We start from the raw sequence: 57,671 nt of genomic DNA, 5'->3' as shown, positions 1-57,671 counted from the left end.
TCTTAGGATCTGGAAGACTTGAAATACTACTAGTATCTCCTAAGTTTCTGACACTAAACCTAATAATAGAGGTATTCTTAATTATTTCAAGGCTTTTCCCAAAGCCACCATAAGCCACATCCCTTTTAAGTATTGAGGTTGGCTCAGGAGCCATACTAAATTTCTCCTCATCCAAAACTATCTCATTCTCATCTAGGAAGGTAATAGTAACCTCTAATTCCTTACTTGTAGTATTTTCCACCTCATAGGAAATAGTGCCTTCTAACACCCTGTCTGCAAAGACATCCTCATTAAACCCATTAAAACTAAAGTCTTGACTATAAAATACGGTGTCGGCAGACTTGTTCAACAAGTCTTCTGGAGACTCTACATATAAGATACTGCCCTCAATGGTAGGTGTGACGCTTAAATCATCTAATTGGTCAAAATCTGGCCGCTCTACACAGGAAGCGAATCCTAGCAGAAATATTAAGGAAAGTAAAAAACTCTTATTTGCCATATAGAGCTAATTATAACAAGACGCAATAAATCACTGCAGCCTTACGTTAAATATAACTCTATAAAAACAATTTTATTTCATTTAAATCGTGAATCATGCAACAATAATCGTGTTTGGGTTCATTATGCGCATTAAAATGTAACGTGTGAAGCCCTACCGCCTTAGCTCCAAGAATATCTGCCTCCAAACTATCCCCAATCATAATTGAATTTTGAGGCACCGTTTTGGCTTTTTCTAACGCAAGTTGGAAAATTGAAGGATCTGGTTTCTTTGCCCCTGCCATTTCGGAATTTATTACCTGATCAAAAAAGCTATCAATATTAGCATTACGCAACTTCCTATCCTGTACTTCCTGAAACCCATTGGTAATGATATGAAGCTTATAATTAGGTTTTAGATAGTTTAAAACCTCTATAGTATTGGGGAATAAGTGATTGTAAGAAGACAAATGTACAATATACTGATCGGCCAAAGTATCTATTAAATCGTCCCCTACACCATATTTTAACGAATCGAAGGTTGTTTTCAATCTTTGATACCTCAACTCACTTTTATTAATTTTCCCTTCCCTATACAATTTCCAAAATTTGAGATTTATGGGGACATATGCTTTTAAAAATTCATTTAAATCGATCCCCACTCCACATTCTGCCAAAATTTTTTGAAATGTTAATGCCGAATTTCTCTCAAAATCCCAAAGTGTATGATCCAAATCAAAAAACACATCGGTAACCGACTCTTTATACATATACTTTTTTAATTATGTTTCTATACAAATCTTTCCAATCTAACTTTGCTTCCCCACCTAAAAGTTCATTAGAGAACACTGAAACAAACGTACCGTTAACTTTTCTCACTTCCTTAGCCAATGCTTCTACCTCAGTAAGCGCCTCTTCCTTAGTCTTAAATTTCAATAAGCTATAGTCATGAACTGCAAAGGGATGTATTTTTATAGGTTGTTGCACCTCCAAAAGTATGTCATAGAAATAAAACGGAGAACAACTCCCAGCTCTAAATCCACTTTCATGAGTATACCCCATTGTATAATCGTGAGTAAAATCGGCCTCTACTAGATTTCTATAAGTTTCGGGTATATCTACCCTATTAAATCGCATACGAGAACTATTGATAGGCCTATGAATTACATTGGAAAGATTTCTTTTTTCTTCCTTGATAAGGTTAATATCATCAAAGGAACTATAAGAACAGCAGAGGGAAACCATCTCATAATCGGCAACCGACTTAATAAGGTATTTAAATTTATTATTTCGGGTAGACACATTCTTATCATAGGTAGAGTATCCTGCGAATTGAAAAAAGAACATTCCTTTTAACTTAAATTGATTGTGCAGCTCTATCAACTCAAAAAAGTTGTCATAGGGATCTTTTTTTAATTTCATCAAAACCGAAATCCTATCTACCACTCTTTTTAACCTCAGCGATCCTAAGTCTAAAAGAAGCCCCGATATCCCTCTTACCAAACCTCTATGCAAAAAACAATGGGAAGTAGTTACATCAATTACAGGCGTAAAGCGATAGCTTTTGGGTTTAAACACTAAATCTGGGAACTTATCTTTAAGCAATTCTAACAATTTATTTGCCCATATATCTACGACAGGCATGTGCAAGAAATTGTTTTGATATGCTAGACTGTCTTTGGGGGGAAACCTACCGTGTATGTCCTTTACATGAGGCAAATACTCCTCATACCTACTTAATAAATAAAAACTAGCCGCAAAAATATCGAACGGTAAATTACTACGTTCCCCAGCGGTAAAAAAGCAGGGGGTGCCATCCCAATCCGAAACATGGATCTGAAGATCGTTAATCCCTTGTTCAAACAAAAGATCATTACTTCTTACAAAAAACTCGTTTTGTAGGGGCTGTTTAGTATACGTTATTTTGGGACCAGTATGTTTTATAAAGTCCTCTACTTTGGTAGTGTAGACCACTTCTATCCCCAAAATAGACGTAAACAAATGCTTGGTTGTATATCTAAAACGAGAGGTGATTTTATGGGTATAAATAAGCAACATAGTCAATAATTTTCTCCTTACGGATATTAGGCCCTAGCAAATAATAGTAGTTTTAAAAAATATCCCGACAACACTTTACGGAATATTTAAACAGCCTATTAGCAGAGCTCGATAGGTTTATATATCAGAGCAGGCCTTCATCGGCAAAACTAAAATAATCTTTTTGAGTAATGATGATATGATCTAACACTTTTATGTCCAAGGCTTGGGATGCTATTTTTAATTTTTGAGTAATCTGTTTATCAGCTTCACTAGGCTTTAAAGTTCCAGAAGGGTGATTATGCGCAAGGATTAGCCCAACAGCACCAAGCTCCAAGGCTTGCTTTAATACCAGACGAACATCCACCAAAGTTCCGGTAATCCCACCTTTACTTTGTTGTTTTGCAAGTAACACTTTATTAGAATTATTGAGGTATACAATCCAAAACTCTTCATGAGGTAGCTCCCCCATTTTAGGTTGTAAAAGATCGAAAACACTAGTGCTCGACTTGATTTTGATAACCTTCAATCCATTACCATCTCTTCGTCTACGTCCTATCTCCAAAGCAGCAACAATTGAAACTGCTTTTGCCTCTCCAATGCCTTTGAATTGCATTAATTGTTTTACAGAAAGCCTTCCTAACTCATTAAGGTTGTTATTAACCGAGGCTAAAATTCGTTTTGAGAGTTCTACTGCACTTTCATTTCGACTTCCAGAACCAATTAAAATTGCGATTAATTCTGCATCTGAAAGCACCCCACTTCCCTTATTTAATAACTTCTCTCGTGGTTTATCATCATCGGACCATTTTTTTATGGAGAAGGAGGTTGGTTTTTCTTGCATAGGTTAAAGATAAGAAATATAGTCAATTAGAAATTAAACTTTTATAGGTGCCATATAAGTTCCAACTATTCATCCTCAGAACATCGAAATAAGGATTCCACACCGAAACAAAAAAAAGAAGCCATTCTGAATTTCAGAATGGCTTCTTTAATAAAAGACTTTTCTTAATTAAAGCCTAGTTATTAGTAACCAGGATTTTGTGTTAAGGTTGGCTGCCCGTCGGCTCCCACACTTAAGTCTATCTGTGCTTGAGGGATTGGGTAATATTCACTTTTCCCTGGAATAAACTTCCCTCCTCTAACATCGGTAGTTATATCTCCTTGGTAATCAAAATAAGCATTAAGAGTTTCCTCTGCTATACCCCATCTTACCAAATCGAAAAAACGATGTCCTTCCATAGCAAGCTCCAATTTTCTTTCAAAGTAAATTCTCTCTAACGCCATTTCTTTAGAAGCAAAATCAGCTAAAGTATAGTCGGATATCGTATAATTTGCAGCGGTGGAAGTTTCTTTAAAACCTGCCATCGGATCGTTATCGTCTATGTACTCTTTTAAGAATCCATCTGGATTGGCTGCTCTTTGGCGCACTTTATTTACGTAACCAAGAGCCACATCTAAGCTACCTGCATGTGCTTCCGCTTCTGCTGCCATTAAAAGCACATCTGCAAAACGAATCACACGAACATTAAGTGCTGTACCAGGAGCCCAAGAACTTTGATCTGAATACAGGTCTTGGGTTGCTTGCCAATAGATATTCTTTTTAGGTGCATAAGGTCCACCGTAAGTTTGCTCTCTAATCCACGCAGCACCTGGGTGTTTACCCCAATCATGATAAGGAACGCCTCTTCTTCCTACTGTCCAATCTAATCTAGGGTCTAATGTCCCGGTATAAGGTGTAAAAGGATCATTACTTGTAATACCCATATCACTCTTAACTGGATTTTGATTGTAAGAATTAAGATCTGGCAATCCGGTCACTGGATCTGTTTTATAGGAATTCACTAAATCTTGTGAAGGTTGGAAAAATCCACAGCATCTAAATGGGCTGTTATATGGGAAATTTAGCATCCCTCCTTGATTAGCGTTACCAATAGTACCCGTACCGTCATTCGCTACCATTTGAATATCGAAAACAGTCTCTGAATTATTTTCTTCAGCAGCATCAAAGTTATCGCTGAACCTGTCGATAAGGGCATACTTTACACCACCTTGATTCACTCCATTATTGATTACATCGGTAAATGTAGTTTTGGCTTCAGGAAATTTCCCTTGATAGAGGTATGTTTTCCCTAAATAAGCAGCGGCTGCCCATTTATTTGCTCTACCAAAATCGCTCTGTGTCGCGGGTAAATTCTCAAATGCAAATTGAAAATCAGCCTCAATATTTGGCCAGATATCTACATTATTAGGCTGTTTAGGATCTTCAGTGGTTTCATCTACCCACGGCACCATATTCCACATTTTCTTCAGCTCGAAGTAATAATGTCCGCGCAAGAAACGTGCTTGAGCTGCAATATTCTTACTATCCTCAGGTGAAATCTCTGTTGCAATAGATAAGAGTTTTAGCGTGTTATTAGTCCGTTTAACTCCTTCATAGAGTGCTTTCCATTTAGAATTATAATACCCGTTAGATGGATTGGAGATAAACTTTACAATTTGATCAATGGCGGGCTGATCCCCTCCAAAACTTCCTTTACTAGCTTCTCCTCCAGCTACAGTACCATACACCCAGTTATCAGGGGCAGCTTCCCAGGCGCCACCGCCGAATCCTGCTCCATCCAAGGCAGCATAAGCCCCTATTAGAAGCTTTTCTGCACCTTCCTTATTTGCGATTACATCTTCACTCAACGCTCCCAAAGCAGGTTGCTCCAAGAAACTATCGGTACAACTACTTATGCATAGCGATGCAAAAACAGGAATATATAGTCTACTTATTTGTTTTATGATTTTCATATACTTTAGTTTATTATTCATCTTCATTAAAAAATAACATTTACCCCAAAAAGAAGTTGTCTTTGATTAGGATAAGCCCCCTCGTCAATTCCAAAATTAACTGTTCCCCCAGAAATCTCAGGATCAATCCCAGAGTAAGAAGTAATAGTAAATGCATTAACCATTTGGGCATATAGCCTTAATTTTGAAATATTAGCTTTACTCATCATATCTGAAGGAAAAGTATACCCCAACTGAATGTGTTTTGCTCTTAAATAAGATCCATCTTCAACGAAGTAAGAGTTAGGCACATCCGCAACACTAAATGAACCAGTAGTTTCCTGAATAGGAGCGGTAGCATTTGTGTTTTCTGGAGTCCAGGAATCGTATAAAGCAGTGTGACTTTTAGCTCCTGTAAATGAACTGTAAAAATCTGTCCACCATCTTACATTATTCCAAATATCATTCCCTTGAGAACCATATAAAAACATACTTAAATCCCAATTTTTATATAGCAACTCTATGTTTAATCCATAGGTAAAGTCAGGATTAGGATTTCCAATAAAAGTACGGTCATCAGCAGTAATTCTACCATCACCATCTATATCTTCATAACGGAATCTACCTACAGCAACGTCTGACTGATAGGTTGCATTGGCATCTCCTGTTGCGGCTACAGCACCAGCATTAGCATCGTCAATCTCATCTGCTGAATTCCAGAATCCTGCAATCTTGTATCCGTAAAATTCACTTACAGAATGCCCAACTGCGTTTCTAATGATAGTACTACCATTAAAACGTCTTCCTTCTCTATCAAAATAAGAATAACCATCAGCAATCTTCTTTATCTCATTCTGATAAGTAGTGAAGGTAACAGTAGTATTTAAACGTAGGTCGTCCGTTAAGTTAAAGAAGGTAGACACATCCATATCTAATCCACTATTAGACATCTCCGCAACATTTACAAAAGGAACTGTAGCGGTCCCTACTGTTGCTGGCTGATCTGGATTAAACAGTAAATCTTTTACGTCTTTTTTATAGTAATCTAAACTTAACTGTACCGAATTATTAAATAGGTTAGCATCCAAACCGATGTTGGAGTTGATATTCTTTTCCCATTTTGCATTCGGATTTCCAATTCTCGTTTGCTGAAAACCTTCATCAGTAGTCTGATTACCTCCAGAGATACCATAATAGGAAGTTTCCTGATTACCTCCAAAAGTGGTAAATGAATTTGAAGGATCTACATTTAATTGATTCCCCATAACTCCATATCCACCACGTATCTTAAGATCGTTTAACCAATCTAGTTCTGGCATAAAGTTTTCATTACTAATATTCCAACCTGCACTAACTGCTGGGAACCATCCATATTGATTATTTAAAAATCTAGATGACCCATCTCTACGGATAGTAGCACTTAATAAATACTTATCATCAAAATTGTAATCTAATCTACCTATAAGAGACGATAACGCATCTTGATATTTCCAGCTATAGTTAGTTTGTGTACCAGACCCTGTAGACAAGCTTACATAATCTGGGTCAAAGGAAAAATATCCTTGCATAGAACCACCAACTTCTCTTCCTCTATTCTGATAGGCTTCTGTACCTACTAGAACGTTAATATTGTGGACGTCGTTAAAGGTATTCTTGTACTGCAACGTATTAGTCCAAGTATAATTGTAATTAGTGTGTGCTCCTTCAGTGTATGAATTTACAGAGTTGTTTTCAGCATTTTCATACTCAGGAAAGGTGAAAGAGTTAAAGCTATTGGAGAAATACTGTCCACCAAAACTTGTTCTTAAGGTGAAATTCTCTAAGAAATCAACTTCGGCAAAGATATTACCGAATATACGGTTAGACACTCCTCTATTATTTTTTAAACGTTCTAATATAGCAACAGGATTCCGAGCATTACCAAGATCTGAACCAAAAGACCCTGCAAAGTTCCCTTTAATATCCCTTACTGGAATAATCGGTTGCTGTCTCATAGCCATACCAATAGCACTTCCTTCGGATAATGCGCCAATCTGAGGATTGTCTCTAACACTAAAACTTAGGTTCTGACCGATTCTAATATTTTCTGTAACATTAAACACAGAATTAGAACGCATGGTATAACGCTTTAAATAGGTGTTATCTAAAGTTCCTTCTTGATCAAAGTAGTTTAAGGAGAATAAATAACTCCCTTTCTCACCTCCATTACTAACAGACAGGTTATGACTAGTAATACTAGCAGGGTTGAAAATTTCTTGAAACCAATTAGTTCCCTCTTTATTTGCTTTTACAATTCTATAAAAATTATCTAAATCAGAACTACTAGTATAATAAGGGTTTACGTTATATAACGACTCATCTACTGTATCTGCACCTACGGGCGCAATATAATTTGGTAACACAGGGGAGGCTCCATTCCCATATTGACTATGATTAATTGGGTCCCCAGGGTTTGTATTTCTCAAAGCCATAAAAGTAAGGTCTGCCATTTCTTGAGACGACAGAATATTCCATGGATTACCCTTCTGAACCATTTGAGTCCCGTAATAGGCATCATAGGTAACCTTCATTTTACCTTTTCCTTTTTTAGTGGTAATCACAATTACCCCATTCGCTGCTCTTGACCCATAGATAGAAGCAGAACCGGCATCCTTTAAGACCTGCATAGACTCTACATCATTTGGGTTAAGGTCATTAATATTATCAGTAGGAATACCATCTACTACATAAAGCGGATTGTTATTACCAAAGGTATTAGATCCTCTAATTTTAATTTGAGGTGCCTCACCTGGCTGTCCTCCACCAGTAATTGTAACCCCAGAAGCTCTACCTTGCAGCTGACTGGTTACCTGCCCAGAAGGTTGCTTTGCTAAATCCTCAGTCTTTACTACTGAAACAGCACCGGTTAAATCTTGCTTTCTTTGAGTACCATACCCTACAACCACGATTTCTTCCAAGGCAGTTACATCAGTATTTAAACTTACATCTATAGAACTGCGACCATCTACAGCAACCTCTATACTTTTAAAACCGATATAGGAAAAAACCAATACCGCATCAGATGCCGCATTAATACTATAATTCCCATCAAAATCAGTAACCGTTCCGTTGGTTGTACCTTTTTCTAATACATTGGCCCCCGGAATGGGCATACCTTCATCATCCACCACAACACCAGTAATAGGGTTTTGAAGATTACTACTGGAGGTTACAGCTCCATCATTAGCCGCTAACAATGAGGCTGGAAAAACAAGGCCTAGCATTAGCAGCATAAGACCTGTGTTGTACGAAAAAATTTTTCGCCGTAATTTCAAGAATAACAATGTTCTTTCAATCATAATTAATTTAGTTATTAGTTAGTTAATTTTTTTTGGACTTAATAAAATAATGAACCCCAGTTTTACTATTCATAATTCCAAGAGCGAAATATACAAACTTATGTTAAAGTGAAAAAATTAAGATGTTAAAGATTACCCTCAAAATCGATTTTTAGGAAATCCGAAGTAGAACAGCTATATAACTTAGAATAACTTTACATTAAATTATAGTAATAAGCAATCCTTATAAACGGCATTAAACAATTTTTCCACAAAACAAGCTATAAAGAGAGGCTAGACCTAACAAAAAAAAGAAGCCATTCTGAATTTCAGAATGGCTTCTTTAATAAATGATTTTTCTTAATTAAATCCTAATTCTTAGTAACCAGGATTTTGTGTTTAGATTGGCTGTCTACTGGCTCCCACACTTAAGTCTATTTATGCCTGAGGGATTGGGTAATATTAACTTTCCTCTAAAACAACCTCCCTCCTCTAACATCGGTGGTTATATCTCCTTGGCAACCAATATAAACACAGGAAACTACTTAAGCATTGCTTACCTTATTTTTAACTTCCTCCAGATTAAGTCCACCATACGTGCCTGAACTCATCAAAAGAAGTACTTTGTTTTCATAATGTTGTCCAAGTACAAACTGACTAAATTCCTCTTTGTTAGTAAAGACCTGTAAATCTTCACGACCAAAGGCTTCTTTAATTTGATCTACGGATACTTCTTTAAGTCCTTTTATCTTAACCGATTCTGGCAAATAAAATACCGCTGCGACTTCTGCAGCTTCCAAAGCTCCTTTATACTCTTTAATAAATTCTGGATTAAAACTACTATAAGTATGCAGTTCTAAACAGGCGACTAGCTTCCTACTTGGATATTGATCTTTAACCGCTATGGTTGTCGCCTTTACCTTGCTAGGCGCATGAGCAAAATCCTTATAGGCCACACTTAGCTTTCCTTCTGCTATCTTCTCTAAGCGCTTAGAAGCACCTTTAAAAGTGGACATAGCCTCATAGAAATCTTCCTCATCTAAGCCCATATTCTGACAAATCCATTTTGCTCCAGCCAAATTACTAAGGTTATGTTTTCCAAAAATAGGAATAGGCATTGGGCCATCTGGTGTTTCCAATATGGTTTCGCCATCTTCTATAGTATACTCTGGAGTATGATAGGGTAATTTTCTAATGGTATTTTCTGAGGCTTCCACAATCTTACTTACATTTTCATCTTCTTCATTGTAGGTTACACTACCTCCTCTTACTATACTATCTACAAAAACCTTAAACTGCTCCAAGTATTTTTCAAAGGTGGGGAACACATTAATATGATCCCATGCAATACCGCTCAATAAAGCAATATTAGGTTTATACAGATGAAACTTAGGTCGTTTATCGATAACTGAAGACAAATACTCATCCCCCTCTAAAACAATAAAGTCGTTTTCTTCCGTTAGATGAACCATTTGATCAAAACCATCGAGTTGGGCCCCAATCACATAATCTACTGGACGATCATGATACTTCATTACATGTAATATCATGGCCGTGATAGTAGTTTTACCATGGCTACCCCCTATCACTACTCTGGTTTTATATTTCGCCTGTTCATAAAGAAATTCGGGGTAAGAATAAATTTTTAGCCCGAGCTCCTGTGCTCTTAAAAGCTCTGGATTATCGGCTTTTGCATGCATACCTAAAATAACGGCATCCAAATGCGATTCTATCTTCTCGGGGAACCATCCGAAAGATTCTGGCAAAAGTCCTCTTTCTTTCAATCTACTCTGTGATGGCTCATATATTATGTCATCACTTCCGGTTACAGTATATCCTTTATGGTGTAAGGCCAAAGCTAGGTTATGCATAACGCTCCCGCCTATTGCTATAAAATGAATGTGCATTAAAAACTATTTTAAAAACCCCAAAGATAAGCATTGAAATAGCCCTACAGCTTCTTCACAATAAAATTTTGAATCCAATATCATTTTCTTTATAGCTTATATCTATTCAACAAAAAGTCTTTTAATAAATTTCTTTAAATTTATAAGGAGCAATAATGTCAAAGTAAGATTGCTTAATAAATTGACTCTTGAAAGTTTCATTAAAATATTAAAATGAACTTATAGGCGAAACAACAAAGGAAATGGCAAAGACATTACACAGACCAAAACCATCAACCTACCACAAGAGCAACTCCTTAAATAACAAGAATCACATTAACTTTCTTTACATATAAAATCAATTTTTTCACTCTATTAAGCAACACTGGTATCTTTTTTGCATCTAGGGTATATAAGTTACTTTGTTTTTTAAAAAGAATAGAGTTTCATTTAAAAGGATAGTGTAAATTACTAACTGCTTACTACTAACACTCTATGAGAAAAATAATAACATTATTCACCATATTTCTTTTCGTCCATATGGCACAATCACAAAAATCCACAGCCACTTATGACCTTTTGTGGCAACGAGTAGAAAAATTAGAAAAAGAAACCATGACCAAATCAGCATTGGAAGCGGTCGCCAATATAGCTGCAAAAGCAAAACAAGAGAACAACAAGTCTCAAGTCATCAAATCGCTACTCTACTCTTCCAAATACAGTTTGATTTTGGAAGAAGACGCACAATTAAAGATAATAACTGATTTTAAAGAGGAAATAGCTACAAGCAATGCGCCTGTAAAAAACATATTAGAAGGATATTTGGCTAATCTCTATTGGCAATATTTCCAACAAAATAGACATCGATTTTACGATCGCACCAAAACGGAAGCAAAAATAGATAGCACCGATTTTAGAACTTGGGATCTTACCACCTTATTTTACGAAATTGGAAATCATTTTGAGGCATCATTAAATAATCCAGCCTTACTACAAGAATTACCAGTACAGCAATTCAATGAAATTCTGGAGAAACAAAAAGATTCGGAAAAATACAGACCTACATTATTTGATCTATTGGCCTATAATGCTCTTGATTTCTACAGCAGATCTGAAAATAGCATAAGTCAACCTGCAGATAAGTTTCAATTGGACAATGCCGAAGTTTTATGTGATGCCAAACAGTTTGTTGAACAAGAATTTAACTCAAAAGAAAAACTATCTCTACAGGCCAAAGCGCTTCAGATATATCAGCAACTAGTTGCATTCCATTCATCCGACACATCCCTAGAAGCATTTATAGATGTAGACATAGCTCGCTTAAAGTTCATTAGAGAGAATGCTGTTTTCCCTAATAAAGAAGACCAGTATATAGAGGTCCTCCAAAATTCTGCCGAGGCATATAAAGGTGATGAAAATGGAGCGCTTTATCGTTATGAAATTGCTCTTGCTCTTCACGGTAATGGAAACACTTATCACCCCACTACTAGCGCAGAACCTCGTTGGAAGCAAAAAGAGGCATTAGAGATTTGTGAATCTGTAATTTCCAAGTTCCCAAATAGTAAGGCTGCAGAAATGTGTAATGATCTTAAGACACAGATTCTAGTAACAAGCTTACAGCTAACAGCAGAAATGCATATCTCTGTAAATAGTCCCTCGCGCTTGCTAGTAAATTATAAGAACATATCCCTATTAGAACTTTCTGCTCATAAAGTTAGCATCAAACAGTTAAAAGCTTTAAGCCAACTTTACCCACAGGAAAAGAAATTGGCTTTTATTAAAGAATTAGCTATCGAAAAGCAATGGGAAGCACCTTTAACAAACGAAAAGGATTACCAAAACCACAGCACGGAAATAATATTACCAGAACTCCAGAATGGGTATTATGTTCTATTAGCTCTTCCAAAAGGAAGCAAAGGCAACAACTTCTCGTATAGTCCTATACAAGTTACAGACCTCGCCCTTGTGGAGTCTACCACCAACGATTATAACAACTACCAAGTTATAGATCGTAATACCGGTGCTCCTATAGAAGGTGCAAAAGTGGAATTCACTTATAAGCCAAGCTACAACAAACCCTTTGTAACAAAAACTATGACCACAGATGATATGGGCATGGTAACTCTTCCACGCGATTCATCTTATAAAAATAGTATAAGTGTAGAGGTGAACCATAATGGACAAGTAGCTTATTTTAATGATTTCTACGTTCCTAATAAGTATAATTCGGGTCAAAAAGCAACCACTTACCCTTGCTTTCTATTTACAGATCGCAGTATCTACAGACCCGGACAAACCTTGTATTTCAAAGGAATTGCTTTACAAAGAACCGATGACTCCTCTGAAATATTACCAGAGGCTAAAGTTAATGTATCACTAAAGGATGTTAATCAACAAGAGGTATCAACACGGGAATTTAAAACCAACGATTATGGATCATTTTCCGGGGAATTTACACTACCTAGCAATGGCCTAACTGGTGAATTCTACTTGGAGGTCACTTCCTCCGAATTTAATATAAACGGACATAAAACAATTTCCGTAGAGGAGTATAAACGTCCCAAATTTGAAACTACGTTTGAACCAATTACAGATACCTATCAACTAAACGATAGTGTTAAAGTTACTGGTAAAGCTATGGGGTATGCTGGAAGTAATATTACGAATGCCCAAGTGAAATATACAGTTAAACGGATTATAAACTTCCCCATTTGGTATGGTCGTCACCTACCAATTTATAGAGGAACACCACAAGAAATAGCTCAGGGCAGCACTACCACCGATAATCAGGGGAAATACGTTATAAATTTCAAGGCTTTACCCGATCTATCGGTCTCTAAAGAAAACATGCCTATATTTAATTATGAAGTTACTGCTGATGTTACTGATCTTAATGGAGAAACACAAAGTACCACCACCACCGTTAGCGTAGGCTACCATGCTCTTACCGCAAAGGTGAAAATTGCAGATCTCATTAATAAAGACATTAAAAAACAAGAACTCAATATTACCACCCACAACCTTAATGGACAGTTTGTCCCTACCAAGGGCACATTAAAAATGTATAAACTTAATGGCCCAGACCAAGTGCTAAGAGCACGACCTTGGGCCGCACCGGACTATAGTGGCTTTACAGAAGAAAAGTTTAAGGAGCTCTTTCCTCACGAAGCTTTCGGCGATGAATATGATAGTTCTCAATGGGAAAATGGAGAGTTGGTTTGGGAAGCTGACTTTGATACAGAGAAATCGAAGAAAATTGATTTAGCCCTTAAGAAAAAATGGCCTTCAGGAAAATATCGCATCGAACTTTACACCAAAGATAGATTTGGTGAAGAGGTAAAGGACATTGCCTATACCACTCTATATAGCAACTCCGAAAAGACCCTAGCAGATAATCAACTTTTTCAGATAAAGACCGATAAAAATTCCTATGCGGTTGGGGATAAGGTGATCCTTAACATAGGGTCGGCCGCCAAAGACCTAACTGTTAGCCTATTTGTGGAAAAAGACCGTAAAATTGTAGCTACACACAAGATTAAACTCAATAACAATATTAAGTCTATAACACTTCCGGTCACCAAGGAAGATTTAGGAGGCTTTTCCATAACCTATAGTTTTTCTACCTTTAATTCTTTTCAAAACGGCAATATTTCCATCCCTGTACCCTACCCTAATAAAGATCTACAGATTGAAACCGTTAGTTTCCGTGATAAAATTAAACCAGGAACCGATGAAACGTGGTCTTTTAAAGTAAAGGGATCAAAGGGTAATGGACTAACTGCTGAAATTATGGCTAGTATGTACGATGCTTCTTTAGATGCTTTTAAACCGCATTCTTGGGATTTTAACCCGTACCAGCAAGGAAATTACTACTCCAACTTTTACATGAATCCATCTAAAAGTTTTAGGGTAACCTCTTTTAGGAGTTACGTTGACTATAACCTAAACAACAACTACTCTTCACAGCGTTATGATTCCTTTAATTGGTTTGGACTACATTTTGGCTACGGCATAATGATTAGGGATCGAATGATGATGAAGAGCAGCGCACCATTAGCCGTAATGGAAGACGCAACAGAAACTGAATCCTTTGATGAATCAGTGGTAGTAGGATTTGGGAAAGGAATAAGTCAAAACAAGGTTGGTAATTTACCGGCTCCGATTGAGGACGATAAAAATAAACCTGAATTTGGAGACATCCAGATTCGGAAAAACCTTCAGGAGACCGCTTTCTTTTTTCCTCAACTTTTAACGGATAAGGAAGGTAACGTATCGTTTAATTTTACTACTCCAGAAGCGCTTACTCAATGGAAGCTACAATTATTGGCGCATACCAAATCTTTAGAAAGCGCCACCTCAACCTTTAGCAGCGTCACTCAAAAGGAGTTAATGATTATCCCTAATGCACCGCGATTCTTACGGGAAGGCGATCAAATTACTTTCAGCAGTAAGATTAGCAACCTAACAGACAAAGTACTAGTGGGTAAGGCTCACCTAAAGTTGTATGATGCCGTTACGGGGAAGGATATTGTCCAGGAACTACTATTGTCTACGCCTACTTCTTCTACAAAGCAAGACACCAATGATTTTAAAGTAGACGGTAACGGCAATACTGAGGTCTCTTGGATCATAAAAATTCCTGAAGGACTACAGGCAGTACAGTATAAGGTTATGGCTGTTGCTGGAAACTATAGCGATGGAGAGCAAAATATTCTCCCCGTACTTAGCAATCGCACCTTAGTAACAGAAACCTTGCCCATGTGGGTAAACGGTAATCAGACCAAAGATTTTACTTTGGATAAATTAAAGAATGTCAATTCTAGCACTTTAAAGCATCATCAATTGAGCTTGGAAATAACATCCAATCCTGCTTGGTATGCTTTACAGGCCCTACCTTATCTAATGGAATACCCTTACGATTGCAGTGAACAGATATTCTCTAGATATTATGCAAATAGCTTGGGTGCCCATATTGCCAATTCTAATCCAAGAATTCAAGAGGTGTTTAAGCAATGGACAAATTCTGATGCTTTATTAAGTAATTTAGAAAAGAATCAAGAATTAAAATCCATCCTAATTCAAGAAACACCCTGGCTTAGAGATGCTCAGTCTGAAACAGAACAAAAGAAACGCATCGCGCTGCTGTTTGATCTCAACAAATTAAAAAACGACCAGCAAAATAGCTTAAGACAATTGCAACAAAACCAAATGGCTTCTGGGGGCTGGGCTTGGTTTAATGGGGGACGTGAGAATAGGTTTATCACCCAACATATAATTATTGGTTTTGGGCATCTCAATAAACTAACATCAGCAAATGTTAGAGGGAATGCTTCAGCTTTTAATGGGAATGATAACCAAGAGACCCAAGAAATGATTACTAAGGCTATTGCCTATTTGGACGCAGAATTTCTTTCGGAATACGAGAGAATGAAAAAACATGCAACTGACCTTAGCAAAGATCACCTAAGTGCTACCCAATTGCATTATCTGTATATGCGTAGCTTTTTCCCAGAACATAAAATGAGTAAGAGCGTTACTGATATTAAAGAATACTATTTAAATCAAGCACATAAGTATTGGACCAATAAAAGTCTTTATTCTAAGGGACTGATATCCCTAGTTTTATATCGCAATAACAATATATCAACCGCCAAAAAAATTCTTTTGGCCTTGGAAGAAAACAGCATCATTAATGAGGAAATGGGAATGTATTGGAAAGAAAATACTGCTTCTTGGAATTGGAACCAAGCTCCCATAGAAACTCAATCGCTCTTAATAGAAGCCTTTTCTGAGATAAACAAAGATTCTAAAAAGATAGAGCTGTTAAAATTATGGTTATTAAAAAACAAACAAACCAATCAGTGGAAAACAACAAAAGCTACTACCGAGGCTGTTTACGCTCTTCTACTGCAAGGTAGTGATTGGCTTTCCGTTTCTGAGAGTGTAGACATTCTTATTGGAGGGAAGAAAATAGCTCCCGAAAAATTAGAAAATGCAAAGATAGAGGCCGGAACCGGATACTTTAAGACTAGCTGGAGCGGAGCAGAAATAACTCCTGAAATGGCCAAGGTGCAACTCATCAAAAAATCGGAAGGCAGCGCTTGGGGTTCCTTAACATGGCAGTATTTTGAGGATCTAGACAAAATAACATCCGCAGAAACCCCTTTAAAATTAAAGAAAAAGGTTTTCCTTAAAAACAATACTCCCACCGGAGAGGAACTTAGCGAGGTTACCAAAAACACCAAATTAAATGTAGGCGACCTTGTAAGGGTACGGATAGAATTACGATCGGACAGAGGAATGGAATTTGTACATATGAAAGATATGAGAGCTTCTGGATTAGAGCCAACAACAGTTTTATCTAGCTACAAATGGCAAGATGGACTTGGTTATTATGAAAGTGTAAAAGATGCGAGTGTCAACTTCTTCTTCGATTACCTTCCCAAAGGAGTTTACATTTTTGAATATGATTTAAGAGTAAATAATGCAGGTAATTTTAGTAATGGCATCACTACTATTCAAAGCATGTATGCACCAGAATTTAGCAGCCATAGCGAAGGAATTAGAATACAAGCAAACTAAAAACCTATACTATTTTCCAGATGGCATTGATTTTTTCCCTATCTTATAGGTACCTAATTCCATAAACTAAACGTTATGAACTCAACATTTTTCATAGGATTAAGAATAGTTTTTGGATTGTTCCTCATTATTTTTGGCGCTAATAAATTTCTACATTTTATGCCTGCAGGTGAAATGTCGGAAGCCGCAATGAACTACTTTTCGGCTTTAATGAGTACAAACACCCTTTACATTGTTGCCATAGTTGAAATTCTTGCCGGAGTCTCTCTATTACTAAATAAATTTGCACCGTTAATGATGTTAATTTTAATGATCATTTCCGTTAATGCTGTTTTGTTCCATGCTTTTTTAGAGCCGGGATCAATAGGAGGCGCTATAGTACTTATAATATTGAATATTGTTATGCTCTACGCTTATAAGGCGAGGTATAAAGAAATTATAAGACCTTAATTAATTTTTAAAATGCCTATAAAAAAAGCAGGTGGTAGTTGCCACCTGCTTTTATATTAATCTAAGGAGAATTTATAAGCTTAAAACAGCTTACTTCTTTTGTTTAGGGGGATATTTCTCCAATGCTTTTTCTACTATTGCCCTAAGTTTCTCTTCTTTAATTTGAGGACTACTATTTGCATTAAAAGCACTAACAGCAATAGCCTGCCAAAAGAGTTCATCTTTCTGAGTATCTACAAAATCTAATTGAATCTCCCACTCCATTTTTGTGGCACCTACGGGAATCCCCACAGATAATCCTCCACCAACACTTCTTCCAGATCCACCAACACCCACACCTACGGTATTATTTCGCGCTGCTTGATAAGTACGACCTAGAATAGCTATATAAAAATCGGGCTCCTCGGAGAGCAGAAAGCCTTTACCCCTCATTGTAGAGTCTATTGCTCTATTTAGTCTTCGGGTGTCTAATTCGTTTAAACCAGTCTCCACATCAGGATAATAGTTATAAGTAGAGTAAGCAGAAAATTCAGTTGCCTGATCATAATCATATTGCACCCGCACAGCACCACAGGAAGATAACAATACCAATAACAGTATGGGTAGCATAATTTTCATAAAGGACATTTTTATAAAAATAGTGAAATTATTCCTCTTTCTCTTCTTTCTCGTCTATAGCGTTTGTTAATGCAGAGGAGATAATCCCTGTAGGAATTGCAACAATCCCTAATCCGATCATCAATATAACAAAGGTGAACATTCTACCTCCTAATGTTATAGGATACACGTCTCCGTACCCTACAGTAGTTAAAGTAACTATTGCCCACCATAAACTATCGAAAATTGAGGCAAAATGTTCAGGCTGAGCTTCATTTTCGAAGTAGTAGATACCTACGGCAGATAAATAAATAAGAATAAGGGTTACAAATAGAAACAAAGTAATTTCTTCCTTGGCTGTTTTAATGGCTATAGAGAATCTGTTAATGGCCTTATTGTAACGCATTAGCTTTAAAATCCTAAATAACCTAAGGAAACGAAGTGCTCTTAGAGATCGCAAGTCCATCCCCAAGGCCAAATAAAACGGTAAAATGGCCAACAGGTCAATAATCCCAAAAAAGCTAAATACAAATTTTAATTTTCGTTCGGAAACATACAATCGAAGCAAGTATTCCAGGCTAAAAACCAACACGCAGAAAATTTCGACTCCCCTAAGAATAATCTTAGTCTCATCACTAATACTTGGCACAGTTTCCATTGTAAAGGCAACAATGGAAATCAATATAAGGGTTTGTATAATATAAGCGAAATAACGGCTTTTCCGCGATTCACTTCCTTCAACCATATCCCTTAAGTACTCCTTCATGCGCAATTAATCATTCAACATGGCCCAAAGCTTATCCTTAAGTTCCACGAGACCCAATTGTGCAACAGAGGATATAAACATATACGGTATTTCTTTAAATTCTTTATCCAACTCCTTTTTCATTTCAGCCATAAGCTCTTCATCCAACATATCAGATTTAGAAATGGCCAAGAGACGTTTTTTCTCTAAAAGATCTGGATTATACCTTCGTAGTTCATCCAAAAGAATTTCATATTCCTCTTTAATATCATTAGTGTCTGCAGAAATTAAGAAAAGTAAGGTAGAGTTACGTTCAATATGCCTCAAAAAATAATGACCAAGCCCCCTACCTTCAGCAGCTCCTTCTATTATCCCAGGAATATCAGCAATTACAAAACTTTGAAAATCCCTATACTGGACAATTCCCAAGTTAGGTTTAAGAGTAGTAAATTCATAATCTGCAATTTTAGGTTTTGCAGAAGTAAGCACAGATAAAAGTGTAGACTTCCCTGCATTAGGAAAACCAACTAGACCAACATCGGCCAAAACCTTTAATTCAAAGATTAGATCTAGCTCTTCTCCCTCCATTCCAGGTTGGGCGTATCTAGGAGTTTGATTGGTAGATGTTTTAAAGTGCCAGTTACCACGGCCTCCCATACCGCCTTTCACTATTATCTTTTCATCTTGGTCTTCGGTTACTTCAAAAAGCACCTCATGAGTTTCTGCATCTTTTATAACCGTCCCTAAAGGTACATCTATGAATACGTCTTCTCCATCTGCACCTGTACTACGGTTTTTACTTCCATGCTCCCCATGACCAGCCCTAAAAGTACGTGTATACTTAAAACTTAAAAGCGTCCATAGGTTCTTATTGCCACGAACAATTATATGTCCTCCTCTACCACCATCGCCCCCATCGGGACCTCCTTTTGTAATAAACTTTTCCCTATGTAAGTGTACCGATCCTTTTCCTCCTTTTCCGGATTCCAGGTGTACTTTTACATAATCAACAAAATTTCCCTCAGTCATCTATTTAGTTTAATATTTAAATATCTATCTACAAAAAGCGTAATATAATAATTATGACATGTACCTTATTTAAGGTGAGTCACAAAAGATAGTAAGACTCCACTAATCACAATTCACTAAGATTAATATAATAGCGCCTAGCTTATTTAGGACCTAGGCCTCCTGTAGTTCCTCAATCACTTTAGCCAAACGGCTAGTAATATCCTCAATAGAACCAATTCCATTTACACTGTGAAACTTTCCTTGAATATCATAATAATCCTTCAAAGGAGCAGTTTTTTCATTGTATTCTTCAAATCGGTTGCGAATTTTACTTTCATCTTGGTCGTCAGATCTTCCACTAATTTTTCCGCGATCTAACAATCTTTTAATTAGCTCCTCATCATTCGCCTCCAGGGCTATAGTAGCATCTATTTTCATCTGCTTAGAGGCTAGGAACTCGTCTAATGCTTTTGCCTGTGCAGTAGTTCTAGGAAAACCATCGAAAATAAAGCCACTTGCATCTGCATTTTTCTCTACCTCATCCTGAAGCATGTTTATGGTAACTTCATCAGGTACTAAATCACCTTTATCGATATAAGATTTAGCTAGTTTACCTAATTCGGTTCCATTTTTTATATTGTACCTAAAAACATCTCCTGTGGAAATGTGTTTAAGATTATACTTTTCTTTTAAAAACGAAGCCTGGGTACCCTTTCCTGCACCGGGTTTTCCAAACAAAACGATATTAATCATGTGTTTTTGATTAAGTTGATATACTTCTTTTAAGTTCCTTCCTAATTCATTATAATCCAATCCATAGCCTACAATAAACTTATCCTCGATCTTCATCCCGAAATAGTCAATATCATATTCCCCACTATAGACTTCGGACTTATAAAACATGGTAGCGATCTTAAATTCCTTTACATTGGTAGCGGAAAATAAGTCGATCAGTTTTTTCACCGTTCTTCCCGTATCAATAATATCTTCTAGAATAATAACGCTACGCCCATTTATATTTTCGGGAACATCTAAAAGTGTTTCTACAATTCCAGTAGAAGTAAGTCCTTGATACGAGCTTAACCGTACAAAGGAAACCTCACAAGGATGTTGATACGCTTTAAGAAAGTCGGACACAAACATAAACGACCCATTGAGCACCCCAACAAAAATGGGCACCTCCTCTTTATAGTCCTCAGCAATGGAGTCTGCCATCTTTTTAATGGCAGCCTGTATTTCGCCCTCACTTATAAATGGCTTAAAGTATTTGTCGTGAAGCTTTATCAACGCTATGGTGTTTTTATAACAAATTCAAGATGCCAAATATAGCACTTTGATTTCTCTTTTTTACCCGTTCGGGTCTAGTTTCTAAGATTTAACCGTATTTTTGCCCTTAAAATACCATCTTTCATAACTTTTTAATAGCAATCATTTCTAATGAACTATTTTTCTTCTGATTTTAAATTAGGAATTCTTGGTGGTGGTCAATTGGGTAAGATGATGTTATACGAGACCCGAAAATTTGACATTCACACCACTGTAATGGATTCATCCCCAGACGCACCATCTAAAATAGCATGTAACCAATTCATTCAGGGCGACTTAATGGATTACGATGCTGTTTACAACCTTGGTAAAAAGGTAGATGTTCTTACTATAGAGATTGAAAATGTAAATGTAAATGCATTAGCGAAATTAGAGGAAGAGGGAGTTAAAGTATACCCTCCTACCCGTGCTCTTCGCATTATCCAAAATAAAGCAAAACAAAAGCTATTCTATGTAGACAACAATATCCCTACGGCAGACTTTCAACGTTTTGCCTACAAAAGTGAAATTGAGGATAGCATTAATAATGGAGGAATAAAATTCCCATTTATTTGGAAAGCAACCCAATTTGGCTATGACGGACAAGGGGTAAAAGTGGTTCGTAAGATGGAAGACCTAGAAGGCTTACCATCTGGAGAATGTATCACCGAAGTACTTGTACCTTTTAAAAATGAACTTGCCGTTATTGTTTCTCGTAGCGCAAGTGGTGAGGTTAAAACCTACCCAGTTGTAGAAATGGAATTTCACCCAGAAGCCAATCAAGTAGAGTATGTTATTTGTCCGGCTCGTATTCCAGAATCCGTAGCCAAAAAAGCCAATGAAATAGCTTTAAAAGTCTCAGACAAATTAAAGCACGTAGGCATCTTGGCAGTAGAAATGTTCCAAACTCAAGAAGATGATATTTTGGTGAACGAGGTTGCTCCTAGACCTCACAATAGTGGCCATTACAGTATTGAGGCAAGCTATACCAACCAATTTGAACAGCATATTCGCGCTATTCTAAATCTGCCATTAGGCAACACAGAAAGTAAGGTGGCAGGGATAATGGTTAATTTAGTTGGTGCAGAAGGACACACTGGAGACGTAGAATACCAAAACATGGAGGATATTTTAAAACTAGACGGAGTTACCCCTCATATCTACGGTAAAAAGCAAACTAGGCCTTTTAGAAAAATGGGGCATGTTACCATCGTTAACCCAGATATTGCGAAAGCAAGGGAAATAGCAGAATTAGTGAAAAATACAATTAAAGTGATTAGCCAATAATAGTGGCAATTAAGAAATATTCAATATTATGAGTAAAGTAGCAGTAGTTATGGGAAGTACAAGCGACCTCCCCGTAATGCAGGAAGCCATAGACATATTAAAGGGATTTGACATTGAGGTAGATGTAGATATCGTATCTGCCCATCGCACCCCTGAGAAATTATTCGATTTTAGTAAAAATGCCCATACAAAAGGATACTCTGTAATCATTGCAGGTGCAGGTGGGGCCGCTCACTTACCAGGAATGGTTGCTTCTATGTCTCCTTTACCAGTAATTGGCGTACCTGTAAAAAGCAGCAATTCTATAGACGGATGGGATTCTGTACTCTCTATTCTTCAAATGCCTGGCGGGGTACCAGTTGCTACCGTTGCGCTTAACGGAGCCAAAAATGCTGGAATATTGGCAGCACAAATTATTGGGGCTTCTGATAAATGCGTATTAGACAAAATCATCTTATACAAGGAAGGTCTTAAGCAAAAAGTAATTGAAGGGGCAAAAGCAGTAAACGAAAAGAAATAAAAGGAATATTGTAATTTGACATTGTTAGTATTTCACAAAAACTATAGGACACCCCTAAGCAAACAGCTGTTCTAATTTATACCAAACGTCTCCCAAAAACCTTGGAGACTACTATGGTTTCCTGTATCAGCTCAACAAAAATTACAGGCAGCCATTTTTTTTAAACTTCAAAAATGAAATTTCATATCATATGAACAATCCATTATTAGCTCCATTTGATACGGCACCTTTTTCTAAAATTAAAAACGAACATTTTAAACCTGCTATTTTACAGGCTATAGAGGAGGCTAGAAAAGAGATTGATGCCATTGCACAATCTGTTGATAAGCCTACATTTAAAAATACCATTGCAGCTCTGGATTTTTCCGGAGAACAATTAGATAGGGTTACCAGTGTTTTTTTCAACCTCAATTCAGCAGAAACCAACGACGAGATTCAAAAAATTGCTCAAGAGGTTTCCCCATTATTATCGGAATTCAGCAATGATATAATCTTAAACGAAAGTTTATTTAAGAGGGTTAAGGCAGTATATGACCAAAAGGACCAATTGCATCTTACCCCCGAAGAACAAACCTTATTAGATAAAAAATACAAGGGGTTTAGTAGGAACGGAGCAAATCTACCAGAAGAAAAAAAGAAGCGGTTACGTGAAATCGATGCCGAACTCTCCAAGCTGACATTACAATTTGGTCAGAATGTGTTAGCAGAGACCAATAAATACGAAATGCATCTTACTGAAGAGCCCGACTTAAACGGACTCCCAGAAGGAGAAAAAGAAGCTGCTGCAGACTTAGCAAAATCTAAAGGCAAGAGTGGCTGGTTAATCACCTTAGATTATCCAAGTTATATTCCTTTTATGAAATATGCCTCTAATAGGAATTTGCGAAAACAACTCTCCATTGCTTTTGGCAGCAAGGGCTTTCATAAGGATGAGTTAGACAACCAAGATAATATCCTAAACATCACCAGGCTAAGGTATGAAAGAGCTAAGCTATTAGGGTACAAATCTCATGCTCACTACGTTTTGGAAGAACGTATGGCAGAAACCCCTGAAAAAGTAGAGGAATTTCTAAACAACTTATTATCTATGGCTAAGCCAGCTGCCGAAAGGGAGTATAAGCAATTGGAGGAATTTGCAAAAGAATTAGACAATATAGACCGATTAGAGAAATGGGATAGCGCCTACTATTCCGAAAAATTAAAGCAAAAGCTTTTTGATCTAGACGATGAAAAGCTAAAGCCTTATTTTAAACTAGAGAATGTAATCGCTGGTGTTTTTAAGATAGCCGAAAAATTATTTGGCTTACGTTTTGAAGAAGTATTTGATATTGAAAAATACCATGCAGATGTAAAAACCTACCGCGTTTATGACGAGGATAGTAATTTCATTTCCTTGTTTTATGCCGATTTCCACCCGAGATCAGGGAAAAGAGGCGGGGCTTGGATGACCTCCTACAAACCACAATATGTACGCAACGAGAAAAATGTGCGTCCACACATCTCTAATGTCTGTAATTTCACCAAGCCAACGGCTTCTAAACCCTCCCTATTAACATTTAATGAGGTTACCACCTTATTCCATGAATTTGGTCATGGTTTACACGGAATGCTGGCTAATACCGTTTACCCAGGGCTTTCTGGAACATCTGTATACTGGGATTTTGTAGAATTACCGAGTCAGGTTATGGAGAATTGGTGTTATGAAAAAGAGGCATTGGAACTTTTTGCCACCCATTATGAGACCGGTGAACCCATCCCAATGGAATATATCACAAAAATAAAAGAGTCGGCTACTTTCTTAGAAGGCATGGCTACCTTACGCCAGCTGAGCTTTGGCATCCTAGACATGTCTTGGCACTCAGTAGACCCCTCTGGGATCACTGATGTAAAAGCTCAGGAGCAAAAGGCGTTTAAAGAAACAGACCTTTTCCCAGATGTAGCACAGACCTGTATGAGTACTTCGTTTTCACATATCTTTCAAGGTGGATACTCTTCTGGGTATTACAGCTATAAATGGGCTGAAGTTTTAGATGCAGATGCTTTCGCTTATTTTAAAGAGAATGGCATTTTCAATAAGGATATAGCCGATAAATTTAAGAGTCACATCCTTTCTCAAGGCGGCACGGAAAATCCTATGGAACTGTATAAAAGATTTAGAGGCAGAGAACCTAAATTAGAACCATTATTAGAGCGTGCTGGACTTTTAAAAAATTAGCGTCAACCTAACAAATAGACTAATAACACCCAGATTCGTAATAAACTTATTTTATTTTGGATCTGGGTTTTTTATTACTTCCCCTTTATAAGCATCATAACCTCCAGAGAGATTCACCACCTTCTTATATCCCATCTCCTGTAACTTTTTTTGAGCTTTACTGCTTCGCCCTCCAACTTTACAGTACAAGTATATAGTTTGATTTTTATCTACATCACGAAACCTTTCTGCAAAATCTGCATCAAACCAATTTATGTTTTTAGCATTTTTAATATATCCATTTTTATATTCCTCTGGAGTTCTCACATCAACCAAGATGGCATTTTTAAGCAACTTTTGATCGAATTCAGAAATAGGCAAATCCCCACTTACCTCTTGCTGACAACTTGCTATAAACGGCAAAAATAATAGTAAACAATAAAGCGATAATTTCATAACAATTGGTTTGAATCCAAAATTAAGCAATCCCAGTCAAAAAAATCAATTACTTTTGACTTACAAAGCGTATGACTAAGCAAATATTAAATCCGGACACTTGGGTAGATCGTTATTCAGACTATCTATTTAACTATGCGGTAACCCGAGTTAACGATGCGGAGATAGCCAAAGATTTAGTTCAAGAGACTTTCTTCGCCGGATTAAAATCGGCTAAAAACTTTAAAGGGGAGGCTGCAGAACGTACTTGGCTTATCTCCATCCTAAAAAGAAAGGTAATAGACCACTATCGCAAGATAAACTCTCAAAAGGCAAAGGCTATGGTCCGTATCACACAAAATAGGGATTCGGAGAACGAGGGAGATTTTATGGAGCAACAAGTAGCAGACCCAGATAGCCTTTTAGAAAATAGCGAAATAGAGAATAAGGAGTTAGGCCTAGCCATTCATGAGTGCATTAACAAGCTCCCTAAGAAACAGGCTTTAGCTTTTACTTTAAAAACAATAAATGGCTTAAGTACTGAAGAGGTATGTAAGGAGCTAAATATAAATCCGTCTAATCTTTGGGTAATCATACATAGGGCAAGGACCGTCCTCATGGATTGCCTAAACACTAATTGGTTCAAAATATGAGGAATTGCAAAAAGGCTGAAATTATATGCACAAAGATCCAGTACAAAGAAGCCACATTTTTAGAAAAATTTCAGATTCGCCTTCACTTAATCTTATGTCGCACTTGCAAAGGCTTTGTAAAAAAGAATAGCAAGTTCACTTCTCTCTGCGACCAGGCGAATTTAAAAACCCTTCCAGTTGAAGAGAAGGAAAAAATGAAGAGAATATTAGCTGAAAGGCAATGATTTTTGCTGTAGCATTAGCAACAAAAGCCACCATAACACTGGGATTCCCTCTACCCAAAAAGAAGCAAAATATTTAGATTGCATTTTCTTTGTTCTATAAATCATAACCCACAGCAAAAGCAACATTATCCCCTTGCCCAAAAGCTCCAAATAAGCAACATTCTCTTTAAAAAAAGTACCCAAGAAGAATAGCAAAGCACCAAGAGCTCCCATTAATTTGGTATTTATAAAACCAAAGCGCTGCGGCAACGTTCTAAGATCTCGGTTATCATACTTTAAATCCCTAATTTCAAAAGGGATCATTAAGACTAGTACTAAAATAAATCGCTGAACCCCTTCAATAACTACATTCCAATCTACAGGTAACTTTTCAGAAATTGCCGGTAAAACAACCGTTACACCTGCCCAAACTAGTGCCACCACAAATATTTTGAGTCCACCCAAACTCCTTAGGTTTTTTGCCCGGGGGAGCATAGGAATCGCATACAAACAGGTTAACAATAATAAAAGACCAATCCCCATCCAAACATTTAAAGTAATATAGAATGCATGGTACAAGGCAATGGCTCCCGCCAAAAAACTAACGATTTGTATATACCTTTGATAGGTACTAGATACCAAAATATATTTTCTTGCCTCTACTCCGTATTTTACAAAATTGTAACAGACTATAGTACCAAAGAATACTAAGTAAGAGAAGTTATGATCTCTGTTAATACCAAAAAAAATACCTGTCACTTCTATTAACGCAAATACCGCCAATGCTGTATGAATACTAGAATCCAGATAAAAATCGAACAGGCGTTTTAGGTAGTACATAGGTAATTGTGTAGCAAACTGTTTACAAGTTGGATTATCGGTTAAGAACTTTAACAGTGAACCTTATTAAACGTACAAAATAATTATAAATAATGAGTACTTTTGCAGACCATTATTTCAGATAAAAAAAATCAAATTATGAGGACAGATGTATTTGCCCTACGTCACATAGGCGTCGGAGAAAAAGATCTTCAACAAATGTTGGAAACCATTAAAGTTGCAACCTTAGACGAGTTGATTGCAGAGACTATCCCCGAGGATATCAGGCTAAAGCAACCTCTGGTTCTAGATCCGCCTATGAGCGAAAACGAATACCTATCCCATATTCAGGATCTTTCCGAAAAAAACAAAGTATTTAAGTCCTACATTGGACTTGGGTACCACGAGGCCTTCACCCCTTCTGTTATCAAGAGAAACATTCTTGAAAACCCAGGGTGGTATACCGCCTATACTCCATATCAGGCAGAAATTGCCCAAGGACGTTTAGAGGCTTTGTTAAATTTCCAAACCATGTTAGTAGACTTAACAGGTATGGAACTCGCCAACGCCTCTCTTCTAGATGAAAGTACTGCCGCAGCGGAAGCCATGACTATGCTTTTTGAAGTACGCTCTAGAGCTAAAAAGAAAAGTAAGGCGCTTAAGTTTTTCGTTTCTGAAGAAATTTTACCGCAAACGCTTTCCTTACTAAAAACAAGATCGGCACCATTAGATATTGAGCTAGTGGTAGGCAATCATGAGAATTTTGATTTCAGTGACGACTTCTACGGGGTTCTTCTTCAATATCCAGGTAAGAACGGACAAGTACACGATTTCTCTTCATTTGCTGCTAAAGCCGCAGAAAAAGATATTAAACTTGCAGTAGCAGCTGATATTTTAAGCCTAGTAATGCTAACCCCTCCGGGTGAGTTTGGCGCCGATGTGGTAGTAGGTACTACTCAACGATTTGGTATCCCATTGGGATATGGCGGACCTCACGCTGCATATTTTGCAACCAAAGAAGAATATAAAAGAAGTATCCCTGGTAGAATTATTGGCGTAACTAAAGATAGAGATGGCAAACCAGCTCTTCGAATGGCACTACAAACAAGGGAGCAACACATAAAAAGAGACAGAGCAACTTCTAATATCTGTACTGCGCAGGTACTATTGGCAGTTATGGCTGGAATGTATGCTGTATATCACGGTCCAAAAGGATTAGAGTACATAGCTAATAAAGTACATACCTCAGCAACTACTTTAGCCAAAAGCTTAGAAAAGCTAGGAGTTAAACAAATAAACTCCTCTTACTTTGACACCTTGACAGTAAAGGCAGATGCAGTAAAAGTTAAAACTATAGCAGAAAGGAAAGAGGTAAATTTCCTTTACATTGACGACAGCACCATAGGAATTTCGTTAAACGAAGCGACTACCTTAAAGGATCTTCAGACAATAGCCAATATTTTCGCGGAAGCATTAGGCAAGGATACCATTACTATAAAGGAGTTAGATGGCGAATTGGCCATAAACCCTGACGTAAGGAGAACCTCTCCATTTTTGGAAAATGAGGTCTTTAACTCCTATCATTCCGAAACTGAGTTGATGCGATATATTAAAAGATTGGAAAGAAAAGATTTGGCATTAAACCATTCTATGATTTCCTTAGGATCTTGTACTATGAAGTTGAATGCTGCATCAGAAATGCTCCCTATAAGCATGGCTCGTTGGGGTAATATTCATCCCTTTGCACCTATAGATCAGGCTGAAGGATACCAAACAGTTCTAAAAGAATTAGAAAAGGACCTTAATATAATTACAGGTTTTGCTGGCACTTCCTTGCAACCTAACTCTGGAGCACAAGGAGAGTACGCTGGATTAATGGTTATAAGAGCCTATCACGAGTCTAGAGGAGAAGGACATAGAAACATATGCTTAATCCCTGCTTCTGCACATGGTACCAATCCAGCTTCAGCAGTAATGGCAGGAATGAAAGTGGTAGTTACTAAAACCGATGATAACGGTAATATTGATGTAAACGATTTGGCCGAAAAAGCCGTTTTACACAAAGACAATCTTGCCGCATTAATGGTAACCTATCCTTCTACCCACGGAGTATTTGAATCGTCTATAAAAGAAATCACCAAATTAATCCATGATAACGGCGGACAGGTGTATATGGACGGTGCTAACATGAATGCCCAAGTAGGACTTACCAACCCAGCAACAATTGGCGCTGATGTTTGTCACTTAAACTTGCACAAAACTTTCGCTATCCCTCACGGGGGAGGTGGACCTGGAGTAGGACCTATTTGTGTAGCAGAGCAATTGGTTCCCTTTTTACCTGGCAACCCAGTAATTAAAACTGGAGGAGAAAAGGCTATTACAGCCATTTCAGCTGCTCCATGGGGTAGCTCTTTAGTATGCCTAATTTCTTATGGATATATTAAAATGTTAGGAGAAAGCGGACTTACACAATCTACGAAGACCGCCATTTTAAATGCTAATTACATTAAAAATACACTAAGCGGTAAGTTCGATGTGCTCTATACAGGAGAAAAAGGAAGAGCAGCCCATGAAATGATTATTGACTGCCGCCCGTTTAAAGAAAAAGGTATTGAGGTATCTGATATCGCTAAGAGATTAATGGACTATGGTTTTCATGCTCCAACTGTCTCCTTCCCTGTAGCAGGAACATTAATGATAGAACCAACAGAGAGTGAAAGCTTAGCAGAACTAGATCGTTTTTGTAATGCCATGCTATCCATTAGAGAGGAAATAGAAGAGGCATCGCCAGAAGACAATAACAATCCACTTAAGAATTCCCCACATACCTTGGAAATGATTACTTCCGATAACTGGGAATTTCCTTATAGTAGAGAAAAAGCGGCTTTCCCTTTACCTTATATCATGGAAAATAAGTTTTGGCCATCCGTTAGACGTGTAGACGAAGCCTATGGAGATCGTAATTTGATCTGTACTTGCGCTCCTATAGAGGCCTATATGGAAGCATAGATTATACTGTAAATCAACAAGTTAACAGCCCTTCAGATTTATTTGAAAGGCTGTTTTCTTTTATCAGCTATAGGAAGCTATCGATTGAACATCGTATCAATTTCTTATACTGAGAAAAAATATAATCCATTATCCTATATTTATACTAAAATCAGTACCCTATTATGAAAATTGCTATTACAGGAACTGGCTCTTACATCCCATCCGAGATTACTAAAAACTCAGATTTTCTAGAACACGAATTTTTAAACAATGATGGAACCCCATTTAATCATCCCAATGAGGTAATCATCCAAAAATTCAAGAGTATTACAGGTATTGAGGAGCGCCGTTATGCAACAAAGGACATAAACACTTCTAATATGGCCTTCTATGCCTCAGAAAAGGCTATCGCTGATGCAGGTATTGACAAGGAAGAATTAGATTACATTATATTCGCCCATAACTTTGGTGATGTTTCTGAAGGCAAACGACAAGGGGATTCCTTACCTAGTCTAGCAACTAGGGTTAAGCACCAATTAAAAATAAAGAACCCTAAGTGCGTGGCATACGATTTAATGTTTGGGTGCCCAGGCTGGTTAGAAGGAGTAATACAAGCTAATGCATTTATAAAAAGCGGCATCGCTAAGAAATGTTTAGTTGTTGGTGCAGAAACACTCTCTAGAGTTGTGGATAAGCATGACCGTGACTCTATGATCTATTCGGACGGAGCTGGAGCAACTATAATAGAAGCTAAAGAGGATAGCGGCCAAATATTAGCCCATAATAGCGCTACCTATGCTAATGGGGAAGCCTATTTCCTATTCTTTGGTGAAACTTACTCCAAGGATGTTGAAGAGGATCATAGATATATTAAAATGTATGGCAGAAAAATCTATGAGTTTGCAGTCATCAATGTACCTAAAGCTATAAAAGAATGCTTAGATGAGAGCGGAGTAGATATATCCGAGGTGAAAAAGATATTTATTCACCAAGCAAACGAGAAAATGGATGAAGCTATAATTAAACGTTTCTACAAGCAATTCAATCTAGAAATGCCAGAGGGTATTATGCCTATGAATATAGCGAAATTAGGAAATAGTTCTGTTGCTACCATTCCCACCTTATATGATATGGTGAGAAAAGGAAAAGTGGAAAACCAATCTATTTCCAAGGGAGATGTTGTTATCTTTGCAAGCGTTGGCGCTGGAATGAATATAAACGCCATGGTGTACAAAGTATAACTATCAATAGCCCATGTACGAGAAAACATTTCCGAATAAACGTTTTAAAAACACCCTTTCCTTTCTACAAAAACATGTATCTCCAGATCAACCTATCTTAGATCTTGGTGTAGAAAACCCCTTCTCTAGAATCATGAAAGAGAACGGCTATAAGGTAACCAATACCAAGGGCGAGGATTTAGACCTAGATTTCAGTTCTGTACAGGAGAGCGCTGCTGAGGTAGTTACCGCCTTCGAGATATTTGAGCACTTAATTGCTCCTTTCAATATCCTTACGGAAATAAAATGCGATAAATTAGTAGCTAGCATCCCATTAAGACTGTGGTTTTCTCCAGCTTATAGGAGTAAAACCGATCCTTGGGACAGACATTACCACGAATTTGAGCCATGGCAATTTAATTGGCTATTGGAAAAAGCTGGATGGGAAGTAAAGGATAGTGCCAAATGGACCAATCCCGTAAAAAAAATAGGGATAAGACCACTTCTTAGAAGCTTTACACCCCGTTATTATATTGTGTACGCAGAGCGTAAAACCACTTCCGAGAGAGATTCGAAATAAAGGAATTATTGATTCTAGAGGCATTGACCTCCCCATACCTGTATTTTGTATTTTAGACACTATTTAATGTAATAGATGAAATATCAAATAATTATCCCTGCCCACAATGAGGGCGAATTCTTGTCAGCCAATTTACAATCTGTAGTAGACCAAACTCTAACACCTACTAAAGTGATAGTAGTAAACGACCATTCTACGGATAAAACCGAAGACATTATAAATCAATTTACAGCCAAACACCCCTTTATCACCAAACTTAATACCACTTCTTCTACAGAACATATGCCTGGAAGTAAAGTGATTAACGCTTTTAACAAGGGCTTAGAACAAATTGAGCCCGATTACGATTTTTTAGTGAAATTAGACGCGGACACCATACTTCCTCCCGACTATTTTAAAACCATTTCAGAAATTTTCCAAAAGAACCCAAGGACAGGTATTGCCGGTGGCTTTATCTATGAACAAGACCAAAATGGAAACTGGATTTTAAACCACCCCATGGACAAAGATCACGTTCGTGGAGCATTCAAGGCTTATTCCAAAGCCTGTTTTAAAGCAATTGGCGGACTTAGGAATGCGATGGGATGGGATACGGTAGATGAGCTACTAGCACAATACCACTCCTTTGAAATTCACACAGAGGAAAGCCTAGCGGTTAAGCACCTTCGCCCTTTAGGGAAAGCGTACAACAAAAAGGCAAGACTACTGCAAGGGAAAGCGATGTACACCATGAGATACGGACTAACAATAAGCCTTATAGCCTCCTTAAAAATGGCCATTAAGCATAGGAAACCCAAAGTCTTCTGGGACAATATGCAAGGTTACTTTAATGCAAAAAAAGAGAAGTCGAACTTTTTAGTTAATGCTGAAGAAGGCAAGTTTATACGACAATTACGGTGGAAAAAAATAAGGGCCAAACTTTTCTAAAAAGAAAACCTTGACCCTTAAAATATTTAAATTCAATCTATCTACTCTAGTACTTCCACTAATGGCTTTCCTGTTGTTCCCGAAGGAAATGCCATCCCTAATAAAGCTGAAATAGTTGGAGCAATATCAGGAATTTCAGTTCTATTTATTGTACTACCTTTTTTAATCCCTTTTCCAAAGAATAATAATGGCGAATGAGTATCGTACATCCATGGAGATCCATGTGTAGATCCTGTTTTACTATAACTAATGCTTGCAGGATCATAAACAATTAAGATATCACCAGAACGTTTTTGGTTGTAACCATTCTGCAGAATATTAGGAATTCCCTTGGTATAATTATTTTGCCACATCTGATTAGCGGTATACACCTTATAAATACCATTATACAGTATTAATTCTTGAGCAATTTTATTTTGAATATCGGCAAGGTCCATATCCAAATTCCTCACCACCTTGTGGTCCAAGAATATCTGATCATTGGAAACATTTTTAATGATTTCTGTAGACCCAAAAGTAAATTTCAGATAATCATTTAATTTAGCTTTAATATCAGCTTGATCTATATAATTAGCTGGTATTTTCTGATCTTTTAAATATGCAGGAACATGTACTGCCGCATGGTCTGCAGTTAGGAAAACCGTGTATTCCCCTGCTCCAACCTTAGCATCCAGACTTTTAAATAAGCGTTCTAGATCTTGATCTAATCTGATATAGGTATCTTGAACCTCCTTGGAGTTCACCCCCCACTTATGCCCCACATAATCGGTACTAGAATAACTTATGGCTAAGAAATCCGTAATATTATCCTCTCCTAAAGATTCATTCTCTAATGCTGCTAATGCAAAATCTGTCGTAAGGTTATTTCCATAAGGTGTGCTTGCCAGAATACTGTATTTGCCATTATCATCCCATAAAGCTTCTAAGTCATATGGAAAAGTTGCCGTAGTCTTCCCTTTCCACAGTCCCTCATAATTATTATAATCTGTTCCACTTTCTACATAAGTATTTATATCCTTTAACGTAGTCCACGGCTTTTTATAGGTATCTACACTTCTCTTACTGTTGAAATCTTTTACCCATTCTGGCAAGTCATCCATATAATAAGTACTAGTTATCCAATTGCCCTCATCACCCCCATTAAACCAATAGGCGGCATTAGCAGCATGCCCTCCTGGTAAGACTGCACCTCTATCTTTTATTGCAACGGCAATTACCTTCCCTTGCATTTGGGTATGTAACCTCAATTGATCTGTCATAGTAGTAGATAGCATTCTATGGGGGGACATTTCCCCTGCTTTAGAAGTAGTACCCACGGAGTGGTAAGAGTTATCGCGAGCACAGTATACACTTTCATCTGCAAATTTATCGTACCAGTCATTCCCTATAATACCGTGAACAGCTGGAGTAGTACCGGTATAAACAGATGCGTGTCCTGGTCCAGTATAGGTAGGTGCGTAGTTAAAATGATTGTTTTTACAATTAAAACCATCATTTATCATTCTTTTAAATCCACCTTCACCATAATGATCCCAAAAACGGGTCAAATAATCATATCTCATCTGATCTACTACAATCCCAACCACTAATTTAGGGCTAACAGCAATCTCCTTAGCCCCCTTAATCTCAGCAATTTCTGTTTTTTTCTTAGATTTTCGCTGAGCATGCAAGGATGCGTTGGAAAAACCAACGAATACCAATAAAAATAAGATTATGGCACTTCTTTTTATCATAATTATAAATTTAATTAACCTCAAAAATATAGAATTAAAACCTTTATCCTTTAATCAAAGGTTAAATGATTTTTAATATTGTTATTTTTACATTTACAAGCTTATTTAAATTAAATGAATTATTTAGCATCTATAGGAAGCTACTTTATTATGATCAAGGAGGTTTTTAAAAAACCTACAAAATGGTCAGTAATGAAACAGCTGATTTTAAAGGAAATTGACGAGCTTATTTACGGGTCCCTCGGCATAATTATCTTTATATCATTTTTTATAGGGGGTGTTGTAGCAATACAAACCGCCTTAAATATCACTAGTCCATTAATTCCGAGGAACCTTATTGGTTTTGCCACTAGGCAATCTGTAATATTGGAGTTTGCCCCAACATTTACTTCTATCATTATGGCAGGGAAGGTAGGGTCTTATATTACCTCTAGTATAGGAACAATGCGTGTTACAGAACAAATAGACGCCTTGGAAATCATGGGTGTAAATTCCTTAAACTATTTAGTTTTCCCTAAGATTATTGCCATGCTTTTCTATCCTTTCGTCATAGCTATTGCCATGTACGTTGGTATTTTTGGCGGTTGGGTAGCTGGTGTTTTCGGCGGATTTAGTTCTAGTGCCGATTTTGTAGAGGGACTTCAATTAGACTTTATCCCTTTCCATATCACCTATTCTTTTATAAAATCGATTGTTTTTGCACTCCTTATTGCTACCATTCCGTCTTATCATGGGTATTATATGAAGGGCGGAGCACTGGAGGTAGGAAAAGCAAGTACAACCTCCTTTGTGTGGACAAGTGTCGTTATAATTATCGTAAACTACGTGCTAACACAATTATTATTAGGCTAATGATAGAAGTAAACAACATACATAAATCTTTTGGCGACACCCATGTATTAAAAGGGGTAAGCTCTCAATTTGAAAAAGGTAAAACCAACTTAATAATCGGGCAAAGCGGATCCGGTAAAACCGTATTCATTAAGTGCTTGTTAGGCCTTTTTAGTACAGATAAAGGCACTATTAGTTATGATGGGAAAATCTATTCCGAACTAACAGGAGACGAACAACGGAATTTAAGGCAAGAAATGGGCATGGTATTTCAAGGCAGTGCATTGTTTGACTCCATGACCGTAGAAGGCAATGTTATGTTCCCACTAGGGATGTTTACAAAGCAATCCAAATCCGAAATGCAAGACCGGGCAAATATTGTTTTAAAACGAGTTAACCTTATTGACGCTCATAAAAAATTCCCCTCAGAAATATCTGGAGGAATGCAAAAAAGGGTAGCCATTGCACGAGCTATAGTAATGAATCCAAAGTATCTTTTCTGTGATGAACCCAACTCTGGATTAGACCCCAAAACGGCAATCCTAATAGACAATCTGATTCATGAAATCACACAAGAATACGACATTACCACTGTGATCAATACTCATGACATGAACTCGGTAATGGAAATTGGCGAAAAAATAATCTTCTTAAAAAACGGCCTTAAGGAGTGGGAAGGCAGCAATAAGGAGATTTTCAAAACAGATAATGAGGCGGTAACCGACTTTGTATATTCCTCAGAATTATTTAAAAAAGTACGTCAGATGTATATTGAGGAAAGAAATTAAATTTCATCTTCCTTCACTTGAATCTTCGCATTCTTTAATCTTAATCGCAACCACTCGGTTAATTTCTGGGTATCTTTAGATTTTTGCTGCTTAGACAGTCCTTTTTCCCATTGTACGGTAAAAACAGGAATAGTATCTAACTTATTAAAATCCGTTGTAAAGGTATAGGCAAATCCTAAGTTGCTTAAGTTTTCATAATTGGTTTTAGCTTCAGCGCTAATCTCCTGAAATGGAATTTGCTGTGCAGCAAATGCACTCATTTTCTCCACTGCTTCTTTTAAAACCTGTATCTGCTCTTCCTTACTTAAAAGTTCTGCTTTTTTAGATTCATAAAGTTCACTAACATATTTCATCTGATCTAATTCTGCACTCTTAGACCCCTGAACAATCTTTAATTCTACGTTTCTTAACTTTACATATTCATTCTTCTGAGTATTCCATGTAGAGATAATGTTATCTGGTATAGTTTCGCTACCCATAAACACTAATTCTATATGTCCATTTTTCCCTTGACCATAAGATATTTCCGTTAGGTTGTCTAAGTACCTACCTTCCCCTGGTAACTCATAAGGAGCTATATTATTAGCTATAAACTGTTTCGCCTCCTTTCTAAAAAGGGACTCTTGGAAGACATTATAGAAAGTAAATCCGGCAGGAATCATCACCAAAACTGCAACTATAGAAGCCATTCTTGCTATAAATCTTCTGCGTTGTGAATTGGCATACCTAACCATAGGGAAACGCAATATTTTTATAACCAAGAAAGTAGCCAATCCTATAAAAATAGTGTTTATAGTAAAGAGGTACATTGCTCCGGTAGCATATCCAAAATTTCCTATAGCTAATCCAAATCCAACAGTACATAAAGGCGGCATTAAAGCGGTAGCAATTGCCACACCGAAGATAACACTGGCAATAGTACCTTTTTTTGCTCTCGCGATCACAAGTGCTAAACCACCAAAGAAGGCTATTAATACATCCCTAATATCTGGAGCTGTACGGGCTAATAATTCGGAAGACTCATCACGTAAAGGGAATAGATAGAAAAATAAAAAGGCGGTAAATACACTAAGTATCACCATTACTGCAAAGTTCTTTATTGATCGTCTTAAAGTATCTATATCATTGGTAGCTAGAGAAAGCCCCATACCTAAAATAGGTCCCATTAGAGGAGAAATTAACATTGCCCCTATCACTACCGCTGTAGAGTTAGCATTAAGCCCAACAGAAGCAATAAAAATAGAACAGATCAAAATCCATGAAGTATGCCCTTTAAAGGGTATATCTGCAATTATAGACTCTTTAGTAGCCTCCTGATCAGTGTTATCACGAATATCTAAGAGATCTTTCAAAAACACTCCTACACCTCCTAAAAGCCCCTTAAAGTCTTTCTTTATGTTCTCTGGATCTCCATTAACGACTCCCTGACCATTGTTTTTATTTACATTCTCTTCCATATTTAAGCAAACTGATCACCATATTGATCTTTAACTTTAGCTACCACATTTTTAATATCCTGTTCCTTAGATTTTGGGTATATCAAAAGTATATCTTCCTTATCAATTATTATATAATCGGACAACCCATCAACCACAACAACTTTCCCTTTTGGAGTACGAATCATATTACCATTCGCATTCTCACTCATTACCCTACCATTTACCAATGCATTTTCATTATCATCTTTATCTAATTTATCATACAAAGATCCCCAAGTCCCTAAGTCATTCCAGTCAAAAGAAGCTGGTAAAACAAAAATATTGGAAGACGGTTCTAAAATAGCATAATCTATAGATATATTTTCGGCCTTTGGATAATACTCCTTAATAAACGCTGTTTCCTCTTCGGTATTGTAATAAGCCATTCCCTTCTTAAACAAGTTGTATTCTTCAGGGCTATACTTTTTAAAAGCTTGTATTATGGAGGCCACACTCCACATAAATATACCTGCATTCCATAAAAAATTCCCTTGTTCTAAAAACCCTTTAGCAGTTTCATAGTCAGGTTTCTCCCTAAACTGCATCACCTTCTTTAAAGAAATAGATTCCTTTTTTTTATATTCTATATACCCAAAACCAGTATTTGGGAAAGTCGGCTTAACACCTAAAGTACACAGGACATCTTCTTTCTCACATTTATCAAAACAAGTAATTACATCTTTAGCAAATGCAGTTTCGTCTTCAATCCAATGATCACTGGGCGCAACAATCATCACAGCATTAGGATCCTTCTTCTGTATTTTTAAGGCTGCATATAAAATACATGGTGCAGTATTTCGCATAGCAGGCTCTAAAACTATTTGATCCTTATTTACCATAGGCAATTGCTCCAAGACCAAGTGATTATACCTTTCATTGGTTAAGATCAATATATTTTCTGTTGGAATAAATTTATTTAACCGTTTAAAAGTCCTTTGAATTAAGGTATCTCCGGTCCCCAACATATCATGAAATTGTTTTGGATTGTCGGAGGTACTCACAGGCCAAAACCTAGATCCTACTCCACCAGCCATCAAAACGGCATAATAATTTACTTTCATCCTTTATTCACTTAAGTTTTTATCAACTCCACTTCTGCATTCGGCTGAAAAAGATACAACTTTCCCGTAGCCACTTCAATACATTCATATCGCTTTACCCTCCTATTTCTTTTCTGAAACAGTTTACCGTTATAAATTCGGAATATACTACCGTGCGGCAGCTCAAAAACATAGTTTTTTCCTTCCTCTCTTTTATCATATTCTTTTAACGCAATAGACAACCTAGCGTCCGTATCACTACTAGCTCTTGGATTCTTAAAATGATTAGCCAAAAACGGTAATAAATTGGAAGGAAATATTTCTGGCCTAAGAAACGGAAGCATTAGCATCTGAAATGTTCTTTTCCACTCTACCCCATGAGGTTTAATAGCCCGCCCATACTTTTCAAAGGCCACCAAATGCGCTATTTCATGCACTAAGGTAATTAAAAACCGATATTTATTTAAGTTAACATTTACGGTGATTATATGTGAACCGTTTGGCAACTTTCGATAATCTCCGTGACGAGTAACACGTTCATTTACAATTTTTAAATTTACATGATTATCCTTAATAAGCTGAAGGCATAGCCCTACTGCTCTCTCCGGAATATACTTTTCCATTGTTTCCCGCATACGCACAAAATTAGAAATTTTAAGATGGTATAGAAGTTTTAAAAAACATATTATAAAATTTTTCCATAAAGGCATTAAGACTTAACTTCCTCTTAATTAACATCTACGTTGTTAATGTTACTCTTCAATTAAATACTATTTGATTTAAACCAAACCTAAGGCCAATTTAATGTCAGAAAAAAAACTTAGACTGAAACCTATATATATTAAACAACAGTAATAACTGCTAATAAAATCGATAGTGCTATTATTGTGGAAACCAATTTTTATCACTAATAAGGAAAGATATTAGAAGAAGTACAAAATTCCAATTCAATTACCATTTATTAAGGGTTATTTGCTGCTAATTAAAACATATTGTGCATTTTTACAGTTTTATTAACGCTTATTAGACAACTGTTTGTCCTAACTTTGCGGTTTGAAGGACTAGCATTAGGTTATGCATTACACGATGTAGCACCTTACACCTCTGCAACTAAACTTTATCCATAAAACAATACTGTTATCTACGAGATATGAACGATTTAAGAACAACCAACAGACTACTACTAATCATAGTAATCCCTCTTGTTTTTTATTTACTAAAATTACTATCGTTTATCTTTATACCTTTAATTTTTTCCATGTTCATCGCTTTATTGTTTTTACCTCTGATGCGATGGTTAAATAAAAAGAAGGTATCAAAGCCGATCAGCATTTTCTTAGTGGCTCTAATTATTTTATTCGTACTAAAAATTGGAGGCGGTCTATTACAGCTATCTAGTCAAGAACTATTATCTACAGACAACCAATTTTTGCAAAAAGCAGAAAACAAGCTAGAGCTGTTATTTATTAGTCTAGAGGAAAATTTTGGACTTCCCTACTCTCAAGACAAAAACATCCTAAATAATATTTTCCCTCAAGAAAATATGATGAAGAATTTTGGAACTACTTTAGATTTTCTTGGCAATACTATTACCATGATCTTAATGACGGTGTTTTTTGTGGTTTTATGGTTGGCAGAATCTATTAACGTTCAGAAGCTAATGAACAACACCATCTTAAAACAAAAGCACACTTCTGTAAAGACTTTTCTAAAAATAGAAAAAGACCTTATAAAATTTATTAAGGTTAAGTTTTTGATGAGTTTATTTACTGGAATTGGAATTGGACTAGCGTGTTTATTCTTCGATGTTAGCTTCCCAATATTCTGGGGCTTATTTGCCTTTGCCATTAATTTCGTACAAATGGTAGGCTCCTTTGTTTCCGTTATTCTATTAAGTTTATTTGCTTTTGTAGAATTAGAAACCACAAGCACCCTATTATTTTTTATTATTTCAATTTCTGGGGTTCAGGTGCTTTTTGGCTCTATTTTGGAACCAATATTTATGGGGAAATCCTTCTCCATAAACATTATCACCGTACTGGTAGTATTAATGCTTTGGGGCTACATATGGGGAGTTCCAGGGTTAATAATGGCGATACCCATTACCGTATTCTTCAAAATTATACTAGAGCAATTTCCGCAGACCAAGGTTATAGCCAACTTAATTTCTGGAAACGGAGCAACTGTACAACTCCCCAAGCCTAAATCTAAGAAATAAAAAAAGATTCCTTTTAAAGCAAAAGGAATCTTAGGTAGAAGTTAAGGGGTAGAATTAGAAACCTGCAAAAGTTTTCCGTTGTAAAATTTATTCCCATTAAGTGAAAAGTCCTTAATATAGGTTGCCATATCTAGTGGAGTAGTATTCACCTCATAGCCAGGGAAGGCTTCCTGCAGCATTTCTGTCTGCACAGCACCTAACGCCAAAACATTAAAGGCCGGACCACTCACTTTAAATTCTTCGGCCCAAAGTTCTGTAAGCGTAATAACAGCCCCTTTACTAGAACTATAAGCAGAAAGTCCAGGGAATTTAACACTACCCTGCACACCACCCATAGAACTTATGGTCACTACATGTCCGCTTGCCGGCATAAGAGGAATAATCCTCTGGGTAAGTTTTGCCACTCCAATAACATTTACTTTGTAAACCTCTTCAAATTCCTCCATGGAAGTTTCCAAGAAGGGCTTGTTCACTAATTTCCCTGCATTATTTATTAGCACATCTACCTGCTTCCAATTTTTATCTAGGAAAGCATCTAGTTTATTATAGTCTTTGTCTTCAGATAAATCGAACGAAAAACTAGTAATATTTTTATTATTCAATGCTGCAACAGGTGCATTATTCCTAGAAAGCGCCAATACTTGATGCCCCTCATTTGCAAATAATTGAGCTAATTGAAACCCAATACCCCTACTACTCCCTGTTATAATAATATTTGCCATTAGTGATATTTTATTTCTTTGATAGGGGCATTAACAATTCCCTCCAAAACCGGAATCGTTTTATTTACTACGTTTGCCATATGTTTAAAATCCATTAAAGACACCTCATCCCCCACCTGGTGATAATGATCGAAATTGGTAAAATCAAAAGTAGAAAAAGTTTGAGAAGGAATCCCGATTTCAGTATGGAACGGATAATTGTCTGATCGCATAAATAAGTTATACTCTTGGGCAGTTGGTAGAAAACCTACTAAGTTCTCCTTAGCGTACCTATTACTAATTTCTGCTAAATTGGATTTCTCATAGCCTGTAAGATACATCAAGTAATCCTTATCTGGCATTGGTAAACCAATCATCTCAAAATTCAGCATGGTATATAGGTCCAATTGTTCGTTCTTTAACTTATCGGCTAAATGTTTAGCACCTAACAACCCTTTTTCTTCTGCTGAGAATAAAGCAAAAATAATACTTCGCTTATTTGTTCGTGCTTTCCCAAAATAACGTGCAAATTCTAATACTGCGGTTGTACCAGAGGCATTGTCATTTGCTCCATTAGCTATACTATCTCCCGCAACTGGAGGAACAACACCAATATGATCGTAATGCGCTCCAATTACCACAAATTCGTTTTTAAGATTCTTATCTGTTCCCTCCAAATACCCTACTATATTATAGGTAGGCAATTCAAAATTGGATAAAGTATCCTTATAGCTAGAAAAGTAAGGAGAAACGCCGTAGCTCTTCAGCAAATCTTCAATATACTGAGCAGCCTCGTTAATCCCTTCGGTTCCAGCTTCTCTCCCTTTTAAATCATCAGAGGCTAAAAAACTAATAATCTCTTTTACTCCTTCACTAGAACTAAAGGACTTCGAAGAAATATTTTCCTTACTTGCTACGACCTCAGAGCTTTGTCCGACCTCCTTATTCTCATTAGCCCTGGCATCTTTACCAAGAAGTACTGTTTGATCTATTTTGGTTCCACCACATGCCATGGCTAAACCAGCGAACACAATTAGGATGCTATTTTTCATTACAATATTTTTATGCCTAAGTGAACCTTATTAATTCGCCCCTTTTCTTATAAAGTAACAGGAGTTTGAAGTCACCTAGCTATTAATCTTTAAATATAAAAAAAGCATCCTGAAAAACAGAATGCTTTATATCAATTCTAACCTGTAAATATCTCCAATAAAAAAATTGGAATTATTATGCCCAAAGAAACAATGGACAAAAGATATTTATTAGGCAAGCATGGTCACTGGATTTTCCAGGTATGCTCTTAGTGTTTGTAAAAACTGGGCTCCAGTAGCACCGTCAACGGTTCTATGGTCACATGCCAAGGTTACTTTCATTGTGCTTCCTACAACAATCTCCCCGTTTTTCACTACTGGTTTCTCTTCAATTGCACCTACCGACAAAATAGCGGAATTAGGCTGATTGATAATAGAGGTAAACTCAGAAATTCCAAACATTCCAAGATTAGAAACAGTAAAAGTACTCCCTTCCATTTCTGCAGGACTAATTTTTTTGTTTCGTGCCTTACCTGCAAGATCCTTAACAGAAGCTCCTATCTGAGTAAGTGTCATTTGATCTGCAAATTTTAATACAGGAACCAAAAGTCCGTCCTCTACAGCAACTGCCACTCCAATATGCACATGGTGGTTAATACGAGTAGTCTCGTTATTCCAAGTAGTATTTACTTGCGGATGCTTTTTCAATGCCATAGCACAAGCTTTAACTACCATATCATTAAAGGAAACCTTTGTATCTGGAAGACTATTTATTTGCACTCTTGATGCCTTAGCATAATCCATATCCACCTCAATGGTTAGATAATAGTGTGGCGCAGTAAATTTAGACTCTCCTAAACGCTTAGCGATTACCTTACGCATTTGCGAGTTCTTAACTTCTTCTGTCCTCTCTTCACCAACAGGTAAATTAATAGGAGCAGCTGACTTCGCCTTATCTTCCGAAACTACCGATTTCTCAGCAGCCTTTGCTTTTGGCTGATATTCTTCTATATCTCTTTTTATAATTCTTCCCTGATCACCAGTACCTTTTACATCTCTTAGATCTACACCTTTTTCTTCAGCCATTTTCTTGGCCAATGGTGAAGCTAAGATTCGTTGCCCGTCATTAACTGAAGGGGCCTCAGATGCATCAGATGATGAAGTTGCAGCAGGCGCTGATTGCTTAGGTGCTTCTTTAGCAGCCTCTTCCTTTTTAGGAGTAGTCTTACCTCCACTAGCTAAAACAGCATCTACATCTGTACCTTTAGGGCCAATTACGGCAAGAACGGCATCAACAGGAGCAGTCTCTCCTTCTTGAACACCTATATGCAAAAGAACTCCGGCATAAAAGGATTCGAACTCCATAGTAGCCTTATCGGTTTCTATTTCTGCCAATATATCTCCTTCTTCTACCTCATCGCCTACTTGTTTTAACCATGTAGCAACGGTACCTTCTTCCATGGTATCACTAAGACGTGGCATTTTAACAACTTCCACTCCTTCTGGAATTTCAGCAGTAACACCATTATCTTCTTTCTTTTCCTCTTCAGCAGATTCAGCAACTACTTCTTCCTTAGATTCGGTAGAGGAATTAATTAAAGAAGAAATATCTTCCCCTTTTTCCCCGATAATAGCAAGAAGAGAATCTACAGGAGCTGTATCTCCTTCTTCGATACCAATATGCAATAAGACACCCTCGTTAAAGGACTCAAACTCCATAGTGGCCTTATCGGTTTCTATTTCTGCCAATATATCTCCTTCTTCAACCTTGTCGCCTACCTGCTTTAGCCACTTAGCAACAGTACCTTCTTCCATGGTATCGCTAAGTCTTGGCATATTTATTACTTCTGCCATTTACTTATATTTTATGTTGTACAAATGGATAATCCTCTTGTTCGTAAACCACATCATATAATTGGTTGATTGGTGGATATTCCGACTCATCTGCAAATTTCTCACATTCAGTAACCAAATCTTTTACTCTTTTATCAATTGCTTTGATCTCTTCTTCCGTAGCGTAATCATTTTCTTTGATAACATCTAACACTTGAGTAATTGGATCGATCTTCTTGTACTCTTCAACCTCTTCCTTGGTTCTATAACTTTGCGCGTCGGACATTGAGTGACCTCTATAGCGATAAGTTTTCATCTCTAAAAAAGTAGGACCTCCACCTGTTCTTGCACGCTCTATTGCCTTACTCATTTCTTTAGCAACTGTTACTGGATCCATTCCATCTACAGGACCACAAGGCATTTCATATCCAAGTCCAAGTTTCCATATTTCGGTAGAATGTGATGTTCTAGCAACTGAAGTCCCCATAGCATAACCGTTATTCTCACAAACGAAAACTACTGGTAAATTCCAAAGCATTGCCAAGTTAAAGCTTTCGTGCAAAGACCCTTGTCTTACTGCACCGTCCCCCATATAACAAATAGTTACAGAGTCTCGCTTAAAGTACTTGTCTGCAAAGGCCAAACCAGCTCCTAAAGGAATTTGTCCCCCTACAATACCGTGACCTCCGTAAAAACGATGTTCTTTAGAGAAAATATGCATGGATCCTCCCATACCCTTAGAGGTACCGGTAACTTTACCATAAAGCTCAGCCATTACTCTTTTAGGATCTTCCCCCATACCTATCGGCTGAACGTGATTCCTATAAGCGGTAATCATTCTATCCTTGGTTAAATCCATAGCGTGCAGTGCACCAGCTAAAACTGCTTCCTGCCCATTGTACAGATGTAAAAATCCACGAACTTTCTGTTGAATGTACGAGGCAGCTAATTTATCCTCAAATTTCCGCCAGAACAACATGTCCTCATACCACTTAAGGTAGACCTCTTTGGTTATTTTTTCCATTAATCATCAATTTTTGAAGTATATCGTATTATTTAAAAGTCCTGCTTAAAATAAAAACGGAGAACAAAAATACATATATAAATCAATAGGAAAAAAATAATATTTAAAAGGTTTGGTTAAAGAACCCTTTCATTCTATCTCCTACCAACTACAGCATGCTCAAAATACGTTTCTAAATAAGACTTTATCTCCTATTAACCTATCCCAAAAATGTACTATTGAATGCCAAGGGAAGAATATCGGATACGGAATGACATTTAAGCACACTTCCAGTTTCACCGGTCATTAAAATAGCAATAGGCGACTTTTGTTTAATTTCATATTCGGAAATAGACTGACGACAATTACCACAAGGCGCGGCAGGCGTATCCATTACATAATTCTTTGAAGTAGCACTAATAGCTATTGTTACAATAGGAACATCGGGGTATTTTGCTGCAGCATAATAAATAGCCACCCTTTCTGCACATAATCCCGCAGGGTAACAGGCATTCTCTTGATTATTGCCTTGCACTACCTCTCCATTACCTAGTAGAATAGCGGCTCCCACCTCAAATTTTGAATATGGAGAATAGGCTTTTTTACGAGCTTCAATTGCTGCTTCCATTAATTTTGAATCCAATTCCCCCAACTCTTCTTTGGAATCATAAACCATCAATTCAAAAGATATATTCTTTTTTACCATAATGTTCTCCTTACTATATATCATACAAAAATACAGAAAACCTGCTCGAGGGCAGGTTTTCTAAATTTATTAAAATAAAATATTTCTTCGTTAGTCGTTATAGAAATAATCCCCTAAATTAAAAGTTAAAGAAAATCGCAGGGTGTTTTCCAATGGATTTCTCACTTTAGAGGTAGAGAACAAATATGAAAGATCTATTTGAGTAGATTTATATAAGAAACCAGCACCTAAGGTAAAATACTTCCTTGATCCTTTTAAATCACTTTCATTAAAATATCCAGTTCGCAACATAAATGACTCTTGGTATGAATACTCTGCACCTAAAGCCCAAGTAATCTCTTTAAGTTCTTCGCTAAAACCGTCAGGTGCATCCCCGAAGGATTTAAAAACTCCTTCGAAAAAAGAAATTCTCTGATACTCATCATTATCGTCAACATTAATTTCTCCATCCCCATTGAAATCTTGTGGGGTAGGCACCAATAATTTATTAAACTCTGTAGTTAACCCTATTACGTTATCTCTATCTAGTATAAAATCGAATCCTACACCCGCTTTTAAATTAGTGGGTAAGAAATTCTCTTGACCTCCATCATCGTATTTTATCTTTCCTCCTAAGTTAGAAATATTGAATCCAGCTCTCCATCGACCATTAAATTGATCGTAGGCTATTTCTCTAGATCTATAATACCCAGAAACATCAACGGCAAAAGCACTTGCTGCCTTAGAATCTTCCACACCATCACCAGGTAGCTTTAAATTAGAGCTTATATATCGCCCTGCCACGGACATGGAAAAAGTCTGACTTAGTTTTAGTGAATAAGAACCATCAAATGCCACTTCGTTTGGCTTAGCTAGGACACCAGGCTCTCCTGCAGTTTGCCTAAGCACTATTTCACCTAAAGTAAAATAGCGAATTCCGAATGCAAAAGCACTCCTATCATTAATTTTATTATGAAAATTAGCACTAAGCAATGAAATGTCAGTAATAATACTTTCCAAATATGGTGTATAACTGACTCCGAATCCCATTTTTCGTTCAGCAAAGGCAAATTTAGCGGGATTCCATTGTTGGGAAAACGCATCTGTAGAGGTAGCCACCCCAACATCCCCCATTCCAGAAGCTCTAGCATCTGCAGCAATTGTTAAAAAAGGAACAGCGGTCGTTATCACCCTATCTTCCTGTGCAGAAACCTTAAACACCACACAGAATAGACATAGTATTACAAATTTTTTCATTTTATACAGTCTAATTATTGGTTCTCGCAAATCTCTATAATTAAAATTGAATACAATAGAATTTTAGTCCTAATACAATTATTAACGACTATTTTAATATTATCGTGTAAGAATACAGGAATATTTATCAAAATATGTTCATTTCGGGAATAATTCTCATATTTGCCCTCCAAATGCAATTGATAAAAATAATTTTTATATTTTTCGGAAAGAAGTAGCTATTACCCATACTAGATTAGATTATAAGTCGTTATTTATATATGAAACTACGATTGACTACATAAGTTGGGTTGGGATGAAAAAAATTTCGAGTCAGCAAAATATTATACCTCAATTGTCGTTTTATATGCCAAAAGCGTCATAAATTTTATAAAAAATAAGAATTTCAAGCTTCTATTTTAGAGGTTTGGTTTTGAACTCAAGTCCTAATTATGAAAAAAGAATTCATCAAAGTTGTACTCTCTTGTGCTATTGTAGCGGGTGGTTTTACAAGTTGTAAAAACTCTTCGTCCAAGAACGTCTCAAGAGCCACAGGCTGGAAAATAAACGCTAAGGAGGGGGGATTTCAGTATAATTCAGACTTCAAGGAACAGGAAACCGCTCCTGGCCTAGTATTTATAGAAGGCGGAACCTTTACCAAAGGTCAGGTTCAAGATGATGTGATGAAGGATTGGAACAATACCCCTACTCAACAACACGTACAATCATTTTACATGGATGAGACAGAGGTAACCAATGTAATGTACCTAGAGTATCTAGATTACCTTAAAAGCGTTTATCCTCCTGAAGATCCAAGATACGTTCATATATATACAGGAGCATTACCCGATACCTTAGTATGGAGAAACAGATTGGGCTTTAATGAAACTATGACCAATAATTACCTAAGACACCCAGCCTATGCAGAATATCCTGTGGTTGGAGTGAATTGGATTCAAGCTACACAATTTGCTGCTTGGAGAACAGATCGTGTAAACGAAATAATGTTAGAGAGAGAAGGATTTCTTTCCAAAGACGCAAAATACAAAGTGGTATCCGGAGATATCGAAGGTGGATTTAGTACGGAAGCCTATTTAAACAGACCAGAATCTGTTTACAACGGACAAATTGATTCTCTACAAGGAAAGCGTAAAAAAGATTCTGTACCTGCATATGCAAAACGCAGTAGCGGAGTAATATTACCAGAATACAGACTACCTACCGAAACCGAATGGGAATATGCCGCTCAGGCTCAAATAGGCAGCAGAGAATATAACAATTATAGAGGTCGTAAAAAATATCCTTGGGATGGTAATTACACAAGAAACGGACAGCGCGTAGGCCGAGGTGACCAGCTAGCTAACTTTAAGCAAGGAAAAGGAGATTACGGCGGAATTGCTGGATGGTCTGATGACGGTGCCGATATTACAGCAGAAGTAAAGTCCTACAAACCTAATGATTTTGGACTATATGATATGGCTGGAAACGTGGCCGAGTGGGTTGCCGATGTATATAGACCTATTGTAGATGACGAAATAAGTGATTTTAACTACTTCAGAGGTAACGTTTATATGAAAACTGCCATTGGGCCCGATGGAAAAGTTAAGGTTATTAGGGATTCTATAGTCTACGACACCCTTCCAAACGGAAAAATAATGGCAATTAATTTACCAGGAGAAATTAAAATGGTACCTGTAGGACCTGAAGAAACCTTTTTAAGAACCAATTTCACCAAAAGCGACAATCGTAGCTATAGAGATGGAGAACCAGGATCTTCACGTTTTTACGACAGATTTAATTCTGGAGATCAAGAAGAAGATGATTCAAAGAAGATGTACAACGCACCCGTTAACAAGGTTAAAGTGAATGAAGAAGGGGATCTAGTAAGAGCTTACGACACTTCTAACAACAGAACCACTTTAATTAACGACGAAGTTAGAGTTTACAAAGGTGGATCATGGAGAGATAGAGCCTACTGGTTAGACCCTGCCCAAAGAAGATACATGCCACAATATATGGCAACAGATTATATTGGGTTTAGATGCGCTATGTCTAGAGTAGGATCCAAATCTAAGACTAAAAATAAGACGCCTAGAGGCAAGAGATCAAGATAACTTTTCACTGAAAATTATTATAAAAAAAGCCCTTTTCTTAAAAGGGCTTATTTTATCTTCGACCTATGACAATAGCACAACTACACTCAGTGTTTTTAAGGTTTCCCGTTATTTGCACGGACACCAGAAAAATTACAGAAAACTGTCTATTCTTCGCGCTAAAGGGCGATAATTTTGACGGCAACAACTATGCACTAGAGGCTTTAAAAAAAGGAGCGTCACATGTAATTGTAGACGATCAAAAATTAGAGAATACCGAAGAATCCGTCATACTAGTTAATAATGTATTAGAAACCCTACAACAGCTAGCCAAATACCATAGGCTATACTGCAAAGCAAAAATAATAGGGCTTACTGGTAGCAACGGAAAAACAACAACAAAGGAACTTGTCACTGCTGTCCTTTCAAAAAAATATCGAACAATTGCTACCAAAGGTAACTTCAACAACCACATTGGAGTCCCCCTTACCCTACTTTCTATAACTCCCGACACGGAATTTGCCATTGTGGAAATGGGGGCAAACCACCCTAAAGAAATCGCTTTCCTATGCGAATTAGCCTTACCAGATTATGGATATATCACCAATTTTGGAAAGGCTCATTTAGAAGGATTTGGAAGCGAAGAGGGAGTTATAAAAGCGAAAAGCGAACTATACGACTTTCTTATAGCAAATAATAAATTTATCTTTTTTAATGCCGACGATCCAAAGCAAGTAAGCAAACTTGTTGCAATTAAAAATAAATTAGGGTTTAGTCACCAACAACAATCACATTTATCCTTAAAATTTCTAGGCGCCAATCCTTATGTGACTATAAAATTCCAAGAAGTCCAAATAGAAAGCAAGCTAGTAGGCAGCTACAACTTTACCAATTGCAGTGCTGCGGTAACGATTGGGAATTATTTTAATGTACCTACATTAGTCATTAAAGAGGCAATTGAGAACTACATTCCTAATAACAACCGGTCACAAATCATAGATAAAAACAATTCTAAGATTATCCTAGACGCGTATAATGCAAACCCTACAAGTATGAGAGCAGCTTTGGAAAACTTCAGAGAATTGAAGGCCGATAAAAAAATTGCATTTTTGGGTGATATGTTCGAATTAGGTGCTTCTGCAGAAAAAGAACACCAAGATATTGCAGATCTAGCTAGTAAAATGGGTTTTGATGAAGTAATACTAATAGGAGAAAACTTTTACAAGACAAATACCGATTTCCTCAAGTACGCAACATTTAATGGGCTAGAGCAGGATATAAAAAATATCCACACTAAGGATGCTACTATTTTAATAAAGGGATCTAGAGGAATGGCTTTGGAAAGACTGGTAGACTTCTTCTAAGAATCACCTAAACGGAACTCTTTGTTTTGTGGGACATACTGGATTCGAACCAGTGACCTCTGCCCTGTCAAGGCAGCGCTCTAAACCAACTGAGCTAATACCCCATTTCACCTTAAAAGAGGTGAATAAATTACAGGACAAACTTACATCAATTTAAAATAAGAGTCCAAAAAAATTATGAAGAAGTTTTATAAAAGGCATGTATTTACAGCGAGCTTTAAATACATGCCTTTTCTATATTAAGATTTCCCAAAAGTAAAGACTTCTGAGGGTGTTCTAGCCTCTTTTAGTATTTTTTCCATCTCCGCAACAATCTCGGGATGATCTTCTGCAATATTATGCTCCTCCCCTATATCATTGGCTAAATTATATAATTCAATTTTTGCCTCAGGGTTTCTCAACACATTATATTTTACTCCTTTCCAATCCCCCATTCTAACAGCCTGTCTTCCTCCAAGTTCATGAAACTCCCAATACAAATATTTATGTTCTTTCTGTTTTGCCTCTTCCCCAAGTAGCGTAGGCAAAAACGAAACTCCGTCTAAATCTTCTATTTTATCTCCCCCTAAAAGGTCTACTAAAGTTGGAAAAACATCCCAAAATGCAGAAACATGAGCTGTTTCAACCCCCTCTTTTATAACATTTGGCCATTTTATTACCATTGGCACACGGATACCACCTTCGTACAGATCGCGCTTATACCCTTTAAGGTTTCCATTACTATTAAAATAATCAGGGTCTGCACCACCCTCTTTGTGTGGACCATTGTCCGAAGTAAATATAATAATGGTATTGTCTGCAATTCCAAGTTCTTCTACCTTTTCAACAATCTCACCCACATGCTTATCTAATAGACGAACCATGCCAACAAATGCAGCGTGCGGTTCTGGCTGAGAAGCGTAACCCCCATTTTTATAACTAGGACCACTATCTACCCCCTTATAAGGCTTTTCGGGTTCAAATTTACCACTGTACTGTTTGTGAATCTCATCTGGAACCACCAATTCAGCATGCGGAATAATAGTAGGAACATATGCAAAGAAAGGTCTATCCTTATTCTCTTCTATAAATTGAAGCGTCTTCTCATGGATAAGACTAGGAGCATAGTCCCCTCTATTCTGTCCCGAATTACCTGGCAACACTATAGAGTCTTGATTAGACCACAAATGGTAGGGATAATAATTATGACCAATTCTCTGACAGTTAAAACCATAGAAGGTATCAAAACCTTGAAAATTAGGATCTCCTTCAGACCCTGGGTACCCAAGTCCCCACTTCCCAAACGCTCCAGTTGTATACCCTGCTTCTTTGAGAAATTCGGCAATCGTATAAGTTTCATCGGGTATAGGATATTGCCCCTCTGGCTGAATTTCATAATTCCCCCTCACTACAGTATGCCCAGTATGCATACCTGTCATTAATGCTGATCTAGAAGGCGCACAAACCGTACTACCAGAATAATGCTGTGTAAACAACATACCTTTCGCTGCCAACTTATCTATATTAGGAGTAGTAAATTTCTCTTGCCCCATAACACTAAGGTCTCCATAACCTAAATCATCAGCCAGGATATAAATAATATTAGGCTTTCCTTTTGATGCTGACAAATCTTGATCGACATCTTCAACATTAGATGAAGATGATTTCCCGTTGGTTTTACAAGAAACAATGCAGAAACAACTGAGCATTAAAAGCCCTAAACGATAAATTACATGCATAATACAAACAAGTTTAAATAAATAAAGGCCGCTAATATTTAACTGCCCGAAAATGTTAATTCTCAAAAATATACAATCTATAATATTTTAGTTGTTTTAAGGCAAAAATAAATACCGTTTTTTATTTCTCAATATCAGCCTACAAAATGTAATACATAGCATTACACTCCCAAAGATAACCAAAGTAATTTCTGGATTTTGATCAATTTCCTAATAGCAAAACACCAATCATAAATGAAAGCTTACCACTTATACATTTTAACTATTAATAACCAGACATCCTCTCTATGTTTATTTTAAAAAATAAAGGAAACAGTTAAAGAATCTCCGTTGAACAGGAGTGATTTCTGCATTTTTCTCACAATTAAGCAATATTAATAGTTAATGGCATAAAAATTGCAATTGGTTGTTTTATAAAATTTGTCCATTCATCTTAAATCAAGACAGCATGTCACAGATTACCTATTTTATTTTGTTTTTGAATCTTATTTTTGCAGGTGGAATTATATTATTTATTCTTCATGAAATGTTTTTTTCCAAAAAGAATGATTAATTGCAATCAACCCCTTCTTTTTCCTTAAAAAAGTTTAGCAAAAAGCTATAATATTCCATAAAACACATTGATCCACTTCCCTATTCTATACGGAAGTAAAATTTAGGTTGTTCTTTTCTTAATTATATAATATTAAAAAATAGCTCTGGTAAATTATCACTATATTCACACTACATATAGTCAACTCATTATGAATGGTTTCAATGTTAATTTACCTGCAGAAATTATAATAAAAAGAAAAATTACATTTGCTTTTTTAGTTTTTCTCTATACAAGCAGCTACGGTCAAAAAGTGATAATTGACTCGATATTAAACAACCAAGAAAGTTTTTATTATTTAGACTCCAAAGACTACCCGGCCGGGGACCGCTCACTTCCCATCGGCATATTCGATTCAGGAATTGGAGGACTTACCGTTTTAGATGCTATTGTTAATTACGATAAACACAACAATAATACTATGAACCCAGGTAAGGATGGGGTTATAGATTTTAAAAAGGAGCGTTTTATTTATTTGGCAGACCAAGCTAATATGCCCTACGGAAATTATTCAGCCGAGAACAAAGATGGTTTATTGCGAGAACACATTATAAAAGATGTTCAGTTTATCCTTGGGAATAAGTATTACACTTCCCGCACCTCCCTTCATCCAGAAATAAACAAATCACCTATAAAAGCATTAGTAATCGCTTGTAACACCGCAACTGCTTACGGAAAAGAGAGTATTGAAGAATTTATTAAGGAAGCTAATCTAGATATTAAAGTTATTGGTGTTATAGACGCGGGAGTTAGGGGTGCTTTAGATAATTTATCAAAAGAGGAGGATGCTACAATTGCTGTAATGGCCACCGTAGGAACGGTTACCTCTAAAGGATACGTAAACACACTTAATGAGCAATTAAACATACTAGGTTACAGTGGCAATATACAAGTGTTTCAACAAGGAGGCCTAGGGATTGCCGAAGCGGTAGATGAAGATACGGCCTATTTTGATACTAGCCTGAGCACACCAAGAGACAACTATAAAGGCCCAAGCATAAATGGCAATAATAAGATAGATAAAACACTTTTGGACATTTACAATTTTGATTTCACCAATAACAAAATGCTCTGTGATACCGAGAACAGGGACGACTGCCAAGTACTACAAATTAATGATGCAGAAAATTATGTGCGTTTCCATCTTGTTTCCTTACTCGAAAAAATAAGAATCGCACAAGTAAAAGCACCGTTAAAGTCCATCATTTTAGGCTGCACACATTATCCCTATCTAATAAAGGAAATAAAAGATGTTTTAGATGAACTTTACCATTATAAGAACAAAGATGGTTCCTACCGGTACCAGCCTTTTATGCAAAAAGAAATTACTTTAATTGACCCTGCAGAAAATACCGCTAAGGAACTTTTTGAACACTTAAAAGAAGCTAACCTCTTTGTGGAGAATGGTAGTATTTATGAAAGTGAATTCTTTATTAGCGTGCCTAACGTAACAAACCCTGATATAGAATTAGATAAAAATGGCGATTTTACGTATAACTATAAGTACGGGAGAAATGTAGATGAAATTCAAGAGTATATTAAAGTAGTCCCTTTTAGCAATAAGACGATATCAAAAGACATCCTATTAAGATTAGAGAATCAATTACCATTTACCTACAGTCTTATTAAAAGCTTTAACGAGAACAGCACAAAAATCAGGAAATAATAAATGACGATAAGGTTTAGTGAGGTTTTCCCTTTCCCAATTAAACAAAACGGCTATAAAGTTAAAGCGACAAATCTTTCTGAAGTTGAAAAGAAGTTAATAGTGTATTTGAATAAGGGCGGTTGACGCTTTATACACCATCTACAGTGATTATAATCTAATATAAAACTCCATTGTTTCATTAATTCTTCTTTTGCTGACGCATGGCTTTCATTTGCGCAAACAACTCTTTAAACAAACCTCTTGCCACCACTAATTTCATGATTTCATTGGTTCCTGCATAAATTCGTGCCACACGATTATCGGCATACATTCTTGCTATGGGATATTCCCACATATACCCATAACCACCAAATAGTTGCAAACATTCGTCCACCACTTTACTATGCATATCTGTGGCTGAAAATTTGGCCATAGAAGCACTTTCTGAAGATAGTTTATCCTGAGATAAATCTTCTGTACAACGGTCTACAAAGGCTTGATGAATTTGTAATTGTGCTGCGGCTTCTGCTAGTTTAAACTGGGTGTTTTGAAACCCTGCAATTGGTTGCTTAAAAGCGGTTCTTGTAGAAGTATAACTAATGGTGTCTTCAATAGCCCCTTCTGCACCACCAATTGCCGTTAAAGCTACAGACAGCCGTTCTCGCGCTAACTCCGTCATCATAATAGTGAAACCTTGACCTTCTTTTCCCAATAGATTCTCTTTAGGCACTTTTACATTATCAAAAAATAGCTCACAAGTATCTTGTGCTTTCATTCCTATTTTTTTGAAAGGCACCCCTTTTTCAAATCCATCCCATTTACTTTCCATAATTAATAAGGAAACGCCTTCCTTGGAAGAACCAGTATTTGTTTTTACAGCAACAATGGCCATATCACATAAATAACCATTAGTTATAAATGTCTTTTGTCCGTTTACAAGATAATAATCCCCTTTATCTTCCGCTTTTGTACGGATAGCTTGTAAATCTGACCCACAATTAGGCTCTGTCATTCCAATTGCAGTAATCAATTCTCCGGTAGCCATACGGGGTAGATATTTCTTTTTTTGATCATCTGTCCCCCATTTAATGAGGTAAGGCGCAACAATATCGGAGTGTAAAGAGAAACCAGGTCCGCTAATACCCTTTTTCGCTAATTCTTCAATAAACAACGCACTAAAACTAAAATCGAGTCCAGCTCCCCCATATACATCTGGCATATCTATACAAAGCAAGCCCAACTCTCCTGCCCTTTTCCATATATCCCTACTTACCATACCCTCCTTTTCCCATGATTCCACTTGAGATGATATCTCGTTTTTAATAAAATCTTGAATCATCCCTTGCATCATTTTATGTTCTTGTGATGCATATATTTTACGTTCTAATAATACGTTTTGTAACATGGCTACTGGTTTTTGTTGTTAATTATAATGTGATCAACCCGACCAACACAACATTAATTCTTATTAAAAAGCATGGTTGTTTTCTGGTTTTTCAATGCCCCTTAAAAGAGATATAGCTAACTGGCAGAGGGATCCATACCTATACGCGAACCCCACTTCCTAGTCTTTATTTTTTTGTACCCCTATATTTAAGAAATAGCTCCTTCGGTAACAACTATAAATCCTAGTCCTGAGATAAAGACCGTGTTTGCATTCTAGGCTTATTTAACACCCTATTTTCTAGGCACTTACAGGAATCGACAATCACTCTTCTCAAAGAAATTTACGGCAATCATTTGGATATGCATAGAATCTTATACTTTGTTTTAATATACACTCTTTATAAGAACGTGGGATTTCCTTTTCTTAACATTGCGATTCCCTTATCAATATACTTTCGGAAATCACGCAAAAGGAAAAATTCCCGGTAATGATTCACAACAATATGAACATTTGGTGTTTTAGGTATAGTAGAGCTATTACTGACACCTATCACACTAAAAATAATGCTTTTTCAATCAACAACCTGAAAGTTGGCAGTACTGATAATATATGATGATAAAATAAATAGAGGAAATGTACCCAGTTTTAAGAGAAAGAAAAACTGAATTGGACACCATGCTAAATCTTGTTATTATTATAAAAAAGATAGAGCTGATTGAAGCAAGGCAGATTAGGGAATGTGATGGTGATTATATTTGTAAGCCTGACAAAAAGGAATTAACCATCAAATAATTGATTCAAAATCTACCTCTTTAGGGCAACTCAACTATTTGCATAAATAATCAAATACCCAAAAATTGGACTTGATCCGACTCTTTCTTCGTCTCTTAGCGCGCAAAAAAACATCAGGAAATCGAGTAGGAAGCTAGGGATTATTTCCCTAGCTGTCCTCTCACACCAAAGTACTGTGGTAAAAAACAAGTAAAAAAGCATTAACTTTTCACTAAAGTACTTCTGTAAGTATCTTCATATATTAACCCTGATTTTGCAATAGCAAAGGCCTGTTTCAATAGTTTATTACACACCGCTATTAACGCTAGTTTTTTGCTCTTTCCTTTGGCCACAAGTCGCTCATAAATATCTCTACAAGCCTTATTATATTTACAGGCATTAAAACTGCACATAAATAATAAATCACGAAGTTTTTGATTGCCCATTTTACTTATGCGAGGGCGCCCTTTTACACTGCTACCACTTTGTCTAATTATAGGCGTTAATCCA

General features: G+C 36.8%; 43 protein-coding genes and 1 tRNA gene (1 of these 44 running past the window's edge). 17 read left to right on the top strand and 27 right to left on the bottom strand.

Going from position 1 to position 57,671, the window contains the following annotated elements; all coding sequences use genetic code 11:
* The 7 genes from H344_RS0108960 to H344_RS0108930 form a co-directional block, all read right to left on the bottom strand.
* A protein-coding gene (locus tag H344_RS0108960) for a hypothetical protein (RefSeq protein ID WP_026810010.1) crosses the window boundary here: on the bottom strand, positions 1-499 show its 5' portion. 44 nt of this gene lie to the left of the window's left edge; 499 of the gene's 543 nt are visible here — the first part of the coding sequence; its start codon is at positions 497-499; the stop codon falls past the left edge of the window.
* A 58-nt stretch (positions 500-557) separates the two neighbouring features.
* Positions 558-1,247, bottom strand: a complete 690-nt coding sequence (locus H344_RS0108955) for a YjjG family noncanonical pyrimidine nucleotidase (protein ID WP_026810009.1) — start codon at positions 1,245-1,247, stop codon at positions 558-560.
* Positions 1,240-2,535, bottom strand: coding sequence for a polysaccharide deacetylase family protein (locus H344_RS0108950; RefSeq protein WP_026810008.1), 1,296 nt, complete (start codon positions 2,533-2,535; stop codon positions 1,240-1,242). Before H344_RS0108950 ends, H344_RS0108955 begins: the two co-directional genes overlap by 8 nt.
* Before the next feature lie 124 nt (positions 2,536-2,659).
* Positions 2,660-3,358, bottom strand: coding sequence for a RadC family protein (gene radC / locus H344_RS0108945; RefSeq protein ID WP_026810007.1), 699 nt, complete (start codon positions 3,356-3,358; stop codon positions 2,660-2,662).
* Positions 3,359-3,540: 182 nt separating this feature from the next.
* Positions 3,541-5,310 (bottom strand): RagB/SusD family nutrient uptake outer membrane protein, encoded by a 1,770-nt coding sequence (locus tag H344_RS0108940; RefSeq protein ID WP_026810006.1) that lies wholly within the window; start codon positions 5,308-5,310, stop codon positions 3,541-3,543.
* 26 nt (positions 5,311-5,336) lie between these two features.
* Entirely contained in the window at positions 5,337-8,561 is a 3,225-nt protein-coding gene (locus H344_RS0108935; protein ID WP_051254233.1) for a SusC/RagA family TonB-linked outer membrane protein, read from the bottom strand.
* A gap of 590 nt (positions 8,562-9,151) precedes the next feature.
* Positions 9,152-10,513 carry a UDP-N-acetylmuramate--L-alanine ligase gene (locus H344_RS0108930; RefSeq protein ID WP_026810004.1) on the bottom strand — a complete coding sequence of 454 codons (1,362 nt, stop codon included), beginning with the start codon at positions 10,511-10,513 and terminating at the stop codon, positions 9,152-9,154.
* 474 nt (positions 10,514-10,987) lie between these two features.
* On the opposite strand from H344_RS0108930, the gene H344_RS0108925 reads away from it, so the two are divergent.
* Positions 10,988-17,074 (top strand): alpha-2-macroglobulin family protein, encoded by a 6,087-nt coding sequence (locus tag H344_RS0108925; protein ID WP_026810003.1) that lies wholly within the window; start codon positions 10,988-10,990, stop codon positions 17,072-17,074.
* Between the two features lie 75 nt (positions 17,075-17,149).
* Positions 17,150-17,524, top strand: a complete 375-nt coding sequence (locus H344_RS0108920) for a DoxX family membrane protein (protein WP_026810002.1) — start codon at positions 17,150-17,152, stop codon at positions 17,522-17,524.
* Positions 17,525-17,614: 90 nt separating this feature from the next.
* Here H344_RS0108920 and H344_RS0108915 read toward each other — a convergent pair whose 3' ends face one another.
* The 4 genes from H344_RS0108915 to H344_RS21395 form a co-directional block, all read right to left on the bottom strand.
* A complete protein-coding gene (locus H344_RS0108915) occupies positions 17,615-18,142 on the bottom strand; it encodes a DUF4136 domain-containing protein (RefSeq protein ID WP_026810001.1) in 528 nt (175 codons plus the stop codon).
* Between the two features lie 28 nt (positions 18,143-18,170).
* Positions 18,171-18,887 (bottom strand): ion transporter, encoded by a 717-nt coding sequence (locus H344_RS0108910; RefSeq protein ID WP_026810000.1) that lies wholly within the window; start codon positions 18,885-18,887, stop codon positions 18,171-18,173.
* A gap of 6 nt (positions 18,888-18,893) precedes the next feature.
* A complete protein-coding gene (gene obgE / locus H344_RS0108905; protein ID WP_026809999.1) occupies positions 18,894-19,895 on the bottom strand; it encodes a GTPase ObgE in 1,002 nt (333 codons plus the stop codon).
* Between the two features lie 153 nt (positions 19,896-20,048).
* Positions 20,049-21,164, bottom strand: a complete 1,116-nt coding sequence (locus H344_RS21395) for an adenylate kinase (protein ID WP_084148761.1) — start codon at positions 21,162-21,164, stop codon at positions 20,049-20,051.
* Positions 21,165-21,314: 150 nt separating this feature from the next.
* On the opposite strand from H344_RS21395, the gene H344_RS0108895 reads away from it, so the two are divergent.
* The 3 genes from H344_RS0108895 to H344_RS0108885 all read left to right on the top strand — a co-directional run bounded on the left by H344_RS0108895 (position 21,315) and on the right by H344_RS0108885 (position 25,204).
* Positions 21,315-22,469 carry a 5-(carboxyamino)imidazole ribonucleotide synthase gene (locus H344_RS0108895; protein ID WP_026809997.1) on the top strand — a complete coding sequence of 385 codons (1,155 nt, stop codon included), beginning with the start codon at positions 21,315-21,317 and terminating at the stop codon, positions 22,467-22,469.
* A 28-nt stretch (positions 22,470-22,497) separates the two neighbouring features.
* Positions 22,498-22,989, top strand: a complete 492-nt coding sequence (purE, locus tag H344_RS0108890) for a 5-(carboxyamino)imidazole ribonucleotide mutase (protein ID WP_026809996.1) — start codon at positions 22,498-22,500, stop codon at positions 22,987-22,989.
* Between the two features lie 190 nt (positions 22,990-23,179).
* Entirely contained in the window at positions 23,180-25,204 is a 2,025-nt protein-coding gene (locus tag H344_RS0108885) for a M3 family metallopeptidase (RefSeq protein ID WP_026809995.1), read from the top strand.
* Between the two features lie 51 nt (positions 25,205-25,255).
* Here H344_RS0108885 and H344_RS0108880 read toward each other — a convergent pair whose 3' ends face one another.
* Positions 25,256-25,639 (bottom strand): rhodanese-like domain-containing protein, encoded by a 384-nt coding sequence (locus tag H344_RS0108880; RefSeq protein WP_034256365.1) that lies wholly within the window; start codon positions 25,637-25,639, stop codon positions 25,256-25,258.
* 71 nt (positions 25,640-25,710) lie between these two features.
* On the opposite strand from H344_RS0108880, the gene H344_RS0108875 reads away from it, so the two are divergent.
* Positions 25,711-26,271: a sigma-70 family RNA polymerase sigma factor gene (locus H344_RS0108875; RefSeq protein ID WP_026809993.1), complete on the top strand. Its 561-nt coding sequence runs from the start codon at positions 25,711-25,713 to the stop codon at positions 26,269-26,271.
* Between the two features lie 206 nt (positions 26,272-26,477).
* Here the strand turns inward: H344_RS0108875 and H344_RS0108865 are convergent, their stop codons facing one another.
* Positions 26,478-27,314, bottom strand: a complete 837-nt coding sequence (locus H344_RS0108865) for a UbiA prenyltransferase family protein (protein WP_026809991.1) — start codon at positions 27,312-27,314, stop codon at positions 26,478-26,480.
* Between the two features lie 138 nt (positions 27,315-27,452).
* Here H344_RS0108865 and gcvP point away from each other — a divergent pair, with 138 nt between their 5' ends.
* The 4 genes from gcvP (at position 27,453) to H344_RS0108845 (ending at position 33,011) form a co-directional block, all read left to right on the top strand.
* Entirely contained in the window at positions 27,453-30,302 is a 2,850-nt protein-coding gene (gcvP, locus tag H344_RS0108860) for an aminomethyl-transferring glycine dehydrogenase (protein ID WP_026809990.1), read from the top strand.
* Between the two features lie 164 nt (positions 30,303-30,466).
* The gene (locus H344_RS0108855) at positions 30,467-31,525 is read left to right on the top strand and encodes a 3-oxoacyl-ACP synthase III family protein (protein ID WP_026809989.1); all 1,059 of its coding nucleotides are present in this window, start codon (positions 30,467-30,469) and stop codon (positions 31,523-31,525) included.
* 13 nt (positions 31,526-31,538) lie between these two features.
* Complete coding sequence (locus H344_RS0108850) at positions 31,539-32,084, top strand: class I SAM-dependent methyltransferase (protein ID WP_026809988.1); 546 nt, start codon at positions 31,539-31,541, stop codon at positions 32,082-32,084.
* Between the two features lie 75 nt (positions 32,085-32,159).
* The gene (locus H344_RS0108845) at positions 32,160-33,011 is read left to right on the top strand and encodes a glycosyltransferase family 2 protein (protein WP_026809987.1); all 852 of its coding nucleotides are present in this window, start codon (positions 32,160-32,162) and stop codon (positions 33,009-33,011) included.
* A gap of 41 nt (positions 33,012-33,052) precedes the next feature.
* Here H344_RS0108845 and pafA read toward each other — a convergent pair whose 3' ends face one another.
* Positions 33,053-34,744, bottom strand: coding sequence for an alkaline phosphatase PafA (gene pafA / locus H344_RS0108840; RefSeq protein WP_026809986.1), 1,692 nt, complete (start codon positions 34,742-34,744; stop codon positions 33,053-33,055).
* A 114-nt stretch (positions 34,745-34,858) separates the two neighbouring features.
* On the opposite strand from pafA, the gene H344_RS0108835 reads away from it, so the two are divergent.
* Positions 34,859-35,596, top strand: coding sequence for an MlaE family ABC transporter permease (locus tag H344_RS0108835; protein ID WP_026809985.1), 738 nt, complete (start codon positions 34,859-34,861; stop codon positions 35,594-35,596).
* Positions 35,596-36,363, top strand: a complete 768-nt coding sequence (locus H344_RS0108830) for an ABC transporter ATP-binding protein (protein ID WP_026809984.1) — start codon at positions 35,596-35,598, stop codon at positions 36,361-36,363. Before H344_RS0108835 ends, H344_RS0108830 begins: the two co-directional genes overlap by 1 nt.
* On the opposite strand, the gene H344_RS0108825 is transcribed toward H344_RS0108830, so the two are convergent.
* Genes H344_RS0108825 through H344_RS0108815 form a run of 3 tightly spaced genes read right to left on the bottom strand, consistent with a single transcriptional unit; the run spans position 36,360 to position 39,516 of the window.
* The gene (locus H344_RS0108825) at positions 36,360-37,820 is read right to left on the bottom strand and encodes a DUF389 domain-containing protein (RefSeq protein ID WP_026809983.1); all 1,461 of its coding nucleotides are present in this window, start codon (positions 37,818-37,820) and stop codon (positions 36,360-36,362) included. The two genes, H344_RS0108830 and H344_RS0108825, sit on opposite strands and share 4 nt — an antisense overlap.
* 2 nt (positions 37,821-37,822) lie before the next feature.
* Positions 37,823-38,902, bottom strand: coding sequence for a mannose-1-phosphate guanylyltransferase (locus H344_RS0108820; protein ID WP_026809982.1), 1,080 nt, complete (start codon positions 38,900-38,902; stop codon positions 37,823-37,825).
* Between the two features lie 11 nt (positions 38,903-38,913).
* Complete coding sequence (locus H344_RS0108815; RefSeq protein ID WP_026809981.1) at positions 38,914-39,516, bottom strand: SprT-like domain-containing protein; 603 nt, start codon at positions 39,514-39,516, stop codon at positions 38,914-38,916.
* A 515-nt stretch (positions 39,517-40,031) separates the two neighbouring features.
* On the opposite strand from H344_RS0108815, the gene H344_RS19950 reads away from it, so the two are divergent.
* The gene (locus tag H344_RS19950) at positions 40,032-41,099 is read left to right on the top strand and encodes an AI-2E family transporter (RefSeq protein WP_051254231.1); all 1,068 of its coding nucleotides are present in this window, start codon (positions 40,032-40,034) and stop codon (positions 41,097-41,099) included.
* A gap of 41 nt (positions 41,100-41,140) precedes the next feature.
* Here H344_RS19950 and H344_RS0108805 read toward each other — a convergent pair whose 3' ends face one another.
* The 6 genes from H344_RS0108805 to porV form a co-directional block, all read right to left on the bottom strand.
* A complete protein-coding gene (locus H344_RS0108805) occupies positions 41,141-41,821 on the bottom strand; it encodes an SDR family NAD(P)-dependent oxidoreductase (RefSeq protein WP_026809980.1) in 681 nt (226 codons plus the stop codon).
* The gene (locus H344_RS0108800) at positions 41,821-42,852 is read right to left on the bottom strand and encodes a M28 family metallopeptidase (RefSeq protein WP_034256364.1); all 1,032 of its coding nucleotides are present in this window, start codon (positions 42,850-42,852) and stop codon (positions 41,821-41,823) included. Before H344_RS0108800 ends, H344_RS0108805 begins: the two co-directional genes overlap by 1 nt.
* Positions 42,853-43,062: 210 nt before the next feature.
* On the bottom strand, positions 43,063-44,685 hold the full coding sequence (locus tag H344_RS0108795) for a pyruvate dehydrogenase complex dihydrolipoamide acetyltransferase (protein WP_026809978.1): 1,623 nt from the start codon (positions 44,683-44,685) through the stop codon (positions 43,063-43,065).
* A 4-nt stretch (positions 44,686-44,689) separates the two neighbouring features.
* On the bottom strand, positions 44,690-45,688 hold the full coding sequence (gene pdhA, locus H344_RS0108790; RefSeq protein ID WP_026809977.1) for a pyruvate dehydrogenase (acetyl-transferring) E1 component subunit alpha: 999 nt from the start codon (positions 45,686-45,688) through the stop codon (positions 44,690-44,692).
* Between the two features lie 199 nt (positions 45,689-45,887).
* Positions 45,888-46,373, bottom strand: coding sequence for a cytidine deaminase (gene cdd / locus H344_RS0108785; protein WP_026809976.1), 486 nt, complete (start codon positions 46,371-46,373; stop codon positions 45,888-45,890).
* Positions 46,374-46,463: 90 nt separating this feature from the next.
* Positions 46,464-47,609, bottom strand: coding sequence for a type IX secretion system outer membrane channel protein PorV (porV, locus tag H344_RS0108780; protein ID WP_026809975.1), 1,146 nt, complete (start codon positions 47,607-47,609; stop codon positions 46,464-46,466).
* 431 nt (positions 47,610-48,040) lie between these two features.
* Here porV and gldJ point away from each other — a divergent pair, with 431 nt between their 5' ends.
* Positions 48,041-49,702 (top strand): gliding motility lipoprotein GldJ, encoded by a 1,662-nt coding sequence (gldJ, locus tag H344_RS0108775; RefSeq protein WP_026809974.1) that lies wholly within the window; start codon positions 48,041-48,043, stop codon positions 49,700-49,702.
* Positions 49,703-49,767: 65 nt separating this feature from the next.
* A complete protein-coding gene (locus H344_RS0108770; RefSeq protein ID WP_026809973.1) occupies positions 49,768-51,045 on the top strand; it encodes a UDP-N-acetylmuramoyl-tripeptide--D-alanyl-D-alanine ligase in 1,278 nt (425 codons plus the stop codon).
* A gap of 29 nt (positions 51,046-51,074) precedes the next feature.
* Here the strand turns inward: H344_RS0108770 and H344_RS0108765 are convergent.
* Positions 51,075-51,149: transfer RNA gene (locus H344_RS0108765), tRNA-Val, on the bottom strand.
* Between the two features lie 135 nt (positions 51,150-51,284).
* The gene (locus tag H344_RS0108760; protein ID WP_026809972.1) at positions 51,285-52,763 is read right to left on the bottom strand and encodes an arylsulfatase; all 1,479 of its coding nucleotides are present in this window, start codon (positions 52,761-52,763) and stop codon (positions 51,285-51,287) included.
* 743 nt (positions 52,764-53,506) lie between these two features.
* On the opposite strand from H344_RS0108760, the gene H344_RS19945 reads away from it, so the two are divergent.
* The gene (locus tag H344_RS19945) at positions 53,507-55,021 is read left to right on the top strand and encodes a glutamate racemase (protein WP_051254229.1); all 1,515 of its coding nucleotides are present in this window, start codon (positions 53,507-53,509) and stop codon (positions 55,019-55,021) included.
* Between the two features lie 181 nt (positions 55,022-55,202).
* On the opposite strand, the gene H344_RS0108740 is transcribed toward H344_RS19945, so the two are convergent.
* Complete coding sequence (locus tag H344_RS0108740; protein WP_026809971.1) at positions 55,203-56,408, bottom strand: acyl-CoA dehydrogenase family protein; 1,206 nt, start codon at positions 56,406-56,408, stop codon at positions 55,203-55,205.
* A gap of 615 nt (positions 56,409-57,023) precedes the next feature.
* Here H344_RS0108740 and H344_RS21675 point away from each other — a divergent pair.
* The gene (locus H344_RS21675; protein ID WP_157378209.1) at positions 57,024-57,182 is read left to right on the top strand and encodes a hypothetical protein; all 159 of its coding nucleotides are present in this window, start codon (positions 57,024-57,026) and stop codon (positions 57,180-57,182) included.
* A 200-nt stretch (positions 57,183-57,382) separates the two neighbouring features.
* Here the strand turns inward: H344_RS21675 and H344_RS0108730 are convergent.
* On the bottom strand, positions 57,383-57,671 hold a 289-nt coding region (locus H344_RS0108730; protein WP_026809970.1), incomplete at its 5' end, for a transposase.

This window comes from Arenibacter latericius DSM 15913 (assembly GCF_000424985.1).
In the GTDB taxonomy this organism is placed as follows: Bacteria; Bacteroidota; Bacteroidia; order Flavobacteriales; family Flavobacteriaceae; genus Arenibacter; species Arenibacter latericius.
This window is presented reverse-complemented; position numbering and strand designations above follow the sequence as displayed.

What these genes read in the sequence shown, in the direction of transcription:
- H344_RS0108955 (WP_026810009.1), bottom strand. Translation starts at nt 1,247, where the DNA reads ATGTATAAAGAGTCGGTTACCGATGTGTTTTTTGATTTGGATCATACA.
- H344_RS0108950 (WP_026810008.1), bottom strand. Translation starts at nt 2,535, where the DNA reads ATGTTGCTTATTTATACCCATAAAATCACCTCTCGTTTTAGATATACA.
- radC (WP_026810007.1), bottom strand. Translation starts at nt 3,358, where the DNA reads ATGCAAGAAAAACCAACCTCCTTCTCCATAAAAAAATGGTCCGATGAT.
- H344_RS0108940 (WP_026810006.1), bottom strand. Translation starts at nt 5,310, where the DNA reads ATGAAAATCATAAAACAAATAAGTAGACTATATATTCCTGTTTTTGCA.
- H344_RS0108935 (WP_051254233.1), bottom strand. Translation starts at nt 8,561, where the DNA reads ATGCTGCTAATGCTAGGCCTTGTTTTTCCAGCCTCATTGTTAGCGGCT.
- H344_RS0108930 (WP_026810004.1), bottom strand. Translation starts at nt 10,513, where the DNA reads ATGCACATTCATTTTATAGCAATAGGCGGGAGCGTTATGCATAACCTA.
- H344_RS0108925 (WP_026810003.1), top strand. Translation starts at nt 10,988, where the DNA reads ATGAGAAAAATAATAACATTATTCACCATATTTCTTTTCGTCCATATG.
- H344_RS0108920 (WP_026810002.1), top strand. Translation starts at nt 17,150, where the DNA reads ATGAACTCAACATTTTTCATAGGATTAAGAATAGTTTTTGGATTGTTC.
- H344_RS0108915 (WP_026810001.1), bottom strand. Translation starts at nt 18,142, where the DNA reads ATGAAAATTATGCTACCCATACTGTTATTGGTATTGTTATCTTCCTGT.
- H344_RS0108910 (WP_026810000.1), bottom strand. Translation starts at nt 18,887, where the DNA reads ATGAAGGAGTACTTAAGGGATATGGTTGAAGGAAGTGAATCGCGGAAA.
- obgE (WP_026809999.1), bottom strand. Translation starts at nt 19,895, where the DNA reads ATGACTGAGGGAAATTTTGTTGATTATGTAAAAGTACACCTGGAATCC.
- H344_RS0108895 (WP_026809997.1), top strand. Translation starts at nt 21,315, where the DNA reads ATGAACTATTTTTCTTCTGATTTTAAATTAGGAATTCTTGGTGGTGGT.
- purE (WP_026809996.1), top strand. Translation starts at nt 22,498, where the DNA reads ATGAGTAAAGTAGCAGTAGTTATGGGAAGTACAAGCGACCTCCCCGTA.
- H344_RS0108885 (WP_026809995.1), top strand. Translation starts at nt 23,180, where the DNA reads ATGAACAATCCATTATTAGCTCCATTTGATACGGCACCTTTTTCTAAA.
- H344_RS0108880 (WP_034256365.1), bottom strand. Translation starts at nt 25,639, where the DNA reads ATGAAATTATCGCTTTATTGTTTACTATTATTTTTGCCGTTTATAGCA.
- H344_RS0108875 (WP_026809993.1), top strand. Translation starts at nt 25,711, where the DNA reads ATGACTAAGCAAATATTAAATCCGGACACTTGGGTAGATCGTTATTCA.
- H344_RS0108865 (WP_026809991.1), bottom strand. Translation starts at nt 27,314, where the DNA reads ATGTACTACCTAAAACGCCTGTTCGATTTTTATCTGGATTCTAGTATT.
- gcvP (WP_026809990.1), top strand. Translation starts at nt 27,453, where the DNA reads ATGAGGACAGATGTATTTGCCCTACGTCACATAGGCGTCGGAGAAAAA.
- H344_RS0108855 (WP_026809989.1), top strand. Translation starts at nt 30,467, where the DNA reads ATGAAAATTGCTATTACAGGAACTGGCTCTTACATCCCATCCGAGATT.
- H344_RS0108850 (WP_026809988.1), top strand. Translation starts at nt 31,539, where the DNA reads ATGTACGAGAAAACATTTCCGAATAAACGTTTTAAAAACACCCTTTCC.
- H344_RS0108845 (WP_026809987.1), top strand. Translation starts at nt 32,160, where the DNA reads ATGAAATATCAAATAATTATCCCTGCCCACAATGAGGGCGAATTCTTG.
- pafA (WP_026809986.1), bottom strand. Translation starts at nt 34,744, where the DNA reads ATGATAAAAAGAAGTGCCATAATCTTATTTTTATTGGTATTCGTTGGT.
- H344_RS0108835 (WP_026809985.1), top strand. Translation starts at nt 34,859, where the DNA reads ATGAATTATTTAGCATCTATAGGAAGCTACTTTATTATGATCAAGGAG.
- H344_RS0108830 (WP_026809984.1), top strand. Translation starts at nt 35,596, where the DNA reads ATGATAGAAGTAAACAACATACATAAATCTTTTGGCGACACCCATGTA.
- H344_RS0108825 (WP_026809983.1), bottom strand. Translation starts at nt 37,820, where the DNA reads ATGGAAGAGAATGTAAATAAAAACAATGGTCAGGGAGTCGTTAATGGA.
- H344_RS0108820 (WP_026809982.1), bottom strand. Translation starts at nt 38,902, where the DNA reads ATGAAAGTAAATTATTATGCCGTTTTGATGGCTGGTGGAGTAGGATCT.
- H344_RS0108815 (WP_026809981.1), bottom strand. Translation starts at nt 39,516, where the DNA reads ATGCGGGAAACAATGGAAAAGTATATTCCGGAGAGAGCAGTAGGGCTA.
- H344_RS19950 (WP_051254231.1), top strand. Translation starts at nt 40,032, where the DNA reads ATGAACGATTTAAGAACAACCAACAGACTACTACTAATCATAGTAATC.
- H344_RS0108805 (WP_026809980.1), bottom strand. Translation starts at nt 41,821, where the DNA reads ATGGCAAATATTATTATAACAGGGAGTAGTAGGGGTATTGGGTTTCAA.
- H344_RS0108800 (WP_034256364.1), bottom strand. Translation starts at nt 42,852, where the DNA reads ATGAAAAATAGCATCCTAATTGTGTTCGCTGGTTTAGCCATGGCATGT.
- H344_RS0108795 (WP_026809978.1), bottom strand. Translation starts at nt 44,685, where the DNA reads ATGGCAGAAGTAATAAATATGCCAAGACTTAGCGATACCATGGAAGAA.
- pdhA (WP_026809977.1), bottom strand. Translation starts at nt 45,688, where the DNA reads ATGGAAAAAATAACCAAAGAGGTCTACCTTAAGTGGTATGAGGACATG.
- cdd (WP_026809976.1), bottom strand. Translation starts at nt 46,373, where the DNA reads ATGGTAAAAAAGAATATATCTTTTGAATTGATGGTTTATGATTCCAAA.
- porV (WP_026809975.1), bottom strand. Translation starts at nt 47,609, where the DNA reads ATGAAAAAATTTGTAATACTATGTCTATTCTGTGTGGTGTTTAAGGTT.
- gldJ (WP_026809974.1), top strand. Translation starts at nt 48,041, where the DNA reads ATGAAAAAAGAATTCATCAAAGTTGTACTCTCTTGTGCTATTGTAGCG.
- H344_RS0108770 (WP_026809973.1), top strand. Translation starts at nt 49,768, where the DNA reads ATGACAATAGCACAACTACACTCAGTGTTTTTAAGGTTTCCCGTTATT.
- H344_RS0108760 (WP_026809972.1), bottom strand. Translation starts at nt 52,763, where the DNA reads ATGCATGTAATTTATCGTTTAGGGCTTTTAATGCTCAGTTGTTTCTGC.
- H344_RS19945 (WP_051254229.1), top strand. Translation starts at nt 53,507, where the DNA reads ATGAATGGTTTCAATGTTAATTTACCTGCAGAAATTATAATAAAAAGA.
- H344_RS0108740 (WP_026809971.1), bottom strand. Translation starts at nt 56,408, where the DNA reads ATGTTACAAAACGTATTATTAGAACGTAAAATATATGCATCACAAGAA.
- H344_RS21675 (WP_157378209.1), top strand. Translation starts at nt 57,024, where the DNA reads ATGTACCCAGTTTTAAGAGAAAGAAAAACTGAATTGGACACCATGCTA.